This window comes from Roseateles sp. P4_D2 (genome assembly GCF_056401875.1).
In genome coordinates this window covers 169,367-227,037 of record NZ_JBFUIM010000013.1, presented here as the reverse complement: position 1 = coordinate 227,037, position 57,671 = coordinate 169,367, and the positions used below count along the sequence as shown (strand labels likewise).

Here is a 57,671-nt window from a genome sequence, read left to right as displayed (position 1 = left end):
GAAGCGCGATAGCTCGATCCCGACGTCCTTCAGCAACCCATGCACCGCAGGTGAAAACAGGCTCGGTGTGTCCAGCGACTGCGAGCCGCCGTAGCCGACCAGGGTCTTGCCGGAGCGCGAGACGAACTCGTTGCGCCGTGCATGGCCGCCTACCTGGTCCAGGGCGTCGAGCACCAGGATACGCACAGGCCGTCCGACATGTCGCGCATACAGATAGGCGCCGCTCAGGCCGCTGATGCCGCCGCCGACGACGACCAAGTCTTCTGTCGCCTCGTCGAGCTCAACGACTGCATCGCGGTAGAGCCCGGGCGAGTCGCGCATCCGGTGCGCTACGGCAGCCAGTTCTAGCGTCTGGCCCTGAGGTCCGGCCTGCGCGGCGGCTGGCGGGGAGGCCAGTGCCATCAGGGTGCCATTGAGGAAGTCGCGGCGGGAGATGGGGTTCATCGGCGTTTGTGAATTTCAAAGGGCTGCGGAAATAGGCCATCTAGCCTGACGACGCACGCCGGTGCATCCTCTCCCGGCAGGATGTACGTTGCGCCTCCGCGCGCCCACCCCAGCTATTCTGCGGCGGCCGCGAGAAGCGCAAGGAGGCGACGGCGTGAATCAGACGACAACATCCAGCGAACCGGCAGCGGGTGGCGCGTACAAGGCTTTTCTCAGTTACAGCCATCGCGACAAACGCAAAGGCGTCAAGCTGCATAGCGCGCTGGAGAGCTATCTGCTACCCAAACGCCTGCTCAAGCCGGGCGCAAGCAAGGAGGATGGCAAGGTCCTGTTCCCCATCTTTCGTGATCGCGACGAATTGCCGGCCGACGCCAATTTGACGCAAAAGATCACTGAGGCGCTGGGGCAATCTCCCGCTTTGATCGTCGTCTGCTCGCCGCACAGCGCGAAGAGCAAATGGGTCAACGAGGAAATCCTGAGCTTCAAACGGCTGGGGCGGGAGGGCCGCATCTTCCCGTTCATCATCGAGGGCGAGCCATATGCCAGCACCACACCGGGCAGCAACCCGGCGCTGGAATGCTTTCCCCCAGCCCTGCGCTTCATGCTTGGGCCCGATGGCGAACTGAGCAGCACGCCTGCAGAGCCTCTTGCGGCCGACGCGCAGCGCGAGGGCGATGGCTGGCAGAACGCGATGCTGAAAGTGATCGCGGGCTTGCTGAGAATCCCTTACGACACCCTCAAGCAGCGCGAACTTGAACGGCAGCGTCTGCGCCGACTGACGCAGGCTGCCATCGGTGGCATGGTCACGGCGGGAGTGCTCGGCATCATCGTCTACTTCCTGATCGGCCAGAACAAGGATGCCAACTCGGCGCAGTTCGTCGCCGAAGCGAGGTCGCAGTTAGCGCAGCGCGACTATGCCCGCGCTGAGATCGCCGCAGCCAAGGCGCTGACCTATCGGGACCTGACGGCCACGCGCGAACTGCTGCTGACCGCGCGGCTGGGTGGCGTGCATTTCCAGGCCGGCTCGCAGGGCGCGCTGGCCTCAGACCAGAACATCTTCAGCCGCGACGGGCAACTGGTCGCCTCCGCGCTACATGACCGGCAGGCCGGCGCGGTGGTGGTGAAGGTGGACTCATCCAATGCCGATTCCAAGGCGGCATGGCGCATCACGCTGCCGCCCGCCGCGGGCACGCCCGACGCGATGGCCTTTAGCGAGGCCGACGCCGGGTCGGCGCGGCAGCTTGCCATCGCCTGGCCCGAACAGGATGGCACGGTCTTTCGTGTCGGCATCTGGAAGCTGGTCCCGGGTCAGGCGGCACCGATGCAGTTCCGCGAACTCACCGGCGGCCCCCGCGCGCCCGGGCGCCACAGTAAGCGCATCCCGTCCATCGCGTTCAGCCGGGCGGTGAACCGGCCCTGGATCGCCACTGGGGGCGAGGACGGCAAGCTGTGCCTTTGGGATCTGGCACAGGAACGACCCCGATTGATCTGGGAACAGGCGGACACCCACGATCCGGACGTGCACGGCATTGCCTTCAGCGCCGACGCTTCGCGCCTGGCCTCGGGCGGCGGTGACTACCGAGTGAAGGTCTGGGATACGGCTGCCATGACGAAAGGGGATGCGGTGGATCACCCGTATCGCGAGCACGCCATCAAGCCGGTCTTCGACATGGGTGGTCACTACGACTCGGTGTTCGTCGTCGCCTTCAGCCCCGACGGCAAGCGGTTGGCCTCGGGCGGCTACGACCGCACCATCCGGATCTGGGACTTCGCGATCACCCGGCCCGACAAGAAGAAGCGCCCTCAGCCGCAGACAGTGGCCACGCTGGCAGGACATGAAGGCACCGTCTTCGCACTGTCGTTCAGCGACGACGGCAAGCTGCTCAGTTCCGGCGCAAGCGATGGCTCGGCAGGGCTCTGGGATGCTGGCGCCGGCCGACTGCTTAACGCCTTCAAGCCGGACCATGGCATCGTGCGTTCGGTGACCTCTGCCCGCTTTGAAGAGGGCGTGTACATCGGCAGCGAGGGCGGCTGGAGCCACTGGCTGGTAAACGGCAGTTCTCTAGTGACGCGGCTGTGGAACGGAGGCGCGACCGTGAATGCCATCGCGTTTGATGCCACTGGCGATCTGATGGCGGGCAGTGGCAGTGGCGATGAAGGCCGCGTACGCGTCTGGGATCGTGCCAATCGCCAGGTCCAGTTGCTCGATCCGCAGTCGAAGGAAGAGGCGACCAATGGCATTGCCTTCAGCCCGGATGGCCGCTGGGTCGCCGCTGCTGGCGGCAACGACCAGAACAACCTCATCCATGTCTGGGATCGCAAAGCGCCGCAGTGGTCGCTGGTGGCCGACTCCGGCAAGACGATGACGCACGGGGGCGCGATCTGGGGCCTGTGTTTCAGCCCAGGCAGCCAGTGGCTGGCCTCCAGCAATATGAGCCCTGACGTGCAGATCAAGCGCTGGAACGTGGCCGACTGGTCATTGAAGGATGAGACAAAGCCGGGGCAATTGCAGGACAGCGTCTACGCACTGGCGTGTGACGCTGCAGGGAACCGCCTCGTCTCTGGCGATTCCAAGGCCCGCGTCGTCGTGCTGGATGCCGAGCACCTGACGACTAAGGCGCAGACCGTCAACGTGACAAAGGGCGAGGTCAACGTCTGGAGCCTGGCGCTGGCCGATGCGCCGCACGCGATTTTGTCGGGCAATTCCGACGGCCGCGTGTACCGCTGGATACCCAAGGATCCCGGCTGGAAGGGCGAGCCTCAGGGTGACAAGCAAAGCACGTCCGACGAGGACGCCAAGGTGAACCCCACAATTAACAGCATCGGCTACGACGCCAAGCACCACTGGGTGGCGGCCGGCGGCGTCGGCCCCAGCGTCGAGATCTATGAGGTGGGCGACTTGCACAAGCGCGTGCGCAGCCTGCGCGGACACCAGGGCACGATCTGGTGGGTGACCTTCGACAACCAGGGCACCCGGCTGGCCTATGGTGGCCTGGACGGCATCATCCGCGTGGTGAACCTCGACAGCATGCTGAGCCTGGACACCGCGCCGCCCTCGCTGCTGTACAGCCAATCGCAGGCGAGTACCGGGCTGACAGTCAACAAAGCGAACAGGATCGTCGAGCAGCACCAGCCCTAGGCGGAACTCAGCCCGGCTGCTCCGGCGCCACTTCCCGGCGCCGGTGGTCCTCGAGCCAGTCGGAATTCTCGGCGAGCGCTTCGCGGCCCAGTTCCCTCAGCAGGGTCTGGTAGGCCGCGTCGTCCGTGCTGCACTCGCTGCCCTGGGCCACATCGATGGCCTGCGCGAAGAGCTTGCCCATCGCGGAGTAGGCCAGCGCATGCGCCTCGAAGGCGAACTTCTCGCTGACCAGGTGCACGGTTGCGCCCAGGGCCAGCAGCAGCACGATGGCCGTGACAAAGCTGCCGTGCACATGCTCGCACGCTAGCCATTCGTTCCAGCCCTCCAGGCAATGCAGCGGTGCGCCACTCACGAACTGCCATAGCTGCAGCAGCAGCGGCGTGATCAGCACGAAGGTCAGGAAAAAGGCGATGCCGACGAGCACATTGCGCAGGCGCTGGTTCCGCTTGTGCGCATGGTGGTTTTGCATCGCCTTGCCCGCCGTGCCGTCGGGCCCCGCGAAATAGTTGCGCTGGTCGCTTAGCCAGGCTCTGTCGATCAGATCGCGCTCCGGCTTGCCCGCATGCTTGAGGCCCACCGCGATGGCCCACAAAGCCGGGCCGCGCAACGCGAATGAGATCCAGCTCATTTCGTCACGCTGCTTGCGCAAGTACTGGTCAGACACCGCGCTGGGAATGCCGCCCAGTGCCCAGAACACCTGCACCCGCATCGCTTCGGCCACCGCGCGGTAGTCCTGAAAGCGGTTCTGCCACTTCCTTTCCTTGACCAACCCACGGTGGAACCAAAAGGCCCCTCCCAGGATGCCGAGTTGAATGGCGAGCAGCCATACATGCTCATGCAATACATGAGCAAAGAGCTCGAAGCACACCACGCTGACCATGAGCCAGGTCGCGTACCCGAAGACAACACCTACCCTGGCCAGGCGGCGCTGACGAATCAGGCTGTCCACCCAATGACGGATGCGCTGAAACGCGGTCATCGTGGTCGGTGCATCGCCCAGCAACTTGTGCTGGTAGAACTGCGCGGCCGTGTCTGCAGCCGCCTGACGTCGCCGCAGGAAGTCCAGATCAGGATCCGTCTCTGCCGCACGGTCAATGCCCAGATAGCTCACCTGCTTTTGAAGAATCGCGACGTAATGCTCGTTGAAGCTGCGTTCGCGCTCATTCAGGTGCAGGATCTCCTTGAAGTACTGCGACGTTGCGCTGGGCGATTTTTCGTCGCGGGCGTCTCCCAACACTTCGTTGATGATGCTGTCACGATCTCGCAGTGCCGGAGCACCCAGCAGCGACCAACTGCCCGCTGGCCGAGGCGGGTGGTCTTCCCCGGGGCGCGGCGTCATGATGTGCAGCACGGGGCCACCGCTGACCATGTCCAGCAGCGAGCTGGCACCGCTGAACAACAAGCTGCGGCCAAAGCCCGCAGCCATGCGTTCTCCCTGGCTGTGCATTTCGATCACGTGCGCAGTCCCGCCACGCTTGGACTGCTGCGTCGCGTCGTCGCCCCTCGGCCAGGGGACGCCATCCCACAACGCGATCAAGAGATGGCTGAAGCGCGACAGCACTGCGCCCAGTTGTTCATATTGCAGCTTGTCGGGGTCAGCGGCCGTGTCGCAAGGTTCGGCGGGTATCGGCGCCAATTCCATCCGCAGCGCCGAGGCTTGCCAATGTCGGCGCAGGCTGGTCTTGGCATCGTCCGTCGACAGCGTGGCCTCAAAATCCGCGAGCCGCATAGGCAGTACGGCGATGTGCGCGATCTTCAGCTCGGCGGCCACTTCCGCCGCCAACTGGTCCGCGCCTTCGGCTAGGCCAGTGGCAACGTAGAGATTGCCGTCCAGGCGGTCCTGCAGCCGCTTTAACGCATCCATCAGGCTGGATCGCACGGAGCTGGCGCCTTCGGGGTCGATCAATCGGTGGCCGCTTATGCCAATGATGATCGGGAAGCCTCGGGTGGAATCGGGGATCGTCATCATCGGATGCGTTCACCAGGTTGAGCCGCGGCTGAGTGTAAACATGGGCTGCGCAACTCACGGCGCATCGTCGAGCGAACAAAGGCGTTGGAACAAGCGTATCGCTGCTTGCGCAGCATCCGTTCGGCGATGCCGTCTTGACGCCGGCAGGCTTAGTCAGGCAAGTGCGGCAGCATGTTGCCAACAATGCGGTAGCCGCTCGGCGACCCGGCCGGTGGGCTGCATCGGCAGCCGCTCCAGCGCATCGCGCGGGTAGGCAGACGGCTCGTGCCAGTTTCAGCCGCGCCGAATGCAGCAGGCGATCCGACCTCGCTCACCGTAGGTAGCCTGTTCAAGCACACCAACTTGCGCTGCGCACCTGGTTCCTCGCCATCCATCTGCTCAGCCACGTCGCATCCGACAGAGAAAACGGGGTTCTGCGAAGTGCCCTGACCGTCAGGCGGCCGGAGCTGGGATGGCCGCAATCAATGCGATTCGCTCAGGTCGATGACTGACCGTATTGGCACGGCTGGCCCCGGGCCGGGTGACCCAACCGTTGCCGACGCCATCCTCGACCGGCCGGTGCAACACGGTCGGCGCTTCAATCTTGAGGGCGAGTCTCGGCGCACCGGTTAGGCCGCACGCTCGGCGAGCCGGCCACAAGAGACGATGCAGGAGGTTCACACACCTTCGTCATGAAGCATTCGACCGCGGCCGACTGACGCGTGGATCGTGAGCGCCTCTTCTGGCCGGTGTAGGTGGCAGCCGCCCTTGTGACGATACAAGCGCGCCTTGCCCCGCAGGGCGGCGCCTCAAGCCATCCTGCGCAAGATGGCCAACGCAGCCTGCCGGCCAGTGGACGCCGCGCCCTGCATGTAGCCCTGCCAAATCGCCGAACAGTGCTCGCCCGCGAAATAGATGCCGCGCTCGGGCGTGGCCTCGTCGCCGGCGAAGCTTGTGCGCTGGCCAGGCCGGTAGGTCGAATACGAACCCAGGGCCCAGGGCTCGGAGGGCCAATGCACGCGGACGGCGCGGCCGGTCCAGGCGGCCTCGAAACCGGGCCACAGAGCCTCAGCCTCGGCGTTCAGGCGACGCACTTGTGCTTCGGTGCTTCCCTGCCCGATATCCAGCCCGTTGCGCCCGCCTAGAAAATAGGTGAACACGCCTTGCTCGCCAGGACGCAGGCGGCTGCCGTCCCAGCCGCACTGCAGCACGCCGTCGGTGATGACGTCGCCGCTGCTGCCCTTCTCGCGCCACAGTCGCCTTCGCGTGCCCACCATAACCTTGCTGTTGGTGCCGTAGGCCAGTTCACGGATGGCCCGCGCCTTGGCCTCGGAGAACACGCCAGGCGCCTCCACCTGGCGCAGCATCGTGAACGGCAGGGCCAGCACGACGGCATCCGCCTCATGGGCCACGACGCGGCCCGCAGTCTCGAATTCCAGCCGCAGTGATGATCCCCGCCGTGCCACGCGCACCAGACGATGCCCCGTCAAGGCCGGGGCCTTCAAGCTGCCGACCAGCCCCTGGACGATGCAGTCCAGTCCCTCTGCCGCCTTCCAGCGCTCGTCGCTGCTGCCGAACAAAGAGAACCCGTCGCGGGCCGTCACGCCGATCCGCTGCAGCAGGTTGATGCTGGACTGGTCCCAGCTGTCCAGCCCGTTGAGGGTGGTGTAGCCACTACAGATGCGCTGGCGCAGCCAGCCGTCCAGCCCGATGCGGTCCAGGTAGTCGTCGATTGAGAGCCGGTCGAAGCCGACGTCCAACTCGGTGTGGCGCCTGCGGCCCACGCGCCGGCTGAGGCTCGCGGCATCGCGCGCGATGCGCTGCACGAAAGGCTGGAAGGCGCGAGCCGCCTCGTCGCGCGAGTGTGACCGGCCGCCGACGTGGATCAACGCCGCCAACCCGGCTTCGCTGTGAGCCTCGGTGTCGATGGGCGTGCAGCCGAAGCTGCGCGCCAGCGCGATCATGTCCGCATGGGTAGTGTCCACCAGTTCGCCACCCAGCTCCGTCACCACGCCCGGCGCCAGCTGACCATGGTCGGTGCGGATGCGCCCTCCGACGGTCTCCGCAGCGTCGAATACCCTAGGCCTACAGCCGCCCAGCGTCAGCAGGTGGGCCGCCACAAGCCCAGCGATCCCCGCCCCCACCACCGCCACGCGCGGCGGCGCCCCAGCCACCCGGGGAACGCCTGCACCGCCATACAGCGCGATCAACTCGCGCACCCGCTTGTAGTTCGGCCACTGGGCCGCCGGCGCCTGCTGGGGCGACGCCCGCGCGGCGCTTACTTGTCTATTCGCCATCGTCCGTCTTCAGCAATCCGGGCTTGTCACGAGTGCCGATGATTGTGATCCTGATTCGCGCGCCAAGCCTTCACGGCCGCAGCTCGGCACGCCTGCGCTCCACTCGTCCTGCCGCTGCTGCTCGATGCCCTCCAGGAGCTCGCCGGCCCACGCTCATAGAAGCGCGCTCACCGGCTTCCGTCGTCTTGGCTGTGGAGAAATGTCGTGCGGCGCCTCAAAGCTATCAGCCGCGCGGCCCAGCCGGCCGACGTGCATACTTCGGTGAAACGTTTTCCCGTAAGTTCAGACTTCGCTGAAACGCCAGGTCAGCCTGTGCTGAAGTTGTCGGCCTTAAGTCATTGACTTAGCGGCGGTGCGATTTCTAAGGTCGAAAGAGAACCAACACTCGACGTGTTGTTCGCCCACCTGAGCCGCGGAAATTGAAGCGGTGATTGGCGCGCGACTGACCCCCGATGCCATCTCCCGGAAAGCACTGCCCACAGTAGGCCGATAAACGAGACCAAACAGTCGCGCCCGAGCGCCTGCTGGAGGTAGCCGAAACGGCTGGGTGGGACATCGGACGCGTGGGCGAGAGAAACCCCCGCTTGGCGCCACCTCCACCGGTGGTAAAACCCGCGCCAGCAATTCCGGGGTAGTTCAGCGGCAAGAACGCTTGGCTCTAGACCGAGAGGGCGCTGGTTCGAATCCAGCCCCCGGACCCAGACATGACATCGCGATCACCATCGAGCAACCAACCGCCCGAGGCGCCTGCCGTCGGGCTCGACTACAGTGCCCACCAACTGCAACGGGCGCTGGACGCTGCAGCGCGCGGCGAGCCGGCGCAGGAGCGCGTGCGGCGCTGGCGCGACGTGATTAGCGGGTTGCTGTCAGGCACTTTGCTCGCCGGCTCGCGCCAGCCCCTCGCCAGCTATCCCACCTGGGTGACGCTGGAAGTCGTCAAAGGCGGGTTCGCGACTGGCGGGGCGTTAGCTGCCGGACCTCTGCAGCCCTTTGAGGAAGCGCTGCTGGACGAGCTGGGCCTGCGCGGTGGCGAGGCTCCGCGGCTGGCGCTGAACCGCTACTTTCTTTCCGACATAGGTCTGACGCGGCTGCTGCAGGCGCTGGAGTCGCGCGCGCTGAGTCTGCAGGTGCCCGAAGAAGCCGCACTGCCAACAGTCGCGTGGTTGATGTCGCGCGGGCATGCCGACGAGGCCGGCCAGCTCGTTCAAGCTTTGGCGCCGTGGGCTCATGAGTTGAGGTTCTACCCGAAGCTGGATGCAAGGGAGCCTGTCAGCGACTCCCTGGTCCACCTTGAGACGGCAGGGCAGGTGGTGAAGCGCTTGCGCGCGATGCGGCCCAACAAACGTGTGCTGGCTCAGCGCGACACGGTGGACATCTGGTTGCCGTATTACGACGCGGCCGTGACCCTGGCGCTGGAGACGGTGGAGGGCGGCCTTCCCGTTGCGGCGCGCGACGATCACGGCCAATGGCTGCGCGGCGAGCATGGGCAGTTCGTCATGAGCGGCGGCTGGCCGTTCAAGCGCTATGCCGAAGATTGGTCGCTGCGTGTCCGCAGCTTGCTGGGCTTGATCTATGACATGCGGAAGGGTCGCCCGCCGAGCAAGCGATTCACCGATCCCAGCGAACCTTTCGATGTCCTTGTGCGCACGCTGCAACAAGCGGCGACGGAGCCGCAGTCACTGGCCGCGGGCGATGTCGGCCGCGTGCGCTTGATCGTGGCACGCTACGTGGCCAGCCACGGTGCGCCAGGCTCCGACTCCGCGCGGTATGTCCGTGAGCGCCAGCAGCATGCCAAGGCGAAGACTCATCAGGAGATCGCGGGCGACGTGGCCGCCAAACTGGTTGATCACCCGGCGACGACAGGGTTGGACGACATCGGACCGGTGCTTCGCTCGGCAGGATTGCTGGAAGACGGCATGCGCGTGCCACAGGGCATTCAGCGTCGCCTGCAGCGCTGCGTGAACGACACGCCACAGGGTTTAATCCGCCGCGGCGTGGTCACGTCGGGTGAGGTGCTGGCGACGCTTCTGCCGCAGCGAACCAGCCAATTGCGCGCTGCGGGTTTTGCGGATGCAGACTTGCGCGCCTTGTATGCGTCCACCTACCGTGCCTTCCGACGCCGTCGTTCGCTGCTGCTGCTGAACTTGCAGAAGCAGGTTCAGTTGGAGGAGTTGCCCTGGGTGGCAGCGATGCGGCGCTTTCGCAACCAGGGTACTGAGGCCGCGCGCGGGGCCGGCCTGGCGCTTGAGGAATTCGCTGGCGTGGCGTTGGATGGGTTCCCACAGACCCAATTGCCGAACAAGCTCCTGCAGGAGTTTGTCGCGCTGGCCGACGAGGCCGGCGTCGGCCTGCCATTCACTGAGGAGCTGGCGGCGGATATCTTCATGGGCGCCTTCTCGCCCAAGTTTGCTCGGGCAGCGCAGGTGGCAGCGGCGCAACTGCAAGGATCGCTGTACGAACGCTACTACCGCCTGGACTACCAAGATATCGCAACTCGGCTGAGCATCGCTGGCGCGGCCCAGGCTCAGGCGGAAGCGCTCGCGAAGACCTGCACCGAGCGTGCCGGCAAATCGCCCGGCGGCGTGAGAGTGTCACGGGCGGCAAGCAATGGCCGTGTCATCGAGCAGCAGCTCATCGTCACCACCCACAACCTGGCTGCCCTGCTCCAGTTGCCGGGCATGCGCGAACGGCTGGAAGGCCGCGCCATGGACCTGGCCCGCGACTGTCTCAGCTGGGTGCTGCGCCACCTGCAGTTGCGCAGCGGCGACTGGCGCGTGGAGTTGCATCGCGTCAAGAACGCGGCCTACGCCTGGCGGCAGATGGTGTTCTTTCTGTCGCTGCGGCCTGGCGATGTGCCCGCGTTCCTGGTTGAGGCGCAGGCGCTGTTGGACAAGCAGCCCGCAGCCTTTGCAAAGCGCTTCCAGCCCGCATTGGACGGGCTTCGCATGGTCGCCGAGAAGCCGCATCGCTGGACAGCCAGTCCTGAGCCTGCCCCCTTTCTGGGCTGGTGGCAGACGGACCGCTGGCGGACGCCCCCGCAGGGCTGACAAGCGGTCTGAGCGGCAGGCGCTTCAGGGAGCAGATGTCTGCCATTCAGCCCACGCCATCGCACATGCGCCAGGCGTGTCACCGAGTTAGCGGCCGTCGCCATGCGCCAGCGAGGCGAGGGGCGATGACGTTGCATGCGGCCTCTTGACTCGCAAACCAACGGAGCAACCTCCGTCATGCCCGACAGGCTCGGCAGAAATTCAGAACGGAGCGACGAGCTTTTGGTCGAATACCGAACTGAATGAGACGCCGCGTCAGACCTGCATGAGCTGGAGCGCGCCAACTGCCTCCCATCCAAGACCGGGGCCTACGGCGCTAAACGGGACCCAACACCCCTTGTCGGTTCACCGTTAAATAGTTATCTGGTCGGACCGCATTCGGTGTGATCGAATTCATGTCAGACCAATTTGCGCGTTTCGTGGACACCTGCTTGCCCACAGCGAGCAGCCTACAAAGCCGAGGAATGTCACCGATGACCAAAAGAATCGCCGGGCCCTGCGTTGTCCGATCGCCGACAAAGGCATCGCTGGCTCCTCGCAGCCCGAATCGCATGCGGCTCATCGCGATCGGCCTGTTGAGCTCCTGGCTCGCCGCTTGCGGCGGCGGAGGCTCATCCGGGGATGCGTCTGGCACCGGCGCACCCGCACCCGCACCCGCACCCGCACCCGCACCCGCACCCGCACCCGCACCCGCACCCGCACCCGCACCCGCACCCGCACCCGCACCCGCACCCGCACCCGCACCTGCACCTGCACCGGCACCGGCACCGGCACCGGCACCGGCACCGGCACCCCGACCGGCCCCTGCCCCTGCCCCGCCTCCTTCGATCAATCCGGCGCTTGGCATGCCGAGTCGGCTTCTCGTGGGGCTCGGTGGCAATTCGATCTCGGACATGACGAGTCAGCACATTCAGCCAGACATCATCGACACCTACCTCGTAGGGACCGGCCCGGGCTCATGGCCCTACTGGAACAGTCCGGACGGTGCCTATGTGACTTACGTCTCAGCCGCCGACAGGGCGATCGGGGCCGTGCCGTTGTTCACGCTGTTCCAAATGGCCGCCGATGGTGAAGCCGACATGATCCCGGTCAATGACGCGGCGTTCATGACGAAATACTGGTCACAAGTAAAACTGATGTACCAGAAGATCGCCGCCACTGGCCAGCCCGCCCTGGTCAACCTCGAGCCTGACTTCTGGGGCTTCGTGCAGGCCAAGTCAGGCGGCGATCCGACGAAGGTGCCGGCGCGCGTTAGCTTTGTCGCCGAATGCGCCGGCCAGCCGGACACCACAGTAGGCGTCGCCGGGTGCCTGTTGGCCCTCGGTCGCACCTACGCGCCAAATGCAAAGTTCGGCTTCCCGCCATCCTTTTGGGGAGGCGATGCCACAAGCGTCGGCAACTTCATGCTGAAACTCGGTGCAGACAAGGCTGACTTCATCGTGGCGCAGACGAGCGATCGGGATGCTGGTTGCTTTGAAGTCGCATCGCCGGTGGCTGAATGTGCGGGACGCGGCAATGGACCGTTCTACCTGGACGAGAACAACATCACCACACCCAACTACAGCCAGGAGCTGGCCAAGTGGAGCGCCACGCGCAGCATCCTCGGCAATTTGCCCATTCTGTTTTGGCAGACGCCGATGGGCGTACCCTCGGCCGCCCCTGGCGGCACACCAGGCCACTACCGCGACAACCATGTGCACTACATGCTCACGCATGCGGCGCAATACACGGCGATCGGTGTGTTTGCGATCGTCTTCAGTCCGGGCGGAAGTACGTCGGCGACCATCACGACCGATGACGGGCAGTTCGCGCGCCTGTTCAAGGACTACCTGGCGAGCCCGGCGCCGTTCCCCAATTGAGTGGTCATCGGCCGAACGGCCGAGGTTTTCGGCCCCGGCTCTTGGCGCGATGCTCTTAGCCACTGTCGGCTTGGGCTGGGCGCGATTCACCGCCAATCAGGTGACGTCCTGCTGCGCCAAGGATTGGTGATCCGGCGACCACTGGGAAACTGCAGATCGTGCCCGACGGAACCGTGCGCGATGCGCGGGCGGCGGACTACAACAGCATGCGTACCGACGACATCCTGCGCAAGGCAACGGACTCGATAAGCTGACCGACGAGCTTTCCTGGAAAGACGCTATTGGCTCACGGACCGTCCCCATGTCGCCGTTGCCGACCTCGTCGCGTTCCCAGTTCTGCGTGAACCATCAGCCAGACCAGCCCTACGGACCTGAGTGCGGGGAATTCAGAACTCAGCAAGAGCGGGAAATGTTGCAGCTGAGACATGATGTTATATATTAAACCAAATGAAGTGGCTGCTCCTCATCCTCTCGCTGCCGACCGAGAACACCGCCGCCCGCATGCGCGTCTGGCGGGCGCTCAAGGGCTGCGGCGCGGCGGTGCTGCGCGACGGCGTCTACCTGCTGCCGCACTCCGAGGCGCATGAGGCGGCGCTGGGCAGCATTGCCGACGACCTGCGCCAGAACGACGGTACGGCTCATCTGCTGGGCACGGAGTCTGGCGACGCAAATTTCCCTGCGCTGTTCAACCGCAGCGCCGAGTTCGCGGCCCTGCTGGGCGATATCGCCGACGGTCGCAAGCGGCTCAGCGCCGAGCAGGCGATGGAGTCGGTCAAGCTGGCTCGCAAGCTGCGCAAGGCCTTCGACCAGTTCGTCGCCATCGACTTCTTTCCCGGTGAGGCCCAACGCCAGGCCCGCGAAGCACTGGAAGAATTCGAGGACCAGGCCAGCCGGCTGCTGTCGCCGGATGAGCCTCAACCCGCCGTGCGAACCATCACGCCACTGGATCGGGCCGACTACCAGGGGCGGATCTGGGCCACGCGCGCCCGGCCGTGGGTGGACCGGATGGCCTGCGCCTGGCTGATCCGCCGCTTCATCGACCCCGACGCCCGCATCCTGTGGCTCCAGTCGCCGGCCGATTGCCCGAAGAGGGCGCTCGGCTTTGACTTCGACGGCGCCTCCTTCACCCACGTCGGCGCCCGCGTGACCTTCGAGACGCTGCTTGCCAGCTTCGGCCTGGAAACGCCAGCGCTGCTGCGCCTGGGCCTGCTGGTCCACAGCCTGGACATCGGCGGCGTGCAGCCGCCGGAGGCCGCGGGTGTCGAGCGTGTGCTGGCCGGCATGCGCGAGGCCATCACCGATGACGACCAGCTGATGCAGGTCAGCGCCGGGGTCTTCGAGGGCCTGCTGACTGCCTTTCAGAACGCCGAGGACAAGCCATGAACGCCATCCCTCAGGACCTTCCTCTTGACCCAGCCAGCCTGAACGGCCCGTCCGCGCATGGCTGCTGACCACCCACCCACGCTGGCGTTGCTCTATCCAGGAGACCGTGCGGCCCGCGACCGCAATGACCCGGACGAGAGTCGCTTTGCCGCGCTGTTCGAGGCCTTTGCCGCCGCCGGCATTGCGGCCGAGCCGGCCGTCTATCACGACGACTTCGCCGATGAAGTCGCTACCCAGCTGAAGCGAGTGGATGGCCTGCTGGTCTGGTGCAACCCCATCGAGGCGGGCCGCCGCCGTGACCGGCTCGATGCAATGCTGCGCGAGCTGGCCGCGGGCGGCGTCTTCGTCAGCACGCATCCCGAGGCCCTGCTCAAGCTCGGCACCAAGGACGTTCTTGTCGACGTCCGCGACCTGCCCTTCGGCAGCGATGCGGTCCGCGTCGACAGCCTGGCGCAACTGGTCGACGAGTTGCCGCGTCGGTTGATCGGTGGGGCGCGTGTGCTCAAGCAGCACCGCGGGCAAAGTGGCAATGGCGTCTGGCGTGTCGAGGCCGCCGGCTCCGCGCTTTTGAAGGTGCGCCACGCGCAACGGGGCAGCGAGGAGGAATTGCTCAGCCTGCACGAGCTGCAGCAGCGGCTGGCGCCTTATTTCGAGCCGGAGAACGGCGGCCACATGATCGACCAAGCCTGGCAGCCGCGTCTCGTCGATGGCATGGTGAGGGCCTACCTCGTCGAGGACCGCGTTGCCGGTTTCGGGCACCAGGCGGTCAATGCGCTCCATCCCGCGAAGGACGGTGGGCCGCCACCTGCCACCAGCCCGCGGCTTTATCACCCGGCGGACCTGCCGCAGTTCCAGGCGCTGCGGCAGCACCTGGAGTCAGGATGGATAGACCTGCTGCGCGAGCGCGTCGGCCTGAGCCGGGACCAGCTGCCCATGTTGTGGGATTGCGATTTCCTGTTCGGTGAGCAACCGGGCAGCTACGTGCTCTGCGAGATCAACGTCAGCAGCGTGTCGCCGTTTCCACCGTCGGCCGTCGCGCCGCTCGTGGCGGCAGTCAAGGCGCGCCTGGGGCGTTGACTTCAGTGGTCATGCCCGTGATGGGCGTCCGGCACATGCGCATGGCTGTGGCGCTTGGGATCGTGCCGGTGCCGATGGCTGTGTGCGCCCGCGGGCATCGGATCGTGGTGATGGTCGTGGTGCCCGTCGTCATGCCGATGCGCGTGCTCGTGCTGCAGCTCCTCGTGCTCATGCTCATGGTCGTGCGACTCGGCCAGGTGCAGCGCCACACCCAGCAGCATCAGCAGGCCCCCGGCGGCCATGCCCCAGCCGGCTGAGCGGTCTCCCAACCCGAAGGCCAGCGCGGCGCCGATGAAGGGCGCGAAAGCGAACACCGAGCCCGTGCGTGCCGCACCGAACTCGCGCTGGGCCAGCAGGTAGAAACGCAGGCTCAGGCCATAACCGGTCGCGCCAATGCCCATCAACCCTGCTGCTGCGCCTAGGCTGGGCATCGCCTCGCCCGCGACGAAGGCCAGCACCGTCGTTGCCGCGGCGCCCAGCGCAGCCTTGGCGAGCACGACCTGGCCGGGATCACGTTCAGCCAGCGCGCGCGACAAGGTGTTGTCCGTGCCCCAAGCGGCCGTCGCCGCGAGCACGGCAAGCAGCCCGACCCATTGGCCACTTGACGCCAGGCCCTGGTCCAGGATGAGCAGCACGCCGCCCGCGAGCAGCAACAGCATCGCCGCCCAGACGCGCCGGTCCATGGTCTCGCCATAGAGCCTCCAGCCCAGCACGGCCGTGAAGAGGGCCTCCAGTGTCAGCATCAGTGACGCGCCGGTGCCGCTGGTGCGCTGCAATCCCCACGCCAGCGCCACCGGGCCGATCACCGCGCCGAAGAGGGCGACGGCCAGCAGGCGCGGCACGTCCGTGCGGAGCACGCGCGCCTCCTTCTCGGCCTTCTGGCGCAGCAGTGCGCCGACGAGACCAGCGCCGGCATACAGCAACGCCGCGGTCGTGAACGGCCCCAGTCCTTGGCCGAGCTTCTGCACGAGGGGCGTGCTGACGCCGAACAGCGCGGCTGCCAGCAGGGCCAGCAGGCCGCCGCGCAGCGCAGGGAAGTTCAGGTGAAGGGGCATGCCCGGCGTCGCTCTCAGGGCTGGCCGCCGTGCCGGACCAGGCGCTTGTGAAAACCCGTGATCGTGACGGTCACCGTGACAGGCTGCTGGCTGCGGTTCTTCCAGAACCAGCCATGCGTGCCTGCGAACGGCGCCACGAAGGTGCCGGCGCCATGGCGCTGGCCGGCTTCGATGTCGTAGCTGGTGTACTCGCCCTTCGAGCCGGCCCGCTCGCCATGCAGGTCCACGGCCACGTCTCCACTGGCGGACCAGTGGAAGACCATGCCCTGGCCGGCGTCGAGCTCCGCCTGGACCTCGGCGCCCTTGCCCGGGGCCAGCGTCACCGTCACGCTCTCCGTGCGCGGCGTCGAAGCGCTCGGCTTGACCGCCGGCGCATCGAAGCTCTGGCCCGCCTGCTTGCCGAACACCGCCTCGGCCCTGGCTGCTAGCGTCCCGTTGTCGCGGGCCGCATCGGCCGCCCAGAGTGGCATGCCAGTGGCGAGCAGGACGCCCAGAGCAATCAGTCGTTTCGTCATGACGGCACGTTACTTGATGGCGTGCGGCGCTTTGGGGTGTGCGGCGCCGCATGGCCTCGATCAACGGCTAGAAAGCCTCCTGCGCGCCCGCCGAGGGCTCTTCATCCCGCAACAGCCGCATCAAGGGGCGCTCACCCACCAGCCAGAAGATGACCGGCGTCAGCACCGTGTCCAGCAGCGTCGAGCTGACCAGGCCACCGAAGATGACGACGGCCACCGGGTGCAGGATCTCCTTGCCCGGCTCGTCGCCGGCCAGCAGCAGCGGGGTCAGCGCGAAGGCCGCGACGAGGGCCGTCATCAGCACCGGCGTCAGCCGCTCCAGCGAGCCGCGCACGATCATGGGCTGGCCGAAGCGCTCTCCCTCGAAGCGGCACAGGTTGATGTAGTGGCTGACCTTGAGGATGCCGTTGCGCGTGGCGATGCCGGCCAGCGTGATGAAGCCCACCATCGTCGCGACCGACAGCGTGACGCCCGCCAGCCACATCGCTATGACGGCGCCGACCAGCGCCAGAGGAATGTTGGCCATGATGATGCCGGCCAGCACCGCCGATCGGTAGCGCGTGTAGAGGACCAGGAACATCATCGCCAGCGATACCAGGGACAGGCCGATGATGAGCCGCGTGGCCTGCTCCTGGGCCTGGAACTGGCCCTCCAGGCTGACAAAGGCGCCGGTGGGCAGCGCCGTCTTGGCGATGACCTGGCGGATGTCGCCGATGACACGGCCCATGTCGCGCCCGTCGGTGTTGGCGTAGACCACGATGCGCCGCCGGCCGTTCTCGCGGCCGATCTGGTTGGGGCCGTCGGCCTCCTCGACGGTCGCGATGCTGGACAGCGGCAGCCGCCCGGCCGGCGTGTCGATCAGCGTGCGCGCCAGATCCTGCGGGCCGCGCTGGTCGTCGGGCAGGCGCAGCACCAGGTCGTAGCGGCGCTGGCCGTCCACGATCTGCGCGCCGTGCGCTCCATCGGTCAGCGCTTGCAGCACACGCACCGCCTCGCCCGGCGACAGCCCGGCCTGGGCGACCTTGCGCTGGTCCAGCCGCACGGCAATCTGCGGGATCAGCACCTGCTTCTCGACGGTGAGGTCCACCAGACCCGGCACGCTGCTCAGCCCCGCCCGCATCTGCTCGGCCAGGCCGCGCAGCGTGTCGGTGTCGTCGCCATAGATCTTCACGGCGACCTGCGCCCGTACGCCCGACAGCAGATGGTCCAGCCGGTGCGAGATGGGTTGGCCGATGGCGACCTGGGCGGGCAGCGACGCGAGCTGGGCGCGGATGCTGGCCATCACCGCCTCGCGGTCGACGGGCTTGCCGCCGCGCCGCAGGTCCACGTCGATCTCGGACGAGTGCACGCCCTCGGCATGCTCGTCCAGTTCGGCGCGTCCGGTGCGGCGGCCGACCTGGGTCACCTCGGGCACCTGGCCGATCAGCCTCTCGGCCAGCGCGCCCATGCGGTTGGCCTCGGCCAGCGACGTGCCGGGGTTGAACATCAACGACAACACCAGGGAGCCCTCGTTGAAGGCCGGCAGGAAGGCGCGCGGAAAGAACGGCACGCTGGCCGCGGCGGCAGCCACGGCGATCACCGCCGAGACGATCAGCAGCTGCGCGCGCGGGAAGGACCAGGTCAGCAGCCGTTCGTCCCAGCGTTTGAGCCGCGCGACCAACGGGCTGTCGCCGTGCGCCAGCCGTTTCATGCGGGGCAGCAGGAAGGCGCTCAGCACCGGCGTGACCGTCATGGACACGAGCATCGAAGCGAGGATGGACACGATGTAGGCGATGCCCAGCGGCGTGAACAACCGCCCCTCGATGCCCGGCAGCGCGAACAGAGGCACGAAGACGAGCACGACGATCAGCGTCGCGTAGACGATGCCGGTGCGCACTTCGACGCTGGCGGCCCGCACGACCTCCAGCACCGGCTTCGGGTGGGCCAGCGCCCGGTTCTCGCGCAGCCGGCGCTGGATGTTCTCGACATCGACCACCGCGTCATCCACCAGCTCGCCGATGGCGATCGCCAGGCCGCCGAGCGTCATCACGTTGATGGATTGGTCGAGCAGGCGGAACACGAGTGCCGTCACCGCCAGCGACAACGGGATGGCGATCAGCGAGATCAACGTCGTGCGCACCGACAGCAGGAAGGCGAACAGCACGATGGCCACCATGATGGCGCCGTCGCGCAGCGCGCCGGTGACGTTGCTGATCGAGGCCTCGATGAAGTCGGCCTGGCGGAACAGGACCTTGGGCGCGCTCAGGCCCTTGGGCAGGCCGGGCTCGAGCTCGCCCAGGGCCGTCTCGATCTGCTTGGTCAGCTGCACCGTGTCGGCGTCCGGCTGCTTCTGCACGCTGACGATGACGGCCGGTGCGCCCTTGTAGCCGGCGTCGCCGCGCTTGAAGCCGGCGGCGAAGCGCGCGTTGGCTACCTGCTCCAGCAGGATGGCGCGGCCGTCCTTCCAGGCGACGGCGATGCCCTGCAGGTCCTCGATGCGATGGGTGCGGCCGAGGTGACGAATCAGGTACTCGCGGCTGTTCAGGTCGACGAAGCCGCCACCCGCGTTGCTCGCAAAGCCGCGCAGCGCCTGCTCCACCTGCGTCAGCGACACGCCGAGCTGGGCCATGCGCACCGTGTCGGGCTCGACGCGCAGCGTGCGCACTTCGCCACCGATGGGAATGACCTGGGCCACGCCGTGGATGGCCAGCAGCCGAGGCCGCAACACGAAGTCCGCGTACTCGCGTGCCTGCATCGGCGTCGCCTGTCCGGCGCCCAGCGGCAACGCGATCAGCATGACCTCGCCCATGATGGACGAGACGGGGCCCATGACCGGCGCAATGTCGCCCGGCAGCTGGCCGCGCAGTTGCGCCAGCCGCTCGGCCACCTGCTGGCGGTTGCGGTAGACATCGGTGCCCCAGTCGAACTCGGCGTAGACGAGGGACAGGCCCACGCCCGACGTCGAACGCACCCGCGTGATGCCCGGCATGCCGTTCAGCGCCGTCTCGATGGGGAAGCTGACGAGCTGCTCGACCTCCTCAGGCGCCATGCCGCCCGCCTCGGTCAGCACAGTCACCAGTGGCTTGTTCAGGTCGGGAAAAACATCGACCGGCGTGCGCCAGGCGGTGAAGCCGCCGTAGGCCATCAGCAGTGCGGCAATGGCCAGAACGAAGAGCCGGTTGCGCAGGCTGGTGTGGACGATCCAGTTGAACATGGCCGGCCCTTCAGCGGATCTGCGCGATGAGCGCCGCGCCCACGACGACGACGCGGTTGTCCGCCGCAAGGCCTCGCGTGACGAGCACGGTTTTGGCGTCCAGCGGCTTCACCTGCACTGGCTGAGGCATGTAGCGCTCGGCGCCGGTCTTGATCCAGACAACGGTCTCGTTGACCGGGCTGCGCACGACGGCCTCGGCCGGCAGCACGACACCCTTGACCTTGTCCTTCATCGAGACGATCACCGTGACCGTCTGGCCGACGGCGAGCGATGTCGCTTCCCCGGCCTTGTCGGCCTGTGCGCGAAAGCTCAGCGGCAAGCTGCCGTCGCGCAGTGCACGGGGCACGCCGGCGAGCTGCAGCTTCACGCCGCCGATGCCCGCAAGCTCGGCGCCGGCGATGCGCTGGCCCAGCGTGACGTCAGCCGTCTGCGCTTCGACCATCAGTCGAGCCGGGTCGACGATGTCGACGAGCACGTCACGCGCGTCGATGACCTGGCCGGCCATCAGCTCGGAGCGGGCGATGACGCCCGACACCGGCGCGTGCAGCGGCTCGCGCTGGTCGAGGCTCGCGGCGATGCTGCGCTCGCGCGCGGCCAGGGACTCGGCCTCCAGGCGCGCGGCCTCGATCTCCTTGCGCGGCACCGTGCCCTCCAGTCCTTCAAGCCTCTTCAGACGCTGCTCGGCGAGCTGGCGGCCGGCGCGCAACTCGGCGCGCTGGGCCTCCTGGTTGGCCTGAGCGAAAGGCTCGGCGTGGTGGTGCAGCCAGGCGAGGACTTCCCCCTTTTGCACGGCCTGGCCGGGCACAGGAAGTCCCTTGGGGCCGGGTTCGATACGGCCGCCATGGCTGGCCTGCACGCGGCCGCTGGCGTTGGGGTCCTGCACCACACGGCCGGGCAGCTCCAGCGTCGCGGCGGCCTCGGTCTCGGGTGCGATCAGCGTGCGCAGCCCCAAGCGGCGCTGGGCCAGCTTGGGCACGTTGACACTGCCGTCGGGCAGGCGCACGAGGCCCGAGGCGTTGGTCGGGCCGGCCTGGTCGAGGTGTTCGCCATTGGGGCCATGGGCGCCGGGACCGGCGAGACTGGCCGTGGCGGCCAGCAGCAGTCCAAGGGTCAGCAGCGGGCGCTTCATACCTGGCCTCCGTTCCCCGTCTTGGCGCCAGAGCGGCGGCGCCATGCGGCCACGGCGATCAGCACCGCCGCGATGACGCCCATCCCTGTCCACAGCTTGCGTGAGCCGCTGGCGTGGTCGTGCCCGTGGTCATCGCCGGGCTCGTGCGCGTGCGGCGCCTGCGCCGCGGCCTGGGCTTGGTCGGTGGTGACCTTGAGGGTCGCGTCCAGCAGGTCCGACTCGTTGCCGTGGATGACGGTGATGACGATGGCGTGGTCACCGGGCTTGCCGAGCAGCTTCAGCATCGCCTCGTCGGCGACTGCGTAGTCGCCGATGTCGTCATGGAAGGGAGCCTTGGCCTTGAGGCCGCCGGACTCGATTTCGACCTGCGCCTTGAGCACCGGCTCGTTGGTCGCGAAGCGATCGATCAGCATCGAGAACTCGCCGCCGGCGAGCGTGGCGACCAGCTCGAACTGCTCGCTCCTGGCTTCGATGCGCGGGCGGCTGCCGGCAGGCGCGGTGGTGGCGGCCGGGCCGTCGAGATGTTCGCCGTTGGGTCCGTGGGCGCCGGGGCCGGCCGCAGCGCCCAGGCTCACGGCCAGCGCAGCGGCGCCGAGGGCGCGCAGCAGGGAAAGGGAGGTCATGGAAGCAATCCTTGGGCTTGTTGGAGTCGCGCCTGGGCCAGGCGCAGATGGGCTTGCTGGCGTTCACTGGCGGCCTCGGCCTGCGCGGCGGCGCTCAGCGCCCGCAGCAGTTCGGGCAGCGGCGATTCGCCCGCCTTGAAAGCCTTGTCGATGTGGCCCGCCCGCTCGCGCAGCAGCGTGGCGCGCTGCGTTTCGAGGCGGGCCTGGGCTTGAGCACCTTGCAGCTGGCTGCGTGCCAGCTCCAGCTCGGCCGCGAGGCGGTCGCGGCTGCGCTGCTGCTGGGTCAGGGCCATGTCGACCTCGGACAGTGCGCTGGCGATGCGCGGCTGGGCGTGCGTCTCGGTGCCAAATGCAGCAAAAGGCAGGCGCAGCGCGACGCCAATGCCGTTCAGTGCCGGGTTGCCCTGGCCGGGGCGTTCCTGGCGCAGGTTGACGCCCAGCTCGGGGCCATCGCCGCGCTGGGCCTGTGCCAGGGCGAGCTGGCGCTGGGCACGCTCGACGGCACGTGTGGTGAGCTGCAGTTCGGGGTGGGCCTCATCCAGGTTGAAGGTCGCCCCTGCAGGCGGGGGCTCGGACTGCGCGGCGACGGCGAGGCCTGTCAGCAATTGCCATTGCGTCTGCTGGGCGCGCAGCTTCTGCGCAGCCTCGGCTTCCAGAGCCTGGCTGGACAGCCACTCGGCCCGGGCCGCCATCGCGTCGGCAGGCGCGAGGTCGCCGGCCTTGACGCGGCGGTCGACGTCTTCGGCCAGGCGACCGAGCAACTGGCCTTGCAGCGCGGCCAGGCGCTGCTCCGCCTCCAGGCCGCTCAGCTGGCCAAGGGCTTCGCGCACCTGGCCGGCCACGTGCAGGCGGGCGGCCCGCTCGGCGGCGGCACTCCAGTCGAGGCCGGCTTGGGCGGCCTGGCCGGCGGTTGCGCGGGCGCCGATGCGCCACAGCGGCAGGGCGATGCCGACCTCGGTTTCGCGCTGGCCGCTGGCGCCATTGCCGCGGCCTTCACGCTGGGACAGCTGCAGCGCTGGCGGCGCGGCGAGCCAGCTGGCGGCGACGGCCTGCTCGGCGCGAGCCTGGCGCTGCTGGCCTTGCGACTGCGTCACCTCGGCGGAGCGCTGCCAGGCGGCGTCAATCGCCTGGGCCAGGCTGGGGCGGCTGGCCGCGAGCGCTGCGGAATTCGATAGGGGTTGGGCGGCACAGGCGAGCGCGCTGGCAGCAAGGGCGCTGCCGGCGAGCCATGGCGCCAACCATGGAGGGATTTTCACGAGGGTCCTGATGCGAAAGCGGCGGCGACCCGCATGGGGCCAGCCCAGGGCTGGTCATGCGCAAGAGGTCACCGCCAGAGCGACAGACGGCCGCGCGTCAGCACGCGCGGGTCGCGGGCGGGATCAGGACTGGGCTTTGGGTGGCCGCTCGGGGCCGGCAAGGCAGGGCGGTGGAGGGGGCGTCGCCGCGGTCTGCACCGGCATCGCCGGCGGCAGTTGTGGCAAGTGCAGGTCAACACGGGTCATCAGGACCGGTGAATGCAAACCGCAGTCGCTGGCCAGATGATGGGCCGAGGCGAGCGACTGGTCCTCGTGGACGCCGCTGGCGTCGCCGTGACCATCGTGATGATGCCCCTGGCCCTCGAGGTGCATCAACGCATGCTGCTGCTCTTCCTGGCCCGCCATCCCCACGGCAACGCCTGCATGGGCCAGCGCTTGCCAGCACATGCACAGCATCAGCAGGAAGGTCGTCAGGCCGTGGCGCATGGTCGTCAGTCTAGCGGAGCGACCATTTGAGGCGCATGGCGCGGCCGCCTACTGGGGCCAGTTAACCAATCATTGCGATTCGGGCACTGGCACGAGCGCAGTCCGCCGGCGCCGCACGCCGAGAACCACGCCCAGCCCCAACATCGTGAGCGCCCAGGTCGCCGACTCAGGCACGGCGCTAGGAATGCCTTCGAAGTGGTAGAGCGCGGCCAGCGCCGGGTCGTCGATCGTGAACGAAGGGTCAACGAAGGCCTTCGACCAGCCTGCCGGCCCGCCGGGGCCGCCCGAGCCGGAATCGGCACGGAGGTAGACATCAAAGACGGCATTGACCTTGAAGTTGGTGACCTGATCGAACGAGAAGCTGTTGCCACTCACTCCGTTGAGGTTGATGCCGGCGAGCAAAATCGCGCCAGCGCCGCCGCTGTCGTAGTTCACGGAGAAGGAGGCCGATGCCTGCGTACTTCCTTCGCCGTCGACCAAGCCGTGGGCGAGGACGTGCACCGGCACTACCGTTGCCGCGGCCGGGCCGCTCAGCATGACCTGGTAATGAATCGTCGTGGTCGCTCCAGCACCACCGCCGACGGTGAATCCGAGGACGGGCGAGTACGCAGCCACGGAGAGGGAATAGGCATAAGCCGAGCCCCCCTGGGCTGAATCGGTGATCGAGGTGGCGACGTTGCCATCCACGTTCACCCCGTAGCTTGCAGGCGCAAAGGTCGTCCCGTGGTCGATGTCATTCAGGCGATTGAGCGGATTGAAATTGTCAGCGGCCGCGTGACCCACATAGGTGACGACGCCGAGCGCATGCGCCGCGCCAAACGGCAAAACCGCGCAAGCGCAAAGAAGCGCGCTGAGCAACGTTCGTGAGCGAGTCATGATGTTCCTTGGCTGACGGAGACGAAAAACCTGACAACGGAATCGGGTGAACGGTCCGCCGGCAAGGAGAACATGTTTCCGGTCCGGTGGGACGCCCCGGGCAGCTGCCAATCTAGGGGGCGTGCAGGGCAACGGGCAACGCGGCGTCGGTCAGCCTGGAACATTCATTTCGGAGCGACGCGCCAGATCTCGCCGGTCACATCGTCATCCACGAGCAGTGAGCCGTCCTTCTGCACGGCGACCGAGCTGGGCCGGCCCCAGACTTCGGTGTCGCTGGCGACGAAACCCGTCACGAAGTCCTGGTAGCGGCCCGTCGGCACGCCATCCTTCATGAACACCCGGACCACTTTCGACCCCGTGCGCGTCTGCCGGTTCCAGGAGCCGTGAAAGGCGACGAACAGGTCGGCGTCGTAGGCCTTCGCGAACGCCGCAGGGGCGGCCGGCGGCGCCTCGTACATGACCATGCCGAGTGGTGCTGCGTGTGCCGTCAGCAGCAGATCGGGCGCTGTCACCTTGTCGCGAAGGTCGGGTCGATGGCCGGCGAGACGGGGGTCTTCATGAGCGCCGATGTAGAACCAGGGCCAGCCATAGAAGGCGCCTTCCTTCACCCGGGTCAGGTAGTCCGGCGGCAGGTTGTCGCCCAGCAGATCGCGCTCGTTGACGCTGCACAGCAGGTTCCCGGTGCGTGGGTAGAGGTACATGCCGACGCAGTTGCGCAGCCCCGCGGCATAGGTGCGCCGGTTCTTGCCATCGGCATCGAACGCCAGCACCACGGCGCGGCCTTCCTCCTCACCCCAGGCTGCACCCAGGCCGTGCCTGGCTTCCCAGCCGGCAAGCGGCTCGGGAGGCGTCTTGCCGATGCCCTCGGCGACGTTCGTCGCCGAGCCGATGGACAGGAACATCGTGCGTCCGTCGGCAGAGAACACCAGCGTCCGGGACGAGTGCGCGCCGACGGCCTGGGACAGCTTGGGAACGACCACTTCGGGCTCACCGCCGGCCACAAGGTCGCCGTTGCGGTACGGATATCGGACGACGGAATTGACGAAGGCCACGTAGAGGTACCGCGGGTCGGAGCCTGTCGGCCAGAAAGCCAGGCCGAAGGGGCGGTCCATGCCCGACGCAAAGGTGCTCACCACATCGGCGGTCTCGCCCGTGGACGACCGGAACACCTTGACCAGCCGTTTCGTCGTGGACGAGATGAAGATGTCCCCGTTGGGTGCCTTGACCGTGACGCGGCCGCGATCAGGGTCCCTGGCCCACAAGCTGATCTTGAAGCCCTCGGGAACCAACGGCAACGCGCCCTCGGGGCGTGGCACCGTGCGGGGCCCGTTGCTCGCGCTTTCGGTGGCGAAGGGCTTGGGCAGGTCGGCCACCTTCCACTCATGGATCCGCCCCGGTCGATCAGCACTCCAGCTGCCCACGTCTGCACCAGGGACCGCCGGCTTGCTGGCCGCAGTGCTCACCGCCACCGTGGTCGCCGGGCCTGAAAGCTTTTCGAGATAGGCCAACAGCGCCCGGCGTTGTGCCTTGTCCGCCATGCTGATCGGCATGGTGGTGCCGGGTGCATAGGCCGAGGGGTCGGCGATGAACCTGTCCAGCTCCGCCTTCGTCCAGACCTTGCCCTTTGCACCCAGCGCGGACAGTGCCGCCGAGTAGCCGAAGCCCTGCGCTTCACCCACCCTGCGCCCGACGATGCCATGCAGGCCGGGGCCCATCAGCGCGCGCCTGTCCGGTGTCGCGGTGTGGCACATGGCGCAGTTGCTGTCGAACAGTCGTTGGCCCAGGGCGATGTCTTGCGCCTGAGCGGGTGCCGTGGCCGCCAGGGCGAGCAGGCCGAACGCCGCGGCCCGCATGAGGTGAAGGGGGTTCAATGGATCTCCTGTGATCGTTGTGCAACCGGGCAGCGTCATGCGGCCGTCAGAACCGCAGCAGCAACCGGCCGCCGTAGCGCCCCGTCGCCATGGCCGGCTCACCCGCCGGCCCGGTCAGGTCAGCGGCCTGCCCCTTGGCGCCCATGGCGGGGATGGCGTGCAGGAAGCCGATGTCGCTGGCTGGGAAATCCACGCTGGTGGTCGGGAAGTCTGCCAGCCTCGCGCCCAGTTGCAGATAGCCTGCCCCGTCGTTGACGATGGTGAGGTCCCCAACTGGTGAGCTCAGCCGCAGCCAGCGAGGGTCCGCGAAGTAGCCGGCAGGCGGCGCGATGTCGTACACACCCAGCACGGGCCCGCGCAGGCGGTTCTGCCAGACGGGGCTCGGCCCGCGCACGAGCGCGCGGGGCTTGCTGGCCTCAACGAGCGGCCGATCAAAGCCGACACCGTGGTACAGCGTGGGGCCTTGGAGCTGGTAGCCGTAGTCCAGCGCAAGCACGCCGCCGCCGCCGCCGTCGTCGTCTTCGCCGAGCGTCCAGCGCACGCGGTCCAGCCCGCCGGCGCCAGGCGCTTCCAGCCAGGCGCCTTGCGGCCCGGTGCCTGCGGTCACGACGACCTGAGCCGTCGGCACGGCGAAGCGGTCTGCTTCGAAGGCCAGCCGCAGAGACACCACCGAGGGCGTGCGCCGCACGCCCGCCAGGCGGGTCACGCGCAGCGCCTTCACGGCCTGGGGCGGGAAGATGTAGGACTGCCCGTCGCGCGCCACCCGCGCGCCGTCAAAGACGGTCTTCCAACGCTGACCGTCGGCAGACAGATCCAGCCTGAAGCTCGCCCAGCCGTCGGTCTCGGTGATGCCGAGGTCGATGGTTGCAACATTGGCCATCGTCGGCGTGGGGAACTCGTAGACGCCGTCGGCCGCGGCGGCCGGTTCCATCCATGCTGGCTCGGCGGCCTGCCTGGGCCGGGCGACGACCAGGCGCGGCCCGTTGGACAAGGGTTGCACCTTTCCGTCCCTTGCCAGTTCAAGCAGCAGCCCGGTGCGGGCATCAAAACGCGCGGACACGGCACCGGCCTGCAGCCGGATGCTGTCGCCGTCTCTCACCACTGCAGGCGTGCCGGCATGCTGGCGTGCGAGGCGGGAGGGCCGGTCCGGCGCTGCCCAGACCCAGGTCCACAGATGCTGGTCGCCCTGGGTTGCCGTCAGGCGCAGCGCATCCGCCTCGCGCCAGGCCGCGGGCAGCGGCAGCTTCAACTCACCCGCGGCATGCGGAGCCACGGCCGGCCCGGAGAGGTCGCTTTGGGCAAGCACGCGGGCGTCCGGGCTGCGGTCCTGCGGTTGGGCGAACCGAATCCATTCCCACTGGAAGCGCACCGCCGCCAGCGTCGTGAAATCGAACGCGTTGCGCAGTTTCAGCACGCCGTTGAATTGATCGTCGAGCGTTGGCGGCGCGATCTGCACCGGTGACCAGATCTCCTTGACTGTGTAGTAGCTGGGCTCCTTCTCGTGCCGGGGGCCGACGATGCCGTCCGGCGCGTAGGTGCCGAACACGTCGATGCGCCCGCCCTGGTCGGTGCGCACGAGGCCTTCATCCGCCAGGTTCCAAAGGAAGCCGCCCGCGCCGCGCGGCGAGGCGCTCATGGCTCGCCAGTAGTCGTCCAGGCCGGCACCCAGGCCGCCGTCGAACAGGCCGTGCAGGAACTCGGTGGGCATCACCAGCAGCGGGCCGGCCAGCCGGCGCAGCAGGTCGGGGTAGCGCGGGTAGTGCTTGGTGTCGATGCCGCCAAAAGCCTCCCACGGGTGGAGCAACGGCCGCGCCTGCGGGTCGTAGAGGGCGAAGTCGCCGTCCAGCTCGCGGTTCCAGCCGCCTTCGTTGCCGTTGGACCAGAACAGGATGCTGGGGTGGTTGACGTCGCGCTCCACCAGCTCGCGCACGAGCTTGCGGCCCACCTCCGTGTCATGGGCCTTCTGCCAGCCGCTCAGCTCGTTGATGACGTACAGCCCCAACTCGTCGGCCGCCTCCAGGAAGGCCTTCTCGGGCGCGTAGTGGGCCACGCGCATGGCGTTCATGTTCATGGACCGAATGAGCCGCGCGTCCTCATAGGCCTGGGCGCGCGACACGGCGCGGCCCGTCTCCGGGCGGAAGCTGTGGCGGTTCACGCCCTTGAGCATGATGCGCTGGCCGTTGAGGTACAGGCCCTGGCCCTCGCGCACCTCGAAGGTCCGAAAGCCGAAGCGCTCGCTGACCTGGTGGACGGCCTTGTCGCCTTCGAACAGCGTGAGCTGCAGGAAGTACAGGTGCGGCGTTTCGGTGGACCAGAGCAGCGGCTGGTCGATCCGCCCCTGGACGCGCACGCGCCCGGCGCCGCCGGTGGGAAGTGCGGCGGAGAAGGGTTGGCCCACGGCCGTGCCGTCGCGGGTGGTGACCTGGGCCGCCAGCCGGGTCACCGTGCGCGGCGCCCGCAGCGTCACGTCGGCCGTGAGCTCGCCGCTGGCCTGGGCGTTGATGGCCACGTGCGCGATGGACTGCAGCGGCGACGCCTCCAGCCACACCGGCCGGTAGATGCCACCGAACACCCAGTAGTCGCCATGGCGCTCGGCGATGTCGGTGGCCGTGGCGGCCGAGGCCTCGCTGACTTGCACCTCGATCTCGTTGTCCTCGCCCGGCTTGAGCCAGCGGGTGATGTCGTGGCTGAAGCGGTTGAACCCGCCCTGGTGGATGGACCCCGTGACGTTGCCGTTGACCTTCACGAGGGTGTCGGTCATCACCGCATCGAAGACCACGCGGACCGTGCGGCCCTGCCACTCGGCCGGCACGCTGAAGCGGCGTCGGTAGGTCGCCTTGTCCGCCGCCCGCGGGCCTTTGTCGTAGCCGTACTGGTAGTGGCCAAAGCCTTGCTGTTGCCAGTTGGACGGCACCTTGATGCGCGCCTGCTCGCCCGCGCGCTGCCCGCCGTCGATGACGAAGTCCCAGTCCACCGCGTCATCCGGGCCGGTGCCCGACAGCATCAGCGTCTCGGTGCGCGGCGCGTCCGCGGCCAGCGCCAGCGGCGCCAGCAGGCCGCAGACGAGCAGGCCGGCCAGCCACTTCAGTGCTGCAAGCTTGACGTTCACCGGGTGTACTTGCGCCTACTCGATGACGAGCAGCGACACACCCTGCCGTGGCAGCGTGAAGCTCAGCGTCGCACTGCCATTGGCCACCGCCAGCACCGGCAGCGCGGCCGGCGCCATCACCGAGGCGGCTTCCAGCTGGGCGTACTGCTTCGCGTCCGGCGCCTGGGGCGCGCCCATCGCCTGCCAAGGCGTGAATGCGTTCGCGTGGGCCTTGTCGACGCGCCACTGCGTCACCGACCGCGTCGCCTGCCCGCCCAGGCCCGCCAGCTTCAAGCTGACCGCCGCATCCGGGCCGCTGGCATCGTCGTCGTGATAGTGCCAGGTCATCACGGCAATCTTGCCGTCGGGCGTGCGGGTGGCCAGCACGCCCACATCCGGGCGGCCGCGGACCCCGTTCGCCACGATGTCCTCCAGCGCCACTTCGGCGTCGCTGGTGGCGCGCAGCTGCGTTGGCCCCAGCTTGGCGAACATGCGGAAGATGTTGAGGACCGGCAGGTCGACACCGTTCGTCGCCAGTTGGCGATAGCCCGCAAACCAGGGCTGGTCTTCGAACGTGAAGGCCCAGGTCAGAGCGCCTTCCAGGTTCACCTGGTGGCGGTCGGCGAGCTGCCAGATGCGCTTGTAGCTGGCCGCCGTGTAGCTGGAGTACATGGTGCCGTTGCGGTAGGCGTTCTGCGGGCCTGGGCAGGCGGCGCAGCCTTCGGGGTCGTTCTCGCCGATGACGATGGGCTTGTCCTTCAGCTCGGGCACCGCGGCGATCTTCTGGAAGCCGTTGGCGATGCCGCTCAACTGGGGCGCCATGCCCATGCGCACATGCCCGTCGACGAACCGAGGGCTGCCCTTGGCGTGGAAGGCGAGGAAATCGGTCGGCGTGCCGATCTGCCCCGTCGCATGGTTGCGGCCGCTGACGACATGCTTGAGGAAGGCGTCCATGAACGCCCCCCCGGAGCCCGCAACGTCGGGGCCACCCACGCGAGCCTCGGGCAGTGCCCGGCGCACGGCGTCGATGGCGTAGTCATGCAGCTTGTTGAACTCTTCCTGCGTGCCGGTCCAGTAGGCCGGGCCGTTGGGCTCGTTCCAGACTTCGAAGTACCAGCGCAGCACTTCCTCGCGGCCGTAGCGCTCCACGCAGTGCCTGGTCCACTGGAAGACCAGCTCGGCCCACTTGGCGTAATCCTTCGGCGGGGCGTTCCAGGCGCCGGCGATCAGGTCGTAGGCGAAGCCGGGGCGCCAGCTGTGCTGGTACGGCGTGCCCGGCTTGGCGCTCGACAAGGCCTGCGGCATGAAGCCAATCTGCAGGTAGGGCCGCACGCCGCGTTCGAGGTAGCTGTCGATGATGCGGTCGGTGACGGCCCAGTCGTAGACCGGCTTGCCGTCACGGTCCTCGGTGTAGGCATTCGTGCTGCCCCACTTGAACGCCGGCGTGCCGTCACCCGTGTTCAGCAGGTTGTGCGCGCGGAAGTACACGCTCCCCGGCCGCAGCTCGCCCAGCCGCTTCATCAACTTGCGGCCGTCCTTCATGGTCGCGTAGTTGGGCTCGTCGGCGCCGAAGAAGCGCCAGATGGGCTTGAGCTCGCCAGCTGTGCGGCCGGCGTCCACCTCGATATGGACCGGGAAGGGTTCGGCGGTTTGAGCCTGCGTGGCAGCGGCGATCAAGCCGGCCATGACGATGGCGACGGGCCGGGGCAGTGGCTGGAGCTTCATGGCATGAATGGCGTGAAACGAGAGGTCGAAGGGCTCGGACCGCGATCATGACGACATCCACTGCGTGTGCCGCTCGCAATTCCTCGCCGAGTGTAGGAAGGGCCTTCGCTGCGCCACATGCGCCCAGCTATTCACTCAAGAACGTGAGCGCGTGCCGTCGGTGGCCCTGGCCCGCGATGGGCTCTTCTTTTCCCTGGCCGCAGGCAGCGTCGCGTTGTACTTGAGGGACAACTCGATCCAGTAGTCCAGCGCCGCCTTCGTCTGTACCGCCGTCGAGGCGACGAACACATAGCCTGGGTAGGGGCGCCCCTTCATGACCACCGTCTCGACACCGTCACGTTGGAGCGCCATCTCGTGCAGCGCCGGGTCGATGCGGCACATCAGCCGTTCGGGCCTCGCCGTCACGCACAGGTGGTCGCGCACCATGAAGCCGGCGCTGCCGAACATGCGCTTCTCACGCACGTCGGCGACACCGGCCAGCGCGTGGCGAACGCGATCTACCAGGTCGTCGCTGATCGGGGACGTGTTCACGGAGATTCCTGATGTCGCCTTGACGGCGCCAGTATCTGCCAGGGGTGGCACCGGGAGCGTCAATTGCCGCGCACCACCAACGTCCTCCCGGGAGCTTCAGCTGCCTTCTCGTGAGACTGCCTTCATCCTCCATGTCGATGACAACCTGGACAACCTTGCTTCGACGAAGCTGATCCTGGATCGTCCCGGCATCGAGGTGGTATCCGCCGAGTCCGCCGCGGTGGCGGTGGAACGGCTGACGCAGCACGACTTTGCGCTGGCGCTGGTCGACGTCACCATGCCCGACGTCAATGGCTTCCAGCTTGCCGAGTCCATGCGCGATGAGGCGCTTTCCCGCGAAGTTCCCATCATTTTTCTGACGGGCGACGGCGGCGACGCGGCGCGGACTTTCCGTGGCTACGAGGCCGGTGCCGTCGACTTCCTGGTCAAGCCGGTGCACCCTCAGGTGCTGGAAAGCAAGGTCGGTGCGTTTGTCGCCCTCTATCTGCAGCGCAAGTCGCTGCGTGATCAGAAGGACGACTGCGAGCGCCTGTTGAGAGCCAACCAGCGGATGGCTTCGGAGCTGGAGCGTGCGCACGAGCTGGCGGTCCAGGCAGCTTTTACCGACGATTTGACCGGCACGCCGAACCGCCGGCACATCCTGAAACTCGCGCTGAGCGCCCTGAACGACCCGCGCAGGCATTCCCAGCCGGTGAGCCTTGCGCTGCTGGACCTGGACCACTTCAAGAGAGTCAACGACACACGTGGCCACGCCGTCGGGGACGCCGTGCTGCGCCACTTCTGCGATCACACCCAGGCCCATCTGCGATCTGGCCAGGCCATGGGCCGCATCGGCGGCGAGGAATTCCTCCTGCTGCTCCCGGGCACCGAGATGGCGGAGGCCTGCACCGCGCTCGAGCGGGTGCGCCACACGCTGGAGCCGCATGCCGGTATTGCCTACACCTTCTCGGCTGGCGTCGCGCAGGCCCGCCCGGACGAGGCGCTGGATGCCGTGCTGGAGCGTGCCGACCGGGCGCTCTACGTTTCCAAGGAGCGCGGCCGGGACTGCACGTCCAGCGAATTGATGGATCTCTGAGCGCCATGAACGTGGATTACGCCGAGCGGCGCGAGCGCATGGTGGCCACACAGCTGGCCGCCCGCGGCATCCGCGCCGACGCGGTGTTGCGGGCGATGCGCACCGTGCCGCGCGAGTTTTTCGTCGAAGCGGGCTTCGAGGACGTCGCCTACCAGGACGCAGCCATGCCCATCGCCCAGGGCCAGACCATCTCCCAGCCTTTCATCGTCGCGCTGATGATCGAGGCCGCCGAAGTGAAGGCGGGCGACGCGGTACTGGAGATCGGCGCGGGCTCGGGCTATGCGGCTGCCGTGATGAGCCGCATCGCCGCGCACGTGTCGGCAATCGAGCGCAGCGAGGTGCTCGCTCGCCGTGCGCATGAGCGCCTGGCGGCGCTCGGCTACGACAACGTGGAGATCACCACCGGCGACGGCAGCGGCGGCTGGCCCGGCGGTGGGAGCTTCGATGCCATCCTTGTCGCCGCGTCGGGCCCGGACGTGCCGCCCGGGCTCAAGGCCCAGCTCGCGCCCGGCGGCCGCCTGGTCATCCCGGTCGGTAAAACCCGAGGCCAGACCCTCGTCAAGGTGAGGCGCCTGGCGAACGGCCACTTCGACCAGCAAGCGCTCGCCGACGTGGCCTTCGTGCCATTGATCGGCGCACAGGGCTGGGCCGAGGAGGAGGCCAGGTCATGAGCGCCGCCCCGGGCAAGCTCGCTGCTCGCTTCCCGGCCCGACCCCTACCGCCTTAGGCGCCTGAGAGAGTCTTTAGGGGAAGGCGCATGCGCCCCAAGCTCGATCAGCTGCGTCTGGCCGCCGCCGAGTGGCCGGCCAAGTAGGGCACGGTGACGACGCGGCCGCCCCAGCCGCGCACCAACGGTGTCTCAGGCAGTTGTTCCGCCGCGTGGTCGCTGCCCTTCACGTACACGTCGGGCCGCACCGCCTGCAGCAGCGCCGCCGGCGTGGCCTCTTCGAACCACGTCACCCAGTTCACGCAGGACAGGGCCGCGATGACGTGGGCGCGCTCGTGCAGCGTGCAGCAGGGACGCTCACCCGGCTTGCCCAGGTCGTGGGCGGAGGCGTCGCTGTTCAGCGCAACCACCAGCACATTGCCCTGGCGGCGTGCCGCCTCCAGGCAGCTGACGTGGCCGACATGCAGCAGGTCGAACACGCCGTTGGTGAACACCAGCGGCCGCTCCAGCCATGCCAGCCGCTCGATCAGCTGCTCGGGTGCCAGGCATTTGAAGGCGCCATTCCAGTTGCTCTGCACCTTGCATCTCCTGCCGGTTGAAGCCCCCGGTCATGTTCCAGGCGAGGCGCTGCGCGTTGGCGCAGACGAGGTCCCGTGCGCCAGCGCATTGGCCGGCCTCGACGCCGTCGATGGAGACGCCGAATTCAACCTGCAGTCTGTGCAGCAGAACTTGCCGCAGCTGCGCAAACTGCGCTCGCGTGAACGGGCCGCTCCGTTGGGGGGCGATGACGAGGGCCGCGCCCGCGCGCTGCCGCCGCGCCAGTCGACCATGGCGAGCTGGACGGCGATGGCAGGCGCCGTCAACGCCGCCTTCGCAGCGTCGGCGGTGAGGAAGCGGCTGACGGTTGGTGCTGGGCTCAAGGGGCTTTTGCGCAGGGTGCGGAAGGCCCAACGATTGGCAAATGCCGCTCCCACCGGCCGCGAGGGCCGATGCTGGCCGAGCGGCTGCACCTGATGCCGCAGGCGGGCCACCATGGCGGCCAGACCGTCGGCAACCTGCTCAAGCCGCTTGCCGTGCCCTTGCTCTGTTCTGCGGCCAGTCGACGGGTGTGAGCCGGTCACCGGCCAGCAGGAGCTGCGGCACTTGTTGGAACAGCCAGCGACCCGCCTGGCAGCGAAACGACCACGTCAGGTCGAATCGCTCGGACGGCCAGTTCTCCGGCACTTCATCGACTGTCGTGATCGCCTTGGCAAGTTTGGGGAGATCGTCGTGCCGCCAGCAAACCAGCACCGGCGCATCCAGCGACCGCAAGTGCCACGCGAGTTTGTCTACCGGATCGTGGTCCGACCAGCGTTCGTCGACGGCAACCCCGAGGCGGTCGGCCAGGCCTTCCACGGTGTCATAGGGGCGGGTCGACGGATGCCTTGCCGTTGGCCGGGCCGCAAGGATGTGCTGCGGGCGCTCCAGCACCTGCGGATGCAGGCGTTCAGCCAGTGCCGAGAAGTACGGAACCAGCGCGCCGGCGCGGCGCCAGCCTTGAACGCTGAGCGAGTTGGGATCGTCGCGACCGGATTCATCCACGCCGCCGTCTTCGCCGTGTGGCTTCTCGGCGTGGCGAATCAGCATGATGCATTTCGACATGGCTGAACTTCAACTGCTGCATCGCAGCATGCGCCAAGCCAGCGGTGGCATGTGTAGGACGGAATGCCGCATGGTTGGCAAGCCTGCAAGGCGGTTCAACGAGGCAGGAGGCACCGCGCGTGGGTACGTGATTTGCCGTCGAAGCAGGGCGGCGCCATCGACCGCTACACAGCTACGGAGACCACCATGAACACTGACAACACCACCGGCCCCACCATCGCTGCCTCGAAGGTTGAAGGCACCGAGGTCTACAACCTGCAGGGCGACAAGCTCGGCTCCATCGACGACCTGGTCATCGACAAGGCCTCCGGGCAGGTGCGCTACGCCGCCCTGGAGTTCGGCGGCTTCCTGGGCATGGGCACCGATCTCTATCCCATGCCCTGGTCCAAGCTGAAGTACGACACCGCCAAGGACGGCTATGTGGTGAACCTCGACAAGTCGCAGCTGGAAGGCGCGCCGCGCTATGCCCGCTACAGCGAGCCGGCATACACGCGCGACTACGGTCGCAAGGTCTACGACTACTACGGCGAGACCTGGGTTTGATCTCGACAGGGCGGTTCGTACCGCCCTTGCCGAAGACAAGCTCTGAATTCACCGGCTCCGGTGCCCGCCGGAGTCTTTCCAAACCATCAGCCAGCAGGAACTCCCATGCCCACCAGCGCAACGAAGACCTCAGCCAAATCCACCAAGAGCACGGCCAGGAAACCCGCCAGCCCGACGACACGCGATTCGACACCGGACGCGATCGATCTGCTGACCGCCGATCACCGGGAGGTGAAGTCCCTGTTCCGGGCCTATGACAAGCTTGTCAAGGCCGATGGCGATGCCGGCGAGAAACAAGCCATCGCGCTGCAGATCTGCGTCATGCTGACCGCGCACGCCACGGCCGAGGAAGAGCTCTTCTATCCGGCCGCGCGGGACGTGCTGGGCGACGACGCCGACCTGATCGACGAAGCCGACATCGAGCACGCCAGCGCCAAGGAACTCATCGCGCAGATCGAAGCCGGCTCGCCCGATGACGATCACTACGACGCCAAGGTGAAGGTGCTTGGCGAGTACATCGACCATCACGTCAAGGAAGAGGAAGGCGAGATGTTCCCCAAGATCCGCAAGTCCGACCTCGACCTGGATACCTTGGGTGAAGCCATCGCCGGGCGCAAGGCGGAGTTGATGGGGCAGGACGCTGAGCCGCACTGACGGCGTCGTTCAATCCAAGGAGAAGCCATGAGTGAGGCCATCGCCGACGTTCACCGGGGTGTGCGGTTCACGGTGGAGGCGGTGCCTCGCAGCGGCGGCTTCGAAGGACGCTTCGCGATCCTTGACGTGGCCGCCGCTGGCCAGGTTGGCACGGATGACAGCTACCGCCCGACAACCGACAACCTGTGGGCTACGGAGCAGGAAGCATTGACCTATGCCACCGAGGCCGCTCACCACGCCATTGAGGGGATACCGGCGTTCGACAAGGGAACGCCGGGGTTGTAGTGCGAGCACGTCGTTGCTGCCGTGGTTGAGCGCCTCGACGCTGCCGGACTGCCCCCGCGGGCCGAACTGTTCGCAAGACGGCGCGACGCGCCTGGCTATATCTGCACGCGTGTGCCCAGTTCGACCACCGCGTTGTCCGGCAACCGGAAGAACCTGGCGACCCCGCTGGAGTTGCGGCTCAATGCTGCAAACAGGCGCTCACGCCAGTTCGCCATGCCGCCACCGGGAGTCGGCACCACCGTCTCGCGGCTGAGGAAGTAGCTGGTCTCGAAGGGCTCGATGCGCAAGCCCTTGGCCTCGCACAGCGCCAGTGCCAGGGGAACGTCGGGCTCCTCCATGAACCCGTAGTGGACGAGCACGCGCCAGAAGCCTGGCGCCAACGATGTCAATTCGAGGCGGTTGGCTGCGTCGACCATCGGCCGGTCGTGGAACATGACGTTCAGGATGACGTTCGTTTCGTGCAGGACCTGGTTGTGCTTGAGGTTGTGCAACAGGGCCTGCGGCACGAGGTTCGGGTCGGCGACGGCATAGACCGCCGTGCGCTGTGCACGATGGGCCTCGCCCAGGGCGAGGCTCTCAATGAAGGGCTGGAGTTCGATGCCTTCGCTGCGCAGGCCGGCCATCAGCAGCTGACGGCCGCGCGCCCAGGTGCTCATCAAGACAAACAGCATCAGGCCCAGCGCCAGCGGAAACCATCCGCCGTCGAAGAACTTGATGGCGCAGCCGGCCACCAGCAGCATGTCCACGGCCAGGAAGAACACCGTGGCGCCGATCGCCAGCGGCGCGGGGAGCTTCCAGCCGTCGCGAATGACGAAGAAGGTCAGCACGGTCGTGATCAGCATCGTCAGCGTCACCGCGATGCCGTAGGCCCCCGCCAGCGCCGATGAGCTGCCAAACATCAGCACCGCACCGATGACGCCGGCCAGCAGTGCCCAATTGACCGCCGGCACGTAGATCTGCCCGGACTCGCTGGCGGAGGTATGGCGCAAGGTGAGGCGCGGCAGGAAGCCGAGCAGGATGGCCTGTTTGGTCATCGAGTAGGCCCCGGAAATCACGGCCTGCGAGGCGATCACGGCGGCCATCGCAGCGAGGCCGACCATGGGCAGCACCAAGGCGCTGGGGAAGAGGCGGAAGAACGGGTTCTCGATGGCAGTGGCGTCTCCGATCAGCAGCGCGCCCTGGCCCAGGTAGTTGAGCGCCAGCGCGGGAAACACCAGCCCCGTCCAGGCCAGGCGGATCGGCCTCACGCCGAAATGGCCCATGTCGGCGTAGAGGGCCTCGGCGCCCGTCAATGCCAGCACGATGGCGCCGACGGCAGCGAACAGATGCCATCCCCGCGTGCTGAGGAAGGCCCAGGCCTCCAGCGGGTTGAGTGCAGCCAGGATCTCGGGATGCTGGGTGATGTGCATGACGCCGATGGCGCCGAGCACGGCGAACCACAGCACGATCACAGGCCCGAACACCTTGCCCACCGCCGCCGTGCCATGGCGCTGCACCAGAAACAGCCCCACCAGGATGGCCACCGAGATCGGCAGCACATAGGGCTTCAAGGTCGGCGTCACGACCTCCAGGCCTTCGATGGCGCCCATCACCGAGATCGCGGGCGTGATGACGCTGTCGCCATAGAACAGCGTCGCCCCGAACAGGCCCAGCAACAGCAGCGCGCCGCGCAGCCTGGGCCGCTGCTGCACGGCATGGGCGGCCAGGGCCGTCAACGCGAGTGCGCCGCCTTCACCGCGGTTGTCGGCGCGCAGGATCAGGATCACGTACTTGAGCGTGACGACGAACATCAGCGCCCAGACGATCACCGAGACCGCGCCCACCAGGTTGTGGGTGTCCAGCGTGACGCCGGTAGCGGGCAGGAATACTTCCTTGAGCGTGTAGAGGGGGCTGGTGCCGATGTCGCCATAGACGACACCGATTGCGCCGAGCGTCAGTGCGGCCAGGCCGCTGCGTTGGGTCTCAAGGCTCATGAACGGGAAACTGGGTGGGATGGAGCCAGTTTCCCGTAGGCGGTGTAAAGAACGTATAAAGATCGCGGCAGCCCGCTGCCGGCGTGTGCGCCACGCGCCAACCAGGCTGGCGAGAGTTCAGCCTTGGCGCAACACCGGAAGGTCGCGGGCAGTACCGTTCACTCGGCCTTGAGGACTATCCGGCGGAGATGTGGCGGCGGCGATGCTGAGGTATTCGGAGGGAACGGGGGCTTCGGTCGACGCTGGCAGCCTGACCCGGATCAGCGTGCCCTGATTCGGCGCCGAGGTCACCGACAAGCTGCCGTGCTCGGCTTCGACCCTGAATCTCATGCCCAGCAGGCCGTAGCTCGAGTTCGTCGCAGCGTTGGCATCGAAGCCGACGCCGTCGTCCCGCACCGTCAGTTCGGCCTGCCCCTGGATGATGCCCAGGTTCAGCCACAGCTGGCGCGCGCGCGCATATTTGCTGACGTTGGTGATGGCTTCCTGAACGACGCGATAGACGACGAGTTCGGCGGCCTCGGCGAGCCGCACGGGCGCCAGCTCGCAATGCACCAGCACGCCGGAGCGCTTCGCGAAATCGCCGGCCAGGATGTCCAGCGTGACGGCCAGGCCCAGGGTGTCGAGGGTGGACGGGCGCAGGTTCTCGATGATGTCCTGCTTCAGCGCGATGCCGCTGTTGAGCTTCTCGATCAGCCGCGTCAGCGGCTCCAGCGCCTCGGGTGCGAGGCTCGCGACGCGGGTCTTGATGCGCGCGGCATCAAGCTTGGCGGACGTCAGCAGCGAGCCCATCTCGTCGTGCAGGTCGCGCGCCAGCCGGGCCCGCTCCTGCTCGCGCGCCGTTTCGATGTGATGCGCCAGCTTGACGAGCTGCGCGGTGCGGCGCGCCACCTCGACCTCCAGCCGCTCACGCTCGATCTGCACCAGGCGCTGGCGTTCCTGCTTTTCGCGCTCGCGCTGGTCTTCCAGCGCGAGCCCCTGGCGCAGGTACAGGAACAACGCAGCGAGGCTGGCCACGCTCAGCAGCGCCACGCCCAGGCGGTTGAGCAGCAGCGTGCGGTGGATGTCGGTCTGCTGATCGGTGGGGGCGGCGCGCAGTTCCTCCAGCCTGGCGGTGCCGGCGCGCAGGGCGCTGAGTTCACCCAGCACGTCTTCAGACTGCCAGTAGGAACTCTCGCCCACCAGCACCACGGTCAACGCTGCGGCGCAGGCCAGGGGAACCAGGATGGGATGCCGGGCTAGAACCGAGAGAATCTTCACGGCCACGTTATCCGTCCGTCGAGATGGCGTCGGTGCAGTGGTAGGGCAGCTGCAGGCGTCCGTCGGCACCGGCCACGGCCTGGATGTTGATGACCGGGGCGCCGGAGTTGACCGTGCCGAAGATGGTGGCGAAGGCGACGTCGGCGGCATCGCGCCCGGTGCCAAAGCGCACGAAGCCCATCGGGATCGCGGTGCCTGAAGGGTCGAAGATGTACCAGCGGTCGCCGACGTAGGCCTCCACGTAGGCATGGAAGTCGGTCGGCCCGAGCGCGGGGTCGGCACCATAGTCGATGCCCGTGGCGAAGCGCGCCGGGATGTTGATGGCGCGGCACAACGCGATCATCAGGTGGGCAAAGTCGCGGCACACGCCCACCTGATCGAGCAGGGTGTCGATGGCGGAGGTGTTGGAGTCCGAGGTGTTGGACGTGAAGGTCGTGCGCTCCAGCACCCAGTCGCGGATGGCCTGCACGCGGCCGTAGCCCTGCCAGCGCTGGCCGAACTCGCGCATGGCCATGCGGTGCAGCCGGTCGGACTGGCAGTAGCGGCTCGGGTAGATATAGCCCAGCACCTCGGCGGGCAGCCGCGCGACGGGCACCTCGCCCACGTCACCCGGCGGGGCGAAGTGATGCATCAGGTCGACCGTGGCGCGGTAGGCCACCTTCAGCGGCCCGGCCTGGGCCTGCAGGCGCAGGTAGCGGTTGCGGGTGACCGGCTCCGTCTCGACGCGGGCCAGCAAGGGCTGGCTCAGCGTCAGCGACTCCGCCACCACCAGCTGGCGGGGGGTGCTGGCCGCGTGGATGTTGAAGATGAAATCACAGCCCGGGTCGGCAATGACGTAGTCGAGTTCAAGCGCGATCTCGAGGCGGATCATGTTTGGCACGCAGGAGTGCGACCTGCTGCCAGCAATGCGGATCCAGAACGGGACGTCATGAGGGGCTCCAAAGTAGCCCGACCTTACACCCCCCGGCCGGGCATACCTCTGTTGCCGGGAGGGGATAGGCGGTTGGACCCGCCGTGGGGCAGCTCAGTTCAAGCGCAGGCGGCTGCCTTGCGGCCCGTTTGCCACGACCCTGCCGATCTCCGCCGCCGCACCGAACCCATGGCGGCGAAACACGTCCAGCACGGCGTCAACCGCGCTGGCGTCGCAAGACACCAGCAGGCCGCCGCTGGTCTGGGGGTCGCTCAACAGCGCCTGATCGATGGCCGGGAAGCCCTGCGGCAGCTGCACGTCCGAGCCGTAGCCGGCCCAGTTGCGCCCCGAGGCGCCGGTGACCATGCCGCGCTCGGCGAGTTCGCGCACCTGCGCCAGCAAGGGCACCCGCGCCCAGTCGAGTTCGACACTGGCCTGGGCGCCGCGCGCCAGTTCCAGCGCATGGCCGGCCAAGCCAAAACCCGTCACATCGGTCATCGCGTGCACGCCCTCCAGCGCCGCCAAGTCCGGCCCCGGGGTGTTGAGCTGCGTCGTGGTGGCGATCATCTGCGCATAGCCGTCGGCTGAGAGCGATTCCTTCTTGAGGGCCGCCGACAGGATGCCCACGCCCAGCGGCTTGCCCAGCACGAGCCGGTCGCCGGGGCGTGCGTCCGCATTGCGCTTGACGCGCTGGGGGTGCACCACGCCCAGCGCGACCAGCCCGTAGATCGGCTCGACCGAATCGATGGTGTGGCCGCCTGCGATCGGGATGCCGGCGGCGGCGCAGACCGATTCACCGCCCGCCAGGATCCTGGCGATCACGTCGACCGGCAGCACGTTGATGGGCATGCCCACCAGGGCCAGCGCCATGATGGGTTTGCCACCCATGGCGTAGACGTCGCTGATGGCGTTGGTCGCCGCGATGCGACCGAAGTCGAAGGGGTCGTCGACGATGGGCATGAAGAAGTCGGTGGTGGCGATCAGCGCGATCTCGTCGGTCAGCTGGTAGACCGCCGCGTCGTCGGCGGTCTCTATGCCCACCAGCAGTTCCGGCGGCGCCGGAAAGTGGCGCGTGCTCTTCAGGATCTCGCTCAGCACGCCCGGGGCGATCTTGCAGCCGCAGCCGCCACCGTGGGATAGCGAGGTCAGGCGGGGCACGGAAGAGGAGGGGATCATGTTTCCAACCTAGGGCAGTGAAGCGATGCGACGGGCCAGGGCCTGGATGCCGGCATCCGACAGATCCTCGCATTGCAGGCGCTGGGCGTCGGGCAGGCCCGCCAGATGGCGGCCCTGCGAACGGGCATACAGAGGGTCGTAGTGCCGGGCCATCAGGGCTTCGAAGAGCGGCGGCAGGGCGCCTTCCAGCGCCCAGGCCTGCCACTCGGCCAGCACTTCCTTGGGCAGCAGTTCGCGCAGCGTGCCTAGCTTGTCGGCCAGGCCCTGCGGGTCGTCGCCCAGCCAGGCGTAGTCGCGCAGCAGGTAGTCGAGCCGCGCCTGGGCAGAGGCGTCGATCTCGACGACGGGGCTCTCGCGCAGGCGCTGCAGCAGCGGCTCCGGCACCGTGATGCGGCCGATGCGCCGGCTCTCCGCTTCGACCCAGACGCGCCGGCTCAGGTCCAGGCCGGCCAGGGCCTGCATCAACTGCGTCTCGAAACCCTTCTGCGACGGCTGCGGCCGGCCGGGCATGGCGCCCAGCACCGAACCCCGGTGGGCCGCCAGATCTTCGAGGTCGAGGACTTGCTCTCCTTGAGCGGCGAGCGCCTGCAGCACCCGCGTCTTGGCGCTGCCGGTGGGGCCGCACAGCACGCGCAGGTCGAGCCGCGGCGCCAGCAGCGCAATCTGCTCGATGACATGGGCGCGCCAGGCCTTGTAGCCGCCCTTGAGCTGCTGTGCATCCCAGCCCACCAGCCTCAGCCAGTTGACGAAGCTGCCGCTGCGCATGCCGCCGCGCCAGCAATAGACCAGCGGCCGCCATTCCCTGGGCTTGTCCCTGAACAACTGGTCCAGGTGGCTTGCGATGTTGCGCGCCACCATGGCCCCACCGATCTTGCGCGCCTCGAAGGCCGAGACCTGGACATAGGTGGTGCCGACGATGCGACGCTCCTCGTCATCCAGCACGGGGCAGTTGATGGCGCCGGGAATGTGGTCGAGGGCGTATTCGGCCGGCGAGCGCACGTCGATGAGGACGGTGAACTCGCCCAGGTCATTGACGGTGGTGGGCTTGTGACTCATTGCTGCTAGGTTAAGGCAACCCCACGCGGCCCCGGGGATTCAAGCGCGGCCAGAATCCGCGGCGCATCTCTCCAGAGGAAAACGGATGGCCTGGATCATTCTCGTCATCGCCGGCCTGTTCGAGGTCGGCTGGGCCATCGGCCTGAAATACACCGACGGCTTCACCAAGCCCTGGCCCAGCGTGGCAACGGCGGCCTGCATGGTGGCCAGCCTCTGGTTGCTGGGCATCGCGATGAAGTCGCTGCCAGTGGGCACGGCCTATGGCGTCTGGGTGGGCGTCGGTGCGGTCGGCACCGTGATCCTGGGCATCTTCCTGCTCGGCGAGCCGGCCAACCCGGCGCGGCTGTTCAGCATCGCACTGATCGTGGCCGGCATCGCCGGGCTCAAGCTGTCGTCGCCGGGCTAGTCAACGAAGAACTCGCCGCCCGCCGCGTGATACCTGCCGTGAAAGACCTGATGGCCGGGGCCGCGCTGGTGGGCCGCGGCTTGCGCCTCGGCGGCGTGCGCATGGATGCTGACGAAATCGCCGGGAAGCTCCTGCTTCACCCGCAGCACCATCCAGCCTGTGACCCAGCCGGTGTTTCCGGCGTCAGTTTGCAAGGGTTCCATGGTTTCTCCTCCAGTCAATGCCGCTTGAAGTACTGCACCTCGCGCTCGTGTTTTTCGGCCTGTTCGCGTGTGTCAAACGTGCCCAGGTTCCTGCGCTTGCCGGTCTGTGGATCGGGCTTGCGAGAGTAAAGGCGGTACTGGCCGCTGCCGAGCTTGCGAATCACGGTCGGCTCCTTGGTGGCGAAGGCCCAGTTTTCGCCGCGTTGCGGTTCTTGTGTGTAGGACGGCGCGAGAGCGTGCTGACCGAGCGCTCCCGCGGCTGTGGCATCAGCGCGGCAGCGGCTCGACGGCGGCCAGATGGCCCAGCTCGTCGCGCGCCCGCTCGCGGGCCTCGGCCAGGCGCGCGGTCAGCCAGCCGACGGCAAACCAGGCGGCAGGGTCGGCGGTCACCAGGGCCTGGTAGCGATCGCGCGCGACAACGAGGTCGTTGATCTCACCCAGTGCCTGCTGGGCCGCGGCCAGGGCCTGCAGATGACGGGTGGCGCGTTTGTGCGGCAGCAGCGGAGCGAAGAACTCGAGCGCATAGCGCTGGCGCTTGGCGTGCTTGCGCAGCGCATGCAGGGCCGTGGGCTCGAGCTCGTCGAAGCGGCGGCAGCCGTCCACCAGCCTCTTGTGCCAGCGGCGCAGCCGCTTGCGCGCCAGGCGCTGCAGCGCATCCTGCGGCTCGGCGAGGGGCTGAAGGCCGGCGCGCCACGAGATCCAGGCCAGCAGCTGGTGCTGCGTCTCGTCGCTGCGGATCAGCGCGGCGAGGTCGGGCGGGGCGCTGTCGGCGGGAAGGGACAGCGGCGGCGCGCCGGCCTGCTTGAGTTCGGCGACGACGCCGCTGCCCAGCACATCGCTGTCGCGCGCCTTGCCGAGTTCCGCGAACAGCCGGCGCAGGCCATCCACCAACTCGGCCGGTGGCTCGGCCACCCAGCCACGGAAGGCCCGCAGCGCGCTACGCAGGCGGCGGATGCCGACGCGGGCCTGGTGCACATGCTCGGCGCGCAGCTCGGGGGCGCCGTCGGTCAGGCCGATGAGATTGCGGCTGATGTGGGCCAGGCATTCATCGAACACCGCACCGAATGCGTCCAGTGCGCCCGCGTCCTGGTCGTAGCGCGGCGACTTGGCCTTGCGCAGCGGTGGATGGAGCGAACCGGCCACGAGGTGATGGCCTCGCTCGGCCTTGTTGCGCGGGTCGTAGACGAGGCCGAAGCGCCGCCGCCAACGCTCGACCAGCCCCAGCATTGCCACCGGCGAGCCCGACACCAGTTCGAACTCGATCTCGCGGAACTTCTGCACTGCGGTGCCGGCCGTCAGCCGGCCCTCGTCCAGCGCGATGTCGACGACAGCGCCGCGTGTGCGCACGCGGCGCATCAGGCGGCGCTGCTGGATCTGGAAGCGTTCCAGGGCATCCTGGCCCTCGGCCTTGGCCTGTGCCAGCAACTCGATCAATTGCTGGCCAGGCGCCGTCGCGGCATGGGCTTGCGGGTCGGGGCTGGCGTCGGGGCGAGTGACCTCGTGCTCGAAGCGCTCCAGCGCACCACCGCGCGCGGCCTTCAGCCCTTGCACCCAGCGCCGGCCTTCACGGCGCATGCGCCAAGCCAGCCCGGCGCGAGCGAGGCGCCGGTCGGGCGTGTCGAAATAGGCGTCGATCAGCGAGACGCGCCGCGCCGCGCCGCGTGCGCCAAGCTCGGCCGCCAGCGCCGCGCGGGACGACGCCGGCACGAGGAACTTCAGTTCGATCTCGATGTGCGCGGCGGTCAAGGCAGGGGCGTGTTCAGGCTCGATTGGCCGCCAGTGAGCGGTCCTGGTCGGCCTTGCGGTCGGCCGCCACCTTGATGGCATGCGGGCGCTCGCCGATCAGCTTGGCATAGGGCTTCCAGTCCACACCGCCGGCCTGCAGCAGGTCTTCGCCATAGATGATCTTGGTCGCCATGCCCACCAATGGCAGGCTGACCCAGCCGGCGCAGTCGGCCAGCGTGAAGCTGTCACCGGCCAGATAGGGGCCGAACCTGGCCAGGCGCTTGAAGGCGGCGATGTTCTCGGGCAGCACGCGGGCCACGCGCTTCTTGGTGCCGTCGCTGACCTCGCCGCCGAAGAAGGCCTCGGCATACAGCTCGCGCGCGACCAGCTCCAGGTGCAGCTCGACGTAGGTGATGAGCTCGCGCACCTTGGCCGCCTCGTAGGGATGGGCGGGGATCAGCCGGGGCGTCTCGGGATAGGCCGCCTCCAGGTATTCCACGATGGCCTGGCTTTCGCACAGCGGGCCATGCGGCGTCTTGATGAAAGGCACCTTGCCCAGCGGCGAGCAGCTCAGCACGTCCTCGGCATGGGAATGCGTCTTGATGTATTCCTCGCTGAAGGGGATGTCCTTTTCCAGCAGGGCCAGCTTGACCTTGTTGTAGTAGTTCGAGAGCGGGATGCCGCAGAGGGTGATCATGGGGAGGTCTCCTGGTGAATGCCGCAGTCTATGCAGAGCGGCGCTGCGGCTCTAGCGCGGTGGCGACAGCGGGAAGGGCTTGCTCAGCACTTCCCTATCGATTCACCAGCACGATGCCCACCGCCAACGCCGCCAGGGCCGCGACGAGGCGGGCGCTGATGCCCTCGCCCAGCAGCAGGGCGCCCGCCAGCAGGCCGAACAGCGGCGTGCTCAAGGTGAAGACGGACAGCTTGGTGGCCGCGTAATGGCGGATCAGCCAGAACCAGACCAGATAGCTGGCAAAGGTGACGATGATGGCCTGGAAGCCGAACAGACCCAACAGGCGCGGTGACCAGTGCAGGGGCAGGGGTTCGCCGGCGACCAGAGCCGCGGCGCACAGCGTCAGGGCTGAAACGCCGAGCTGGTAGAGCAGGGTCTTCTCGGCCGGCGCCGAACTCAGCTTGGTGGCGCGGATGGCCAGCGTCGTGCCGCCCCACAGCACGGCGGCCGCCACGCCGAGGGCGTCGCCCCACCATTGCATCGGCGTGCCCGGCGCCGAGAAGCCTTCCGCGAACGCGAAAGCCATGGCGCCGAAGGCCAGCACCAGACCCAGCCACTGCCGCGCCGACAGCGCCTCACCGCGCGCGATCCACGGCATGCCCAGGGCGACGACGAAGGGCGCCAGATAGATGAAGACCACCATGCGCGAGGCGCTGGTGTACTGCAAGCCGACAAAGATGCAGCCGAACTCGGCCGCAAACAGCAGGCCGGCCAGCAGGCCGCCGCCCAAGCTGCCGTCGCGCTCGAACAGGCGGATGCCGCGCGACATCGACCACAGCCACACCAGCAGGCCCGCCACGGCCGAGCGCAGCCCCGCCTGCCAGAGCGGCGAGATCTCGGTCAGTGCGGCCTTGGCGGCCACCTGGTTGATGCCCCACAGGAAGCAGCACAACAGCAGCAATGAAACGGCGCGGGGATCGAGATGGGTCTGGCGGCTGATCGGAGAGCTCATGGCCCCTATGCTGCCAGCATGTTCAAGGTGACCATCATTGGCGGGGGAATCATGGGCGCCGCCACGGCCTGCTTCCTGGCCCGCGACCATGGCGCGGCGGTGACCGTCGTCGAGCGCGATGCCTCCTATGCGCAGGCTTCCAGCTCGCTGTCGCTGAGTTCCATCCGCCAGCAGTTCTCGCAGCCCGTCAACATGGCCCTGTCCAGATGGAGCATCGACTTCCTGCGCCGCGCGGCGGACGAGCTGGCGACGGCGGACGACAGGCCCGCCATCGGCCTGGTCGAGCCGGGCTATCTGTATCTCGCGACCGGGGCAGGTGCCGCGACGCTGCGCGAGGTGCATGCGCTGCAGCGCGCCCAGAACGTGGATGTCGCGCTGCTGAGCCCGGCCGAGCTTGTTGCGCGCTTCCCCTGGCTGGCCGTCGACGACATCGCGCTCGGGTCGCTGGGCCTGAGTGGCGAGGGCTGGTTCGACGGCCCGGCTCTGCATCGTGCCTTCCGGCGCAAGGCCAAGGCCTGCGGTGTGCGCTTTGTCGAAGCGGAGGCGGTGGGCTTCGACGCCACTGGCGACCACGTCACCGCGGTGCGCTGCTCAGACGGCTCGCGTGTGGGTGGCGACGCCTTTGTCATCACGGCCGGCGCCTGGAGTGCGCCGCTGGGCGCGGCCCTCGGCTTCACGCTGCCGGTCAGCGCCAAGAAGCGCGATGTCTTCGTGCTGGAAACGCCGGCCACCTTGCCCGGCTGCCCCCTGGTCATCGACCCCAGCGGGTTTTGGTTCCGCACCGAAGGCTCATTGATCCTGGCCGGTGGCCCGCCGCGCGGGGACGACGCCGACGAAGCGCCGCTGCACGACATTGACCATGGCCTCTTCGATGAACTGTTGTGGCCGACGCTGGCCGCCCGCGTGCCGGCGCTCGAGGCGCTGCGCGTGCGCTCGGCCTGGGCCGGTTACTACGAGATGAACGCCTTCGACCACAACGGCCTGGCCGGCCGATTGCCGGGTTATGCGAATGCCTTCACGGCCTGCGGCTTCTCGGGTCACGGCATGCAGCAGTCGCCGGCGGTAGGCCATTCGATGGCCCGGCTGATCGCGGGCCTGGATGCGCCTTTGATCGATGCATTGACGCCGCAGCGGCTGCTGGACGGACGGCCTCTGATCGAGGCCAACGTCATCTAGCGCCGGGCTACCTGTTGCGCACGCGCTTCTTGGCGGGCGGCTGGGTCAGCACATAGCGCGTCGCCGTCAGCTTGTCCGACACCGCGCTGGTCTTGTTGTCCACATAGCCCCAGTTGCGCATGGCCAGGCGCACCTCGGTGTCCGACGGGCTGGCTTCCGGGCCCTTGGGGTGCACGACCCAGACCGTCTTGCAGATCATGTCGGCATGGAACTCCGCCATGCGCGGAAGTTCGGACGGGTTGCTCAGCACGGCCACCAGCATGCGCGCCTCGCGCAGATTGGTGGTGATGCCGCCGGCCAGGGCCTCGGCCAGGGCCGGGTCCAGCGTGCCGACGGTGGGCCCGATCAGCAGGGCGGGGTTGTCGGCGCTGACGCCGAGCTTGGCGGCCAGCGTGGGCGGCGGCGTCTGCAGCTTCTTCAACCACTTGCCGGCCTCCTTCTCGCCCAGCACCAGGGCCACGGCCTCTTCCCCGTTTTCGCCGGCTTCGAAGCGCAGCTCCTCGCCTTCGACGCGCAGGTTCTGCAGGGCGGCAATATCCCACTTGCGCTTGATGGCGCCGCGCAGCACGACGGTGGTGGATTCGAGCAGGGCCGCGACTTCTTCGGTCTCGGCGCCGACGCGGGCGATACAGCTGGCTTCACGTCCCATGGGGCGTCCTCAGGTTTTATTTGTCAGATCGGCGCATTGTCAGCCGCCAGGCCAGCGCGCCGGCGACAGCGCCCGTCAGGTGAGCAAACGGCGCCACGGGAAAGTCGAATCCCGGCGTGTCGCGCAGCACGGGGCCGAGCGGGTGTTCAAGGAAGAGTTTGCTGACGAGACCGAGCGCAATGCCGGCGCCAACCCAGCGTTCGCGACCCCCGCGCGTGAGCAAAGCCATCGCCGCGATGGCCGCCAGCGCGTGCAGTTCGCCGGACAGCCCGCCGTAGTGCAGCAACTCGGGGCGCAGCAGCAGGCCGAGTTGGGTCAGCGGCAGGGCGATCAGGGCGGCCAGGGCTTCGCTCGATCCCATCGTGGCACGCCAGCCGAGCAGGGCCAGGACGGCACAGCCGGCGAGATTGGCGCCCAGGTGAATAGGCGTCCAGTGAACAAAGGCGGCTGTGACAGCGCGCCAGGGCTGTGCGCCGGCCAGGGCTGGCTGCCAGTCCAGCGCCTCGCGCGGCAGCGGCCAGGCCAGCAGGGACAGCGCGGCCAGCGCCGCGCACAGCATCAGCCAAACACGGCTTGCCATAGCGCGCGCACGGCGTCCCGGTGCGCGGCCAGCGGGGCGGCGGCTTCGGCATCCAGCGCCGTGGACTGTTCGTCCAGCCTCGCCTTGTGCTGCACGCGACGCAGCTCGCGGTAGGCGTTGGCCGCTGCGACACCCACGCCGGCCGGCAGCAGACCGGCTGACTCCGCAATGCGCAGCAGCGCGATGTTGCCGAGGTCATCCTGCAACTGCGGGTGCGTCGCCGAATGCGCCAGCACCAGGAACTGCACGGCGAACTCGGCGTCCATCATGCCGCCCTCGCTGTGCTTGACGTCGAAGAGACCGTCTTTCACGGGCCGCGCCGCGCGCACCTTCTCGCGCATGGCCTGCACCTCGGTCTTCAGCGCCTGGGCGTCGCGCGGCGCCGTCAGCACCTGGCGGCGCACGCTCTCGCAGCGCTCGGCCAGCTCGGCATTGCCGGCACAAAAGCGCGCCCGCGTGATGGCCTGGTGTTCCCAGGTCCACGCCGTGTTGCTGCCCCGGCCGGTCTGGTAGGCCTCGAAGTGCGCCAGCGACGTGACCAGCAGCCCCGAATTGCCATTGGGCCGCAGGGCGGTGTCGATGTCGAACAACTCGCCGGCAGCGGTGCGCAGCGTCAGCCAGGTGATGAGGCGGCGCACGAAGGCACCGTAGATCTCGGCTGCGTTCTCGTCCTCGTCGTCGAAGACGAAGACGACGTCCAGGTCGCCGCCATAGCCCAGCTCCTTGCCACCCAGCTTGCCATAGGCAATAACGGCCAGGCGCGGCTGCGGGCGATGCGCCTTGCCAAAACGCGCCCAGGCCCAGGTAATGGCGATCTGCAGCACCGCGTCGGCCAGCAGCGACAGATCGTCGGCCACCTGCTCGACCGTGATGCGGCCCTCGACGTCGCGCACCAGCGTGCGAAAGACTTCCGCATGGTGGGCGCGGCGCAGCGTGTCCAGCAGGGCCTCTTCGTCGGCCTCGCCGCTGCGCTCCCAGCCCTGCTCGCGCTCCAGCAGGTCGGTGATGAAGGCCTCGCGGTCGAAGCGGGCGGTCAGCAGCAGCGGGTCGGCGAGTTCGTCGATGACGCCGGGGTGCTGCATCAGGTAGCGCATGGGCCAGCGCGCCAGGCCCAGCAGGCGCAGCAGGCGTTGCTGCACGGCCGGGCGCTCGACGAGCAGGGCCAGGTAACTCTCGCGGCGCAGCAGCGGGCCGACCCAGTCGACAAAGCGCAGCGCCGCGTCCAGCGAGCATTCATCGGCCGCCACAGCTTGCGCCGCGCGGTGGAAGAGCTTGGCCAGGCGCTGGCGCGACTCCTCGCGCAGGCCCTGCACGCGCGGCGTGTCGGCCAGGGCACGCACGGCCGTGGCCAGCTCCGGCGGCAGGCCGGCCAGGAAGTCCTCGCCATCGACGGCGGGCTTGGGCCCGCCGCACTGGCCGCCCTTGCAGCCGCCCTTGGGCTTGCCGCCTTCGTGCAGCAGCGCGTCGAACTCGGTCGCGACCAGCTCGCGCACCTCGCCGAGCTGCTCGAACAATTCGCAGGCCTCACGTGAACACTTCAAGCCCAGCGACGCGGCAATCCACGCCAGGTCGGCGTCGCCCTGCGGCAGGCAATGCGTCTGCTGGTCGTCCAGGAACTGAATGCGGTGCTCGACGCGGCGCAGGAAGACATAGGCCTCGCTGAGTTTGTGCGCCGTCTCGGCCTTCATCAGCCCGCCGGCGGCCAGCTGGGCCAGCGCCTTGACGGTGGAGCGGGTGCGGATCTCCGGGAACTGGCCGCCGCGCACCACCTGCAGCAGCTGCACGATGAACTCGATCTCGCGGATGCCGCCGCGCGACAGCTTGACGTCGTTGGCGCGCTCGGGCCGGCCGGCCGCGCGGGCCTTGGCCTCGCTGCGGATCTTGCCGTGCAGCTGGCGCAGGCCTTCGAAGACGCCGTAGTCCAGGTAGCGGCGGTAGACAAAGGGCGTGACGAGGTTGCGCAACTGCAGGGTGCGGGCGTCGCCCGGCGCGCCCATGCCGCTCAGCGGCGCGACGACGCGGCTCTTCAGCCAGGCAAAACGCTCCCACTCGCGGCCCTGCACGAGGAAGTACTCCTCCAGCATGCCCAGGCTGACGACCGGCGGGCCGCTCTTGCCGTTGGGGCGCAGCGCCAGGTCGACGCGAAAGACCTGGCCGTCGTCGGTGACGTCGCCGATCAGCGTGTAGAGCCGTTTGGCCACGCTGGAGAAGTATTCGTGGGCACTGACCGGCCTTGAACCTTGCGTCTGGCCGTCGTCTTCGTAAACGTAGATGAGGTCGATGTCGGACGAGACATTCAGCTCGCGGGCGCCGAGCTTGCCCATGCCCAGCACCCAGAAGGCGATGTCGCCGCCCTCCGCGGTGCGCGGCTCGCCGTGGATTGCATCCAGCTCGGTGCGCGCGTCGGCCAGCGCCTTGTCCAGCGTCACCTCGGCCAGGTGCGTCATGGCCAGCGTGACATCCTCCACGGTGGCGCCCTGTTCGATGTCCAGCACTGCCAGGCGCTCCAGCACCAGGTGGCGGGCCACGCGCAGGCTGCTGGCCAGCGACCGGTTCGTGGCCAAAGTCTCGATCAGCGCAGCAATGACGCCCCGGTCGGGCAGGCCCGGTTGCAACAGTGGCAACTCCGCCGCATATCGGCGGCGAACCCGCTGCACATAGCGGCTGTGCTCAGCAAGAACGGGAAACAGTGCGCTCATGACCCTGTGCTAGATTGACTGCCGGCCGACATTTCACGTGCCCCAAGACACCGTGTCTGACTTCTTCTCGGCCGCCCTCCACCGCTGTACACGCGCCTCGCGCTGGCCTTTGCGCCTGTGCTGGCACAGCCTGCGCTGGGCCGTGCTGGTGCTGGCCCTGTTGTGGGCTTTGGGGGTGATGGCCTGGGCTGTATTGCACTGGGCCATTCTCCCGCACGCCAATGACTGGCGCCCCTGGCTGGAAAAGGAAGCCTCAAAGGCTTTGGGGGTAGAGCTGCGCATCGGCCGCATCAGCGTCGAATCCAGTGGCTGGCTGCCGCGCATGGAATTGGGTGATGTGCAGGTGCTGGACGCTGCCGGCCGGCCGGCCCTGCGCCTGCCGCGCGTCGCGGCCGTGCTGTCGGCCCAGTCCCTGCTCGCGCTGGAGCCGCGCTTCTCGCAACTGCTGGTCGACGCCCCCGAGCTCATCATCCGCCGCGACGCCCAAGGCCGCATCTTCATCGCCGGGCTGGGCCTGGAGGAGGCCGAAAAGACCGACGCCGGCACCACCGAAGCCGGCATGGACTGGCTGTTCAGCCAGCCCGAGCTGGCCATCGTCAACGGCCGGGTGCGCTGGGTGGACGAGAAGCGCGCCGACACCCGGCCGCTGGAGTTGTCGGCGCTGAACTTCGTCATGCGCAACGGCCTGCGCCGCCACGACCTGCGCCTGGACGCCACGCCGCCCGCCGACTGGGGTCGGCGCTTCACACTGCGTGGCCAGTTCACTCAGAGCCTGCTGAAGCGCCCGGGCGAATTCCAGCATTGGAGCGGCCAGCTCTATGCCGAGCTGCCGCGCGCCGACCTGAGCCAGCTCAAGCGCCATGTCGACCTGCCCTTCCAGCTCAGCGAGGGCGACGGTGCCGTGCGCGCCTGGGGCCAGATCAAGGACGGCCAGCCGGTGGCCGCGACGCTGGACCTGGCGCTGCGTTCGGTGCGCCTGAGGCTGCTGGAATCGGCGCCCGAGCTGGACCTGGACCACATCGAAGGCCGGCTGGACCTGGCCCGCGCCAAGGGCGCGTTGAGCGTTCAGGCCCGTCAGCTCGGCTTTGTCAGCCGGGACAACGACGGCAGCGTCGTGGTCTGGCCGCGCTCGGACTGGGGCGTGGCCCTGCAGCTCGGCAAGGCCGACGAGGTGCTGGGTGGCGAGGTCAACGCCCAGCGCCTGGACTTCGCGCTGATGGCCCAGATTGCTCAGCGCCTGCCGCTGGGCGAGCGCGCCCACAAGCTGCTTGAGGAACTGGAGCCGCGTGGCGTGCTGACGGCGCTCAGCGGCCAGTGGCAGGGCTCTTTGGACGCGCCGCGCAGCTACCGTGTCAAGGCGCAGATCGACGGCCTGGCCGTGGCCGCCAAGGCCGGCGCGCAGGAGGACCACCTCGGCCGCCCCGGCCTGCACGGCGCCAGCCTGGAACTCGACGCCAACGAGCGTGGCGGCACCGCCAAGCTGGCCGTGCACCAGGGCGAGGTCGAGCTGCCGGGCCTGTTCGAGGACCCGCACCTGCCGATCACGCGGCTGTCCACACAGCTGACCTGGAAGCTGCCCCAGCCCGACAGCCAAGCCAAGGGCAAGACGCCCGGCGAGGTCGAGCTGAAGCTGCGCGAGCTGCAACTGCAGACGCCCGATCTGAGCGGCGAGTTCGATGTCACCTGGCGGCGCGCGGCCGGTGCCACCACGCCGGGCTTCCTGGACCTCAGCGGCCGCGTGCAGCGCGTGGAGGCCACGCGCGTGGCCCGCTACATCCCGCAGGGCCTGCCGGCCACGCGCAGCTATGTGGCGCGCGCCATCCTCGGCGGCGAGGCCCGCAACACCAGTGTGAGGCTCAAGGGCGAGTTGAGCGACTTCCCCTTCGCGGCGCCCAAGTCCCCCGGCATCTTCCGCGTCGCCACGCAAGCCCAGGGCGTTACGCTGGCCTATGTGCCGCCGAGCGACAACGGCGGCAACTGGCCGGCCATGGAGGGCGTGGACGCCGAACTCGTCTTCGAGCGCGCCGGCATGTTCATCAAGGAGGGCCATGCCAAGGTGCTCGGCTATGAACTCAGCGGCGTCAACGGTGGCATCAAGGACCTGCACCATGGCCGCGTGCTGCAGCTCGATGGCAACGGCCGCGGCGCCGGCGCCGACCTGCTGCGCTTCGTGCGCGCTTCGCCGCTGGACGAGTGGCTGGGCCATGCGCTGAGCACCACGACAGCCCAGGGCCCGGTCGGGCTCAAGCTTGGCATCACCATCCCGCTGGACGACACCCACCAGACGGCGGTCAAAGGCCAGCTCCAGCTTGGTGGCGTCGACCTCAAGCTGCGCCCCGAACTGCCGGCGCTCAGCGGCGCACGTGGCCGGGTCGACTTCGACCGCAAGGGCCTGCAGCTGACCGGCATGACGGCCCGCCTGCTCGGCGGCGACGCTGGCATCGAGGGCGGTACCCAGCGCGACGGCGGCATGCGCTTCGCCGTGCAGGGCCAGGCCACGGCCGAGGGCCTGCGCCGCGCCACGGAGCTGGGCGCCGTCACCCGCCTGGCGCAGGCGGCCAGCGGCCAGGCCGCCTACCGCTTCCAGCTCGCCATCCCGAAGGATGGCCAGAGCGAGCTCAGCGTCACCAGCAATCTGCAGGGCCTCGCCCTGGACCTGCCCGCGCCCGGCCACAAGGAGGCCGATGCGGTGCTGCCGCTGCGTCTGTTGATGACGCCAACCGCCGCCGGCCGCGACGAACTGCGCCTCGAAGTCGGCACCCCCGCAGCGCCGCTGTTGCAGGCCCAGCTGCAGCGCGATATCTCCGGCCCCAGCTCCCAGGTGCTGCGTGGCGCCCTGGCCGTGCAGGACAAGTTGCCGGCCTTGCCGGCCACCGGCGTGTTGCTGCAGGTCAATGTCGCGGCCCTGGACCTGGACGCCTGGCAGCAGCGCCTGGGCGGGTTGGCGGGTGGTGGCAGCGGCGGCAGCGGCGGCGAGGGTGCTGACGACGCGGGCCTGCTGCCCAGCCAGATCTCGCTGCGCAGCCAGGCGCTGAAGGTCGGTGGCCGCCAGCTTGGCCGCGCGTCCGCGGTGGTGGCGCGCGAGGGCGCCAATTGGCGCGTCAACATCGACGCCGAGCAGCTCTCCGGCCGCATCGACCTGAAGGGCGTCAAGGGCGGGCAGATCGACGCCGTGCAGGCACGGCTGACCCGGCTGTCGCTGCCGCGCCAGGAAGCCGAGTCGGTCAGCGAGCTCATCGATCCGGGCAAGACCGACGCGGGAAGCGGCCCGCTGCCGTCGCTGGACATCGCGGTCGATGACTTCGAGCTGCGCGGCAAGCGCCTGGGCCGGCTGGAGGTGCTGGCCCACGCGCCGGCAGCCGCGCGTGACTGGAAGCTGGAGAAGCTGCAGATCCACTCTCCCGAGGCGACGCTGATGGCCACCGGCCACTGGGGTGGCGACGGCAATGCCCGGCGCCGCACCCAGCTCGACTGGAAGCTCGACATCGCCGACGCCGGCAAGCTGCTGGAGCGCCTCGGCCAAGGCCAGAAGGACGCCCCCGTGCTGCGCGGCGGCAAGGGCGTGCTGGCCGGCCAGGTCGGCTGGGACGGCTCGCCGCTGGCCCCGCACTACGCCAGCATGGCGGGCGCCTTGAACATCCAGCTCGACACGGGCACTTTCCTGAAGGCCGAGCCTGGCGTTGGGCGGCTGCTGGGCGTGCTGAGCCTGCAATCGCTGCCACGCCGCTTCCTGCTGGACTTCCGCGACGTCTTTGCCGAGGGCTTCACATTCGACGGCGTGACCGGCGACGTCAAGATCACCGCCGGCGTGGCCCGCAGCGACAACATCCGCATCCGCGGCCTGCAGGCGGCCGTGCTGGTGGACGGCAGCACCGACCTGGCGGCCGAGACGCAGAAGCTGCGCGTCGTCGTCGTGCCCGAGGTGTCGGCCGGCGGCGCGTCGCTCGCCTATGCGGCCATCAACCCGGCCATCGCGCTCGGTGCCTTCCTGGCCCAGCTCATCCTGAGCCGCCCGGTGGCCGCGGCCAACACGCGCGAGTTCCACATCACCGGGACCTGGGACGACCCCAAGGTGGAGAAGGTGGAGGCGCTGCCGGCCAAGGCGGCGAGCGCGCCCTAATCCAGCGCCTTCAGCTGCAGCCGCAGCCCCGCGTAGCCGCGCAGCTGCATCAGCGCGGTCTTCAGCCCGGGTTCGGCCATGAAGAGGGTGTCGAAGCTGCCATCGGCCGCCGCCAGGTTCAGCCCGCGCAACAGCCGCTCGGCCAGCTGCGGCTTGTCGCGCGCCACGAAGAAGTACAGCGGCTGCTTGTATTGCAGCGCCACGCCCGGCAGCTCGGCGAAGCCCTGGTCGGTGAATTGCAGCAGCTCGGCGTCGATTTCTTCGCGGGTGCGCGGGATGAAGTCGAAGCGGCCGGCCTTGAGCATGCGGAACAGCAGCTCGGATTTGGTCGCCGTCTCGACGGTGAAGCCATTGGCCCGCAGGATCTGCGCGTCGCTCCAGTAGGTGCCCGCGCCGGCTCGCAGCTTGCGCACCGCCTCCAGGGTGCGCACCGATCGCATGGTGGAGAGGTCGGCGGCCCGCACGAGCAGGAAGCGCAGCTCGTTGATGCCCTTGAGCAGGTTGAAGCGCACCGGCAGCGCCTGCGCCTCGCGCTCGGGTGTCGTTGTGCTCCACATCAGGTCCAGCAGGCCGTCCTGCAGCATCTGGCGCATGCGGGGCCGTGGCAGGTCAGGTGCCGCGTGAACCAGGACGGGCGCCGGCTCGCCGTCGCCCGTCTTGCTCAGGGCCAGCTTCAACGCCTCGATGAAGAAGTCGCCGTGAGCGCTGTAGGCATTGGGGTCGGGCAGTCGCAGCGTCAGCGGCGTGCCGGCACCATGGGCTGGCGACAGCGCGGCGGGTAGCGCGGCGGCGAGGGGAAGCGCCAGCAGTTGGCGCCGCAGGCGGGAGGGAAGCTGCATGTCCGCTCGATTCTCATGCCGCAGCCCCTGGGGCGTCATGCCGGCAGGCGTGACTTCTGCCGCGCAGTCCTGAACGTGATCGACCAGCGCAGGGCGTCCACCGGCGCCACGCTGTGCTGCCAGCCCCAGCGCGCCGCGCCCTGCAGTGCGTAGACGGAGCGCGGTTCGACGTTCAGCTTGATGATGTCCTCGCGCTTCGGGTTGTGTGGCGGATAGGGCCTGAAACGCAGCAGCGCCTCACTGCCCAGCGACACGCCAAAGACGTCCTCGAAATCCGGCACGTCGCGATGCCAGCCCAGCGGTGTACCGGGCGCGTACTCGGCCACGAGGACATGCATCAGGGCTTGTGCGGCGACACCGGCCCAGCGGGCGACCCGCTCGCGCAGCGGGTGCAGTTCGGCGATGAGGGGTGACGACGGCCGCAGTTCGTTGCTGTCGTAATCGAATTGGCCGCCGAAGCTGACGACGCGGCGGCGCGCGGTGTAGCTCTTGTACTTCGCTTCCTGCAGCGGCAGCGCTTGCACGATGGCGATGAGGGTCGCTTCTTCGCTGGCGGACAGAAAGCCTGCGTCGTAGCGCAAGCCGGCGGGCAGTGCGCCCGGCGACGGCGCAAGATCGTCGAACAGTCCGGCCTGGCTCATCGAGGTCAGTTCAGGCCGGTGTGTAGGCTTTCAAGTCTGCGGCGGTGAGGGCGGCCTCCTGGCGCACCCAAGCCGCGAAGCGCTTCACGACGGGCAGGGCTGCGGCGTCCTCGCGGATGACCAGCAGGTTGGCGCGTGGCGACGGCAGCAGCAGCGCGTGCGCCTG

The 57,671-nt window shown here is 68.3% G+C and carries 47 protein-coding genes (2 of these 47 running past the window's edge); 14 read left to right on the top strand and 33 right to left on the bottom strand.

Translation table 11 applies throughout. The annotated features are described in order from the left end of the window. Positions 1-444 carry the 5' portion of an NAD(P)-binding protein gene (locus AC1DW0_RS22550; protein WP_457350802.1) on the bottom strand. 1,449 nt of this gene lie to the left of the window's left edge, so only the first 444 of its 1,893 coding nucleotides appear in the window; its start codon is at positions 442-444; its stop codon lies beyond the left edge, outside the window. A gap of 154 nt (positions 445-598) precedes the next feature. Here AC1DW0_RS22550 and AC1DW0_RS22545 point away from each other — a divergent pair, with 154 nt between their 5' ends. Further along, positions 599-3,583 carry a TIR domain-containing protein gene (locus AC1DW0_RS22545; protein WP_477948138.1) on the top strand — a complete coding sequence of 995 codons (2,985 nt, stop codon included), beginning with the start codon at positions 599-601 and terminating at the stop codon, positions 3,581-3,583. 7 nt (positions 3,584-3,590) lie between these two features. Here the strand turns inward: AC1DW0_RS22545 and AC1DW0_RS22540 are convergent, their stop codons facing one another. Further along, positions 3,591-5,552, bottom strand: a complete 1,962-nt coding sequence (locus AC1DW0_RS22540; RefSeq protein ID WP_477948136.1) for a hypothetical protein — start codon at positions 5,550-5,552, stop codon at positions 3,591-3,593. Between the two features lie 788 nt (positions 5,553-6,340). Further along, on the bottom strand, positions 6,341-7,828 hold the full coding sequence (locus tag AC1DW0_RS22535) for a flavin monoamine oxidase family protein (protein WP_477948134.1): 1,488 nt from the start codon (positions 7,826-7,828) through the stop codon (positions 6,341-6,343). 830 nt (positions 7,829-8,658) lie between these two features. On the opposite strand from AC1DW0_RS22535, the gene AC1DW0_RS22530 reads away from it, so the two are divergent. From AC1DW0_RS22530 to AC1DW0_RS22515, 4 genes are all read left to right on the top strand, one after another. Then, positions 8,659-10,875 (top strand): hypothetical protein, encoded by a 2,217-nt coding sequence (locus AC1DW0_RS22530; protein ID WP_477948132.1) that lies wholly within the window; start codon positions 8,659-8,661, stop codon positions 10,873-10,875. 893 nt (positions 10,876-11,768) lie between these two features. Then, on the top strand, positions 11,769-12,734 hold the full coding sequence (locus AC1DW0_RS22525) for a hypothetical protein (RefSeq protein ID WP_457447194.1): 966 nt from the start codon (positions 11,769-11,771) through the stop codon (positions 12,732-12,734). A gap of 447 nt (positions 12,735-13,181) precedes the next feature. After that, positions 13,182-14,117, top strand: coding sequence for a chromate resistance protein ChrB domain-containing protein (locus AC1DW0_RS22520; RefSeq protein ID WP_477948130.1), 936 nt, complete (start codon positions 13,182-13,184; stop codon positions 14,115-14,117). A gap of 57 nt (positions 14,118-14,174) precedes the next feature. Then, on the top strand, positions 14,175-15,194 hold the full coding sequence (locus tag AC1DW0_RS22515; RefSeq protein WP_477948128.1) for a Cj0069 family protein: 1,020 nt from the start codon (positions 14,175-14,177) through the stop codon (positions 15,192-15,194). 2 nt (positions 15,195-15,196) lie between these two features. Here the strand turns inward: AC1DW0_RS22515 and AC1DW0_RS22510 are convergent, their stop codons facing one another. From AC1DW0_RS22510 to AC1DW0_RS22455, 12 genes are all read right to left on the bottom strand, one after another. Continuing rightward, positions 15,197-16,249, bottom strand: a complete 1,053-nt coding sequence (locus AC1DW0_RS22510) for a DMT family transporter (RefSeq protein WP_477948126.1) — start codon at positions 16,247-16,249, stop codon at positions 15,197-15,199. A 14-nt stretch (positions 16,250-16,263) separates the two neighbouring features. Then, positions 16,264-16,764: a hypothetical protein gene (locus AC1DW0_RS22505; RefSeq protein ID WP_477948124.1), complete on the bottom strand. Its 501-nt coding sequence runs from the start codon at positions 16,762-16,764 to the stop codon at positions 16,264-16,266. Positions 16,765-16,831: 67 nt separating this feature from the next. After that, a complete protein-coding gene (locus tag AC1DW0_RS22500; protein ID WP_477948122.1) occupies positions 16,832-19,957 on the bottom strand; it encodes an efflux RND transporter permease subunit in 3,126 nt (1,041 codons plus the stop codon). Positions 19,958-19,967: 10 nt separating this feature from the next. Next, on the bottom strand, positions 19,968-21,086 hold the full coding sequence (locus AC1DW0_RS22495) for an efflux RND transporter periplasmic adaptor subunit (RefSeq protein ID WP_477948120.1): 1,119 nt from the start codon (positions 21,084-21,086) through the stop codon (positions 19,968-19,970). Beyond that, entirely contained in the window at positions 21,083-21,709 is a 627-nt protein-coding gene (locus tag AC1DW0_RS22490) for a hypothetical protein (protein ID WP_477948118.1), read from the bottom strand. Before AC1DW0_RS22490 ends, AC1DW0_RS22495 begins: the two co-directional genes overlap by 4 nt. Continuing rightward, positions 21,706-22,965, bottom strand: a complete 1,260-nt coding sequence (locus AC1DW0_RS22485; protein ID WP_457350771.1) for a TolC family protein — start codon at positions 22,963-22,965, stop codon at positions 21,706-21,708. Before AC1DW0_RS22485 ends, AC1DW0_RS22490 begins: the two co-directional genes overlap by 4 nt. A 123-nt stretch (positions 22,966-23,088) precedes the next feature. Further along, positions 23,089-23,451, bottom strand: coding sequence for a hypothetical protein (locus AC1DW0_RS22480; RefSeq protein WP_457350770.1), 363 nt, complete (start codon positions 23,449-23,451; stop codon positions 23,089-23,091). 69 nt (positions 23,452-23,520) lie between these two features. Then, positions 23,521-24,327, bottom strand: coding sequence for a PEP-CTERM sorting domain-containing protein (locus AC1DW0_RS22475; protein WP_082532801.1), 807 nt, complete (start codon positions 24,325-24,327; stop codon positions 23,521-23,523). A gap of 164 nt (positions 24,328-24,491) precedes the next feature. Beyond that, the gene (locus AC1DW0_RS22470) at positions 24,492-26,237 is read right to left on the bottom strand and encodes a PQQ-dependent sugar dehydrogenase (RefSeq protein WP_477948115.1); all 1,746 of its coding nucleotides are present in this window, start codon (positions 26,235-26,237) and stop codon (positions 24,492-24,494) included. Positions 26,238-26,244: 7 nt separating this feature from the next. Next, the gene (locus AC1DW0_RS22465; protein ID WP_477948113.1) at positions 26,245-29,307 is read right to left on the bottom strand and encodes a glycoside hydrolase family 2 protein; all 3,063 of its coding nucleotides are present in this window, start codon (positions 29,305-29,307) and stop codon (positions 26,245-26,247) included. 15 nt (positions 29,308-29,322) lie between these two features. Then, positions 29,323-31,011 (bottom strand): GH39 family glycosyl hydrolase, encoded by a 1,689-nt coding sequence (locus tag AC1DW0_RS22460; protein WP_477948111.1) that lies wholly within the window; start codon positions 31,009-31,011, stop codon positions 29,323-29,325. A 135-nt stretch (positions 31,012-31,146) separates the two neighbouring features. Further along, on the bottom strand, positions 31,147-31,542 hold the full coding sequence (locus tag AC1DW0_RS22455) for a TfoX/Sxy family protein (protein WP_477948109.1): 396 nt from the start codon (positions 31,540-31,542) through the stop codon (positions 31,147-31,149). Between AC1DW0_RS22455 and AC1DW0_RS22450 the strand changes: the two genes are divergently transcribed. Together AC1DW0_RS22450 and AC1DW0_RS22445 are read left to right on the top strand one after the other, a co-directional pair. Next, positions 31,535-32,617, top strand: coding sequence for a GGDEF domain-containing response regulator (locus tag AC1DW0_RS22450; RefSeq protein ID WP_477948107.1), 1,083 nt, complete (start codon positions 31,535-31,537; stop codon positions 32,615-32,617). The two genes, AC1DW0_RS22455 and AC1DW0_RS22450, sit on opposite strands and share 8 nt — an antisense overlap. Before the next feature lie 5 nt (positions 32,618-32,622). Beyond that, entirely contained in the window at positions 32,623-33,288 is a 666-nt protein-coding gene (locus AC1DW0_RS22445; protein ID WP_477948105.1) for a protein-L-isoaspartate(D-aspartate) O-methyltransferase, read from the top strand. 103 nt (positions 33,289-33,391) lie between these two features. Here AC1DW0_RS22445 and AC1DW0_RS22440 read toward each other — a convergent pair whose 3' ends face one another. Continuing rightward, positions 33,392-33,862, bottom strand: a complete 471-nt coding sequence (locus tag AC1DW0_RS22440) for an adenylyltransferase/cytidyltransferase family protein (RefSeq protein WP_200955306.1) — start codon at positions 33,860-33,862, stop codon at positions 33,392-33,394. Between the two features lies 1 nt (position 33,863). On the opposite strand from AC1DW0_RS22440, the gene AC1DW0_RS22435 reads away from it, so the two are divergent. Then, positions 33,864-34,298 (top strand): hypothetical protein, encoded by a 435-nt coding sequence (locus AC1DW0_RS22435; RefSeq protein ID WP_477948104.1) that lies wholly within the window; start codon positions 33,864-33,866, stop codon positions 34,296-34,298. A 45-nt stretch (positions 34,299-34,343) separates the two neighbouring features. Here the strand turns inward: AC1DW0_RS22435 and AC1DW0_RS22430 are convergent, their stop codons facing one another. Beyond that, complete coding sequence (locus AC1DW0_RS22430; protein WP_457350756.1) at positions 34,344-34,925, bottom strand: histidine phosphatase family protein; 582 nt, start codon at positions 34,923-34,925, stop codon at positions 34,344-34,346. A 186-nt stretch (positions 34,926-35,111) separates the two neighbouring features. Here AC1DW0_RS22430 and AC1DW0_RS22425 point away from each other — a divergent pair, with 186 nt between their 5' ends. The 3 genes from AC1DW0_RS22425 to AC1DW0_RS22415 all read left to right on the top strand — a co-directional run bounded on the left by AC1DW0_RS22425 (position 35,112) and on the right by AC1DW0_RS22415 (position 36,407). Next, positions 35,112-35,468 carry a PRC-barrel domain-containing protein gene (locus AC1DW0_RS22425; RefSeq protein WP_056201253.1) on the top strand — a complete coding sequence of 119 codons (357 nt, stop codon included), beginning with the start codon at positions 35,112-35,114 and terminating at the stop codon, positions 35,466-35,468. A gap of 105 nt (positions 35,469-35,573) precedes the next feature. Further along, on the top strand, positions 35,574-36,122 hold the full coding sequence (locus AC1DW0_RS22420) for a hemerythrin domain-containing protein (protein ID WP_056199883.1): 549 nt from the start codon (positions 35,574-35,576) through the stop codon (positions 36,120-36,122). A 27-nt stretch (positions 36,123-36,149) separates the two neighbouring features. Continuing rightward, positions 36,150-36,407: a hypothetical protein gene (locus tag AC1DW0_RS22415; protein WP_457350752.1), complete on the top strand. Its 258-nt coding sequence runs from the start codon at positions 36,150-36,152 to the stop codon at positions 36,405-36,407. Between the two features lie 95 nt (positions 36,408-36,502). Here AC1DW0_RS22415 and AC1DW0_RS22410 read toward each other — a convergent pair whose 3' ends face one another. The 5 genes from AC1DW0_RS22410 to mnmH form a co-directional block, all read right to left on the bottom strand. After that, on the bottom strand, positions 36,503-38,380 hold the full coding sequence (locus AC1DW0_RS22410; RefSeq protein ID WP_477948101.1) for a potassium transporter Kup: 1,878 nt from the start codon (positions 38,378-38,380) through the stop codon (positions 36,503-36,505). Between the two features lie 117 nt (positions 38,381-38,497). Next, the gene (locus tag AC1DW0_RS22405) at positions 38,498-39,637 is read right to left on the bottom strand and encodes a sensor histidine kinase (protein WP_157281781.1); all 1,140 of its coding nucleotides are present in this window, start codon (positions 39,635-39,637) and stop codon (positions 38,498-38,500) included. Positions 39,638-39,644: 7 nt separating this feature from the next. After that, positions 39,645-40,508 (bottom strand): transglutaminase-like domain-containing protein, encoded by an 864-nt coding sequence (locus tag AC1DW0_RS22400; RefSeq protein ID WP_457350747.1) that lies wholly within the window; start codon positions 40,506-40,508, stop codon positions 39,645-39,647. Positions 40,509-40,661: 153 nt separating this feature from the next. After that, positions 40,662-41,723, bottom strand: a complete 1,062-nt coding sequence (gene selD, locus AC1DW0_RS22395; protein ID WP_457350745.1) for a selenide, water dikinase SelD — start codon at positions 41,721-41,723, stop codon at positions 40,662-40,664. 9 nt (positions 41,724-41,732) lie between these two features. After that, a complete protein-coding gene (mnmH, locus tag AC1DW0_RS22390) occupies positions 41,733-42,779 on the bottom strand; it encodes a tRNA 2-selenouridine(34) synthase MnmH (RefSeq protein WP_457350743.1) in 1,047 nt (348 codons plus the stop codon). 85 nt (positions 42,780-42,864) lie between these two features. On the opposite strand from mnmH, the gene sugE reads away from it, so the two are divergent. Then, positions 42,865-43,185 carry a quaternary ammonium compound efflux SMR transporter SugE gene (gene sugE, locus AC1DW0_RS22385; RefSeq protein WP_056199860.1) on the top strand — a complete coding sequence of 107 codons (321 nt, stop codon included), beginning with the start codon at positions 42,865-42,867 and terminating at the stop codon, positions 43,183-43,185. Here the strand turns inward: sugE and AC1DW0_RS22380 are convergent. From AC1DW0_RS22380 to AC1DW0_RS22360, 5 genes are all read right to left on the bottom strand, one after another. Beyond that, a complete protein-coding gene (locus AC1DW0_RS22380) occupies positions 43,182-43,388 on the bottom strand; it encodes a hypothetical protein (RefSeq protein WP_056199857.1) in 207 nt (68 codons plus the stop codon). The genes sugE and AC1DW0_RS22380 overlap by 4 nt on opposite strands. A 14-nt stretch (positions 43,389-43,402) precedes the next feature. After that, positions 43,403-43,552, bottom strand: a complete 150-nt coding sequence (locus AC1DW0_RS22375) for a hypothetical protein (RefSeq protein WP_157256336.1) — start codon at positions 43,550-43,552, stop codon at positions 43,403-43,405. A 103-nt stretch (positions 43,553-43,655) separates the two neighbouring features. After that, positions 43,656-45,134 carry a CYTH and CHAD domain-containing protein gene (locus AC1DW0_RS22370; RefSeq protein ID WP_457350742.1) on the bottom strand — a complete coding sequence of 493 codons (1,479 nt, stop codon included), beginning with the start codon at positions 45,132-45,134 and terminating at the stop codon, positions 43,656-43,658. Between the two features lie 13 nt (positions 45,135-45,147). After that, entirely contained in the window at positions 45,148-45,810 is a 663-nt protein-coding gene (locus AC1DW0_RS22365; RefSeq protein WP_056199851.1) for a glutathione S-transferase, read from the bottom strand. 94 nt (positions 45,811-45,904) lie between these two features. Beyond that, positions 45,905-46,801, bottom strand: coding sequence for a DMT family transporter (locus tag AC1DW0_RS22360; RefSeq protein ID WP_056199848.1), 897 nt, complete (start codon positions 46,799-46,801; stop codon positions 45,905-45,907). A gap of 18 nt (positions 46,802-46,819) precedes the next feature. Between AC1DW0_RS22360 and AC1DW0_RS22355 the strand changes: the two genes are divergently transcribed. Then, the gene (locus tag AC1DW0_RS22355; protein ID WP_477948097.1) at positions 46,820-47,977 is read left to right on the top strand and encodes an NAD(P)/FAD-dependent oxidoreductase; all 1,158 of its coding nucleotides are present in this window, start codon (positions 46,820-46,822) and stop codon (positions 47,975-47,977) included. Between the two features lie 7 nt (positions 47,978-47,984). Here the strand turns inward: AC1DW0_RS22355 and AC1DW0_RS22350 are convergent, their stop codons facing one another. From AC1DW0_RS22350 to glnE, 3 genes are read right to left on the bottom strand one after another with little or no spacing between them, the layout of a single operon-like run. Next, positions 47,985-48,626: a hypothetical protein gene (locus AC1DW0_RS22350; protein WP_477948095.1), complete on the bottom strand. Its 642-nt coding sequence runs from the start codon at positions 48,624-48,626 to the stop codon at positions 47,985-47,987. 16 nt (positions 48,627-48,642) lie between these two features. Then, entirely contained in the window at positions 48,643-49,206 is a 564-nt protein-coding gene (rrtA, locus tag AC1DW0_RS22345) for a rhombosortase (protein ID WP_477948093.1), read from the bottom strand. After that, on the bottom strand, positions 49,185-51,905 hold the full coding sequence (gene glnE, locus AC1DW0_RS22340; RefSeq protein WP_477948091.1) for a bifunctional [glutamate--ammonia ligase]-adenylyl-L-tyrosine phosphorylase/[glutamate--ammonia-ligase] adenylyltransferase: 2,721 nt from the start codon (positions 51,903-51,905) through the stop codon (positions 49,185-49,187). Before glnE ends, rrtA begins: the two co-directional genes overlap by 22 nt. 37 nt (positions 51,906-51,942) lie before the next feature. Between glnE and AC1DW0_RS22335 the strand changes: the two genes are divergently transcribed. Next, entirely contained in the window at positions 51,943-56,025 is a 4,083-nt protein-coding gene (locus AC1DW0_RS22335) for a YhdP family protein (RefSeq protein WP_477948089.1), read from the top strand. On the opposite strand, the gene AC1DW0_RS22330 is transcribed toward AC1DW0_RS22335, so the two are convergent. The 3 genes in view from AC1DW0_RS22330 to AC1DW0_RS22320 are tightly spaced (at most 35 nt apart) and all read right to left on the bottom strand, a layout consistent with a single transcriptional unit that may run on beyond the window. Continuing rightward, the gene (locus AC1DW0_RS22330) at positions 56,022-56,864 is read right to left on the bottom strand and encodes a substrate-binding periplasmic protein (RefSeq protein WP_477948087.1); all 843 of its coding nucleotides are present in this window, start codon (positions 56,862-56,864) and stop codon (positions 56,022-56,024) included. The genes AC1DW0_RS22335 and AC1DW0_RS22330 overlap by 4 nt on opposite strands. A 35-nt stretch (positions 56,865-56,899) precedes the next feature. Further along, positions 56,900-57,505, bottom strand: a complete 606-nt coding sequence (locus tag AC1DW0_RS22325) for an alpha-ketoglutarate-dependent dioxygenase AlkB (RefSeq protein WP_477948085.1) — start codon at positions 57,503-57,505, stop codon at positions 56,900-56,902. A gap of 10 nt (positions 57,506-57,515) precedes the next feature. Continuing rightward, on the bottom strand, positions 57,516-57,671 hold the 3' end of the coding sequence (locus tag AC1DW0_RS22320) for a LysR family transcriptional regulator (RefSeq protein WP_457350726.1). 837 nt of this gene lie beyond the right edge of the window; the window shows 156 of its 993 coding nt (coding positions 838-993); the start codon falls outside the window, past its right edge — the gene reads right to left on this strand; the stop codon is at positions 57,516-57,518.

What these genes read in the sequence shown, in the direction of transcription:
- AC1DW0_RS22445 (WP_477948105.1), top strand. Translation starts at nt 32,623, where the DNA reads ATGAACGTGGATTACGCCGAGCGGCGCGAGCGCATGGTGGCCACACAG.
- AC1DW0_RS22515 (WP_477948128.1), top strand. Translation starts at nt 14,175, where the DNA reads ATGGCTGCTGACCACCCACCCACGCTGGCGTTGCTCTATCCAGGAGAC.
- AC1DW0_RS22330 (WP_477948087.1), bottom strand. Translation starts at nt 56,864, where the DNA reads ATGCAGCTTCCCTCCCGCCTGCGGCGCCAACTGCTGGCGCTTCCCCTC.
- selD (WP_457350745.1), bottom strand. Translation starts at nt 41,723, where the DNA reads ATGATCCCCTCCTCTTCCGTGCCCCGCCTGACCTCGCTATCCCACGGT.
- AC1DW0_RS22400 (WP_457350747.1), bottom strand. Translation starts at nt 40,508, where the DNA reads ATGATCCGCCTCGAGATCGCGCTTGAACTCGACTACGTCATTGCCGAC.
- AC1DW0_RS22490 (WP_477948118.1), bottom strand. Translation starts at nt 21,709, where the DNA reads ATGACCTCCCTTTCCCTGCTGCGCGCCCTCGGCGCCGCTGCGCTGGCC.
- AC1DW0_RS22505 (WP_477948124.1), bottom strand. Translation starts at nt 16,764, where the DNA reads ATGACGAAACGACTGATTGCTCTGGGCGTCCTGCTCGCCACTGGCATG.
- rrtA (WP_477948093.1), bottom strand. Translation starts at nt 49,206, where the DNA reads ATGGCAAGCCGTGTTTGGCTGATGCTGTGCGCGGCGCTGGCCGCGCTG.
- mnmH (WP_457350743.1), bottom strand. Translation starts at nt 42,779, where the DNA reads ATGAGTCACAAGCCCACCACCGTCAATGACCTGGGCGAGTTCACCGTC.
- AC1DW0_RS22325 (WP_477948085.1), bottom strand. Translation starts at nt 57,505, where the DNA reads ATGAGCCAGGCCGGACTGTTCGACGATCTTGCGCCGTCGCCGGGCGCA.
- AC1DW0_RS22500 (WP_477948122.1), bottom strand. Translation starts at nt 19,957, where the DNA reads ATGTTCAACTGGATCGTCCACACCAGCCTGCGCAACCGGCTCTTCGTT.
- AC1DW0_RS22420 (WP_056199883.1), top strand. Translation starts at nt 35,574, where the DNA reads ATGCCCACCAGCGCAACGAAGACCTCAGCCAAATCCACCAAGAGCACG.
- AC1DW0_RS22380 (WP_056199857.1), bottom strand. Translation starts at nt 43,388, where the DNA reads ATGGAACCCTTGCAAACTGACGCCGGAAACACCGGCTGGGTCACAGGC.
- AC1DW0_RS22540 (WP_477948136.1), bottom strand. Translation starts at nt 5,552, where the DNA reads ATGATGACGATCCCCGATTCCACCCGAGGCTTCCCGATCATCATTGGC.
- AC1DW0_RS22365 (WP_056199851.1), bottom strand. Translation starts at nt 45,810, where the DNA reads ATGATCACCCTCTGCGGCATCCCGCTCTCGAACTACTACAACAAGGTC.
- AC1DW0_RS22510 (WP_477948126.1), bottom strand. Translation starts at nt 16,249, where the DNA reads ATGCCCCTTCACCTGAACTTCCCTGCGCTGCGCGGCGGCCTGCTGGCC.
- AC1DW0_RS22410 (WP_477948101.1), bottom strand. Translation starts at nt 38,380, where the DNA reads ATGAGCCTTGAGACCCAACGCAGCGGCCTGGCCGCACTGACGCTCGGC.
- AC1DW0_RS22350 (WP_477948095.1), bottom strand. Translation starts at nt 48,626, where the DNA reads ATGGGACGTGAAGCCAGCTGTATCGCCCGCGTCGGCGCCGAGACCGAA.
- AC1DW0_RS22425 (WP_056201253.1), top strand. Translation starts at nt 35,112, where the DNA reads ATGAACACTGACAACACCACCGGCCCCACCATCGCTGCCTCGAAGGTT.
- AC1DW0_RS22520 (WP_477948130.1), top strand. Translation starts at nt 13,182, where the DNA reads ATGAAGTGGCTGCTCCTCATCCTCTCGCTGCCGACCGAGAACACCGCC.
- AC1DW0_RS22360 (WP_056199848.1), bottom strand. Translation starts at nt 46,801, where the DNA reads ATGAGCTCTCCGATCAGCCGCCAGACCCATCTCGATCCCCGCGCCGTT.
- AC1DW0_RS22430 (WP_457350756.1), bottom strand. Translation starts at nt 34,925, where the DNA reads ATGTCGAAATGCATCATGCTGATTCGCCACGCCGAGAAGCCACACGGC.
- glnE (WP_477948091.1), bottom strand. Translation starts at nt 51,905, where the DNA reads ATGAGCGCACTGTTTCCCGTTCTTGCTGAGCACAGCCGCTATGTGCAG.
- AC1DW0_RS22415 (WP_457350752.1), top strand. Translation starts at nt 36,150, where the DNA reads ATGAGTGAGGCCATCGCCGACGTTCACCGGGGTGTGCGGTTCACGGTG.
- AC1DW0_RS22470 (WP_477948115.1), bottom strand. Translation starts at nt 26,237, where the DNA reads ATGACGCTGCCCGGTTGCACAACGATCACAGGAGATCCATTGAACCCC.
- AC1DW0_RS22475 (WP_082532801.1), bottom strand. Translation starts at nt 24,327, where the DNA reads ATGACTCGCTCACGAACGTTGCTCAGCGCGCTTCTTTGCGCTTGCGCG.
- AC1DW0_RS22535 (WP_477948134.1), bottom strand. Translation starts at nt 7,828, where the DNA reads ATGGCGAATAGACAAGTAAGCGCCGCGCGGGCGTCGCCCCAGCAGGCG.
- AC1DW0_RS22495 (WP_477948120.1), bottom strand. Translation starts at nt 21,086, where the DNA reads ATGAAGCGCCCGCTGCTGACCCTTGGACTGCTGCTGGCCGCCACGGCC.
- sugE (WP_056199860.1), top strand. Translation starts at nt 42,865, where the DNA reads ATGGCCTGGATCATTCTCGTCATCGCCGGCCTGTTCGAGGTCGGCTGG.
- AC1DW0_RS22355 (WP_477948097.1), top strand. Translation starts at nt 46,820, where the DNA reads ATGTTCAAGGTGACCATCATTGGCGGGGGAATCATGGGCGCCGCCACG.
- AC1DW0_RS22460 (WP_477948111.1), bottom strand. Translation starts at nt 31,011, where the DNA reads ATGAAGCTCCAGCCACTGCCCCGGCCCGTCGCCATCGTCATGGCCGGC.
- AC1DW0_RS22525 (WP_457447194.1), top strand. Translation starts at nt 11,769, where the DNA reads ATGACGAGTCAGCACATTCAGCCAGACATCATCGACACCTACCTCGTA.
- AC1DW0_RS22480 (WP_457350770.1), bottom strand. Translation starts at nt 23,451, where the DNA reads ATGCGCCACGGCCTGACGACCTTCCTGCTGATGCTGTGCATGTGCTGG.